Origin of the sequence: Amycolatopsis sp. NPDC059657, from assembly GCF_042734395.1 — a bacterium.
GTDB lineage: Bacteria > Actinomycetota > Actinomycetes > Mycobacteriales > Pseudonocardiaceae > Amycolatopsis.
Genome location: NZ_JBHWEB010000055.1, coordinates 1 through 57,671, shown reverse-complemented (window position 1 = coordinate 57,671; position 57,671 = coordinate 1). Strand labels below are relative to the sequence as shown.

Annotated in this window: 47 protein-coding genes (1 of these 47 running past the window's edge); 23 read left to right on the top strand and 24 right to left on the bottom strand. The window is 68.9% G+C overall.

Features of this window, described 5'->3' with window-relative positions:
• Together ACFV15_RS27300 and ACFV15_RS27295 are read right to left on the bottom strand one after the other, a co-directional pair.
• Positions 1–285, bottom strand: partial view of a hypothetical protein gene (locus ACFV15_RS27300; protein ID WP_378353458.1) — the beginning only. It extends 993 nt beyond the left edge of the window; 285 of the gene's 1,278 nt are visible here — the first part of the coding sequence; it begins with the start codon at positions 283–285; the stop codon falls past the left edge of the window.
• 16 nt (positions 286–301) lie between these two features.
• Positions 302–1,717, bottom strand: coding sequence for a S8 family peptidase (locus ACFV15_RS27295; protein ID WP_378353457.1), 1,416 nt, complete (start codon positions 1,715–1,717; stop codon positions 302–304).
• 202 nt (positions 1,718–1,919) lie between these two features.
• On the opposite strand from ACFV15_RS27295, the gene ACFV15_RS27290 reads away from it, so the two are divergent.
• A complete protein-coding gene (locus ACFV15_RS27290) occupies positions 1,920–4,889 on the top strand; it encodes a BTAD domain-containing putative transcriptional regulator (RefSeq protein ID WP_378353456.1) in 2,970 nt (989 codons plus the stop codon).
• Positions 4,890–4,949: 60 nt separating this feature from the next.
• On the opposite strand, the gene ACFV15_RS27285 is transcribed toward ACFV15_RS27290, so the two are convergent.
• Positions 4,950–6,197: an alpha/beta hydrolase family protein gene (locus ACFV15_RS27285; protein ID WP_378353462.1), complete on the bottom strand. Its 1,248-nt coding sequence runs from the start codon at positions 6,195–6,197 to the stop codon at positions 4,950–4,952.
• Positions 6,198–6,358: 161 nt separating this feature from the next.
• On the opposite strand from ACFV15_RS27285, the gene ACFV15_RS27280 reads away from it, so the two are divergent.
• The 4 genes from ACFV15_RS27280 to ACFV15_RS27265 all read left to right on the top strand — a co-directional run bounded on the left by ACFV15_RS27280 (position 6,359) and on the right by ACFV15_RS27265 (position 11,558).
• Positions 6,359–6,994, top strand: a complete 636-nt coding sequence (locus ACFV15_RS27280; protein ID WP_378353455.1) for a TetR family transcriptional regulator — start codon at positions 6,359–6,361, stop codon at positions 6,992–6,994.
• A complete protein-coding gene (locus ACFV15_RS27275) occupies positions 6,988–8,721 on the top strand; it encodes an ABC transporter ATP-binding protein (RefSeq protein WP_378353454.1) in 1,734 nt (577 codons plus the stop codon). Before ACFV15_RS27280 ends, ACFV15_RS27275 begins: the two co-directional genes overlap by 7 nt.
• A gap of 116 nt (positions 8,722–8,837) precedes the next feature.
• Complete coding sequence (locus tag ACFV15_RS27270; RefSeq protein ID WP_378353460.1) at positions 8,838–10,736, top strand: ABC transporter ATP-binding protein; 1,899 nt, start codon at positions 8,838–8,840, stop codon at positions 10,734–10,736.
• 66 nt (positions 10,737–10,802) lie between these two features.
• Positions 10,803–11,558 (top strand): NBR1-Ig-like domain-containing protein, encoded by a 756-nt coding sequence (locus tag ACFV15_RS27265; protein WP_378353453.1) that lies wholly within the window; start codon positions 10,803–10,805, stop codon positions 11,556–11,558.
• Between the two features lie 557 nt (positions 11,559–12,115).
• Here ACFV15_RS27265 and tuf read toward each other — a convergent pair.
• The 7 genes from tuf to ACFV15_RS27230 form a co-directional block, all read right to left on the bottom strand.
• Positions 12,116–13,294 carry an elongation factor Tu gene (tuf, locus tag ACFV15_RS27260; RefSeq protein WP_378353452.1) on the bottom strand — a complete coding sequence of 393 codons (1,179 nt, stop codon included), beginning with the start codon at positions 13,292–13,294 and terminating at the stop codon, positions 12,116–12,118.
• Positions 13,295–13,515: 221 nt separating this feature from the next.
• Complete coding sequence (locus ACFV15_RS27255) at positions 13,516–13,800, bottom strand: putative quinol monooxygenase (protein WP_378353451.1); 285 nt, start codon at positions 13,798–13,800, stop codon at positions 13,516–13,518.
• Between the two features lie 103 nt (positions 13,801–13,903).
• A complete protein-coding gene (locus tag ACFV15_RS27250; RefSeq protein WP_378353450.1) occupies positions 13,904–14,158 on the bottom strand; it encodes a hypothetical protein in 255 nt (84 codons plus the stop codon).
• Positions 14,159–14,221: 63 nt separating this feature from the next.
• Positions 14,222–16,087 (bottom strand): anthranilate synthase family protein, encoded by a 1,866-nt coding sequence (locus tag ACFV15_RS27245; RefSeq protein WP_378353449.1) that lies wholly within the window; start codon positions 16,085–16,087, stop codon positions 14,222–14,224.
• The gene (locus ACFV15_RS27240) at positions 16,084–16,743 is read right to left on the bottom strand and encodes an isochorismatase family protein (protein ID WP_378353448.1); all 660 of its coding nucleotides are present in this window, start codon (positions 16,741–16,743) and stop codon (positions 16,084–16,086) included. The genes ACFV15_RS27245 and ACFV15_RS27240 overlap by 4 nt, the downstream gene beginning before the upstream one ends.
• Positions 16,744–16,768: 25 nt before the next feature.
• Complete coding sequence (locus tag ACFV15_RS27235; protein WP_378353447.1) at positions 16,769–17,539, bottom strand: 2,3-dihydro-2,3-dihydroxybenzoate dehydrogenase; 771 nt, start codon at positions 17,537–17,539, stop codon at positions 16,769–16,771.
• A 4-nt stretch (positions 17,540–17,543) separates the two neighbouring features.
• Entirely contained in the window at positions 17,544–18,719 is a 1,176-nt protein-coding gene (locus tag ACFV15_RS27230; RefSeq protein ID WP_378353446.1) for a 3-deoxy-7-phosphoheptulonate synthase, read from the bottom strand.
• A gap of 445 nt (positions 18,720–19,164) precedes the next feature.
• On the opposite strand from ACFV15_RS27230, the gene ACFV15_RS27225 reads away from it, so the two are divergent.
• On the top strand, positions 19,165–20,340 hold the full coding sequence (locus ACFV15_RS27225; RefSeq protein ID WP_378353445.1) for an IS701 family transposase: 1,176 nt from the start codon (positions 19,165–19,167) through the stop codon (positions 20,338–20,340).
• Between the two features lie 209 nt (positions 20,341–20,549).
• Here ACFV15_RS27225 and ACFV15_RS27220 read toward each other — a convergent pair whose 3' ends face one another.
• The 3 genes from ACFV15_RS27220 to ACFV15_RS27210 form a co-directional block, all read right to left on the bottom strand.
• The gene (locus tag ACFV15_RS27220) at positions 20,550–22,520 is read right to left on the bottom strand and encodes an FAD/NAD(P)-binding protein (RefSeq protein ID WP_378353444.1); all 1,971 of its coding nucleotides are present in this window, start codon (positions 22,518–22,520) and stop codon (positions 20,550–20,552) included.
• Positions 22,521–23,221: 701 nt separating this feature from the next.
• A complete protein-coding gene (locus tag ACFV15_RS27215) occupies positions 23,222–24,004 on the bottom strand; it encodes an arylamine N-acetyltransferase (protein ID WP_378353443.1) in 783 nt (260 codons plus the stop codon).
• Between the two features lie 117 nt (positions 24,005–24,121).
• On the bottom strand, positions 24,122–26,278 hold the full coding sequence (locus ACFV15_RS27210; RefSeq protein WP_378353442.1) for an ATP-binding protein: 2,157 nt from the start codon (positions 26,276–26,278) through the stop codon (positions 24,122–24,124).
• Positions 26,279–26,493: 215 nt separating this feature from the next.
• Between ACFV15_RS27210 and ACFV15_RS27205 the strand changes: the two genes are divergently transcribed.
• From ACFV15_RS27205 to ACFV15_RS27190, 4 genes are all read left to right on the top strand, one after another.
• Positions 26,494–29,082 carry a LuxR C-terminal-related transcriptional regulator gene (locus ACFV15_RS27205; protein WP_378353441.1) on the top strand — a complete coding sequence of 863 codons (2,589 nt, stop codon included), beginning with the start codon at positions 26,494–26,496 and terminating at the stop codon, positions 29,080–29,082.
• 141 nt (positions 29,083–29,223) lie between these two features.
• Complete coding sequence (locus tag ACFV15_RS27200; RefSeq protein ID WP_378353440.1) at positions 29,224–29,649, top strand: hypothetical protein; 426 nt, start codon at positions 29,224–29,226, stop codon at positions 29,647–29,649.
• Positions 29,650–29,709: 60 nt separating this feature from the next.
• Positions 29,710–30,084 carry a YchJ family protein gene (locus tag ACFV15_RS27195; protein ID WP_378353439.1) on the top strand — a complete coding sequence of 125 codons (375 nt, stop codon included), beginning with the start codon at positions 29,710–29,712 and terminating at the stop codon, positions 30,082–30,084.
• 28 nt (positions 30,085–30,112) lie between these two features.
• The gene (locus ACFV15_RS27190) at positions 30,113–31,138 is read left to right on the top strand and encodes a DNA polymerase IV (protein ID WP_378353438.1); all 1,026 of its coding nucleotides are present in this window, start codon (positions 30,113–30,115) and stop codon (positions 31,136–31,138) included.
• 306 nt (positions 31,139–31,444) lie between these two features.
• On the opposite strand, the gene ACFV15_RS27185 is transcribed toward ACFV15_RS27190, so the two are convergent.
• Positions 31,445–32,158: a TetR/AcrR family transcriptional regulator gene (locus tag ACFV15_RS27185; protein WP_378353437.1), complete on the bottom strand. Its 714-nt coding sequence runs from the start codon at positions 32,156–32,158 to the stop codon at positions 31,445–31,447.
• Positions 32,159–32,281: 123 nt separating this feature from the next.
• Between ACFV15_RS27185 and ACFV15_RS27180 the strand changes: the two genes are divergently transcribed.
• The 5 genes from ACFV15_RS27180 to ACFV15_RS27160 are packed head-to-tail and all read left to right on the top strand — an operon-like array spanning position 32,282 to position 39,418.
• Positions 32,282–32,686 carry a VOC family protein gene (locus tag ACFV15_RS27180; protein WP_378353436.1) on the top strand — a complete coding sequence of 135 codons (405 nt, stop codon included), beginning with the start codon at positions 32,282–32,284 and terminating at the stop codon, positions 32,684–32,686.
• A gap of 40 nt (positions 32,687–32,726) precedes the next feature.
• On the top strand, positions 32,727–34,139 hold the full coding sequence (locus ACFV15_RS27175) for a neutral zinc metallopeptidase (protein WP_378353435.1): 1,413 nt from the start codon (positions 32,727–32,729) through the stop codon (positions 34,137–34,139).
• Positions 34,140–34,159: 20 nt separating this feature from the next.
• On the top strand, positions 34,160–35,224 hold the full coding sequence (locus ACFV15_RS27170) for an ATP-dependent DNA ligase (protein WP_378353434.1): 1,065 nt from the start codon (positions 34,160–34,162) through the stop codon (positions 35,222–35,224).
• 11 nt (positions 35,225–35,235) lie between these two features.
• Positions 35,236–36,237, top strand: a complete 1,002-nt coding sequence (gene ligD / locus ACFV15_RS27165) for a non-homologous end-joining DNA ligase (protein ID WP_378353459.1) — start codon at positions 35,236–35,238, stop codon at positions 36,235–36,237.
• Positions 36,238–36,295: 58 nt separating this feature from the next.
• Positions 36,296–39,418 (top strand): S8 family serine peptidase, encoded by a 3,123-nt coding sequence (locus ACFV15_RS27160; RefSeq protein WP_378353433.1) that lies wholly within the window; start codon positions 36,296–36,298, stop codon positions 39,416–39,418.
• Here the strand turns inward: ACFV15_RS27160 and ACFV15_RS27155 are convergent.
• The 10 genes from ACFV15_RS27155 to ACFV15_RS27110 form a co-directional block, all read right to left on the bottom strand.
• Positions 39,403–41,199 carry an ABC transporter ATP-binding protein gene (locus tag ACFV15_RS27155; RefSeq protein WP_378353432.1) on the bottom strand — a complete coding sequence of 599 codons (1,797 nt, stop codon included), beginning with the start codon at positions 41,197–41,199 and terminating at the stop codon, positions 39,403–39,405. The genes ACFV15_RS27160 and ACFV15_RS27155 overlap by 16 nt on opposite strands.
• Positions 41,196–41,681: a TlpA family protein disulfide reductase gene (locus tag ACFV15_RS27150; RefSeq protein WP_378353431.1), complete on the bottom strand. Its 486-nt coding sequence runs from the start codon at positions 41,679–41,681 to the stop codon at positions 41,196–41,198. The genes ACFV15_RS27155 and ACFV15_RS27150 overlap by 4 nt, the downstream gene beginning before the upstream one ends.
• Positions 41,682–41,690: 9 nt before the next feature.
• The gene (locus ACFV15_RS27145; RefSeq protein WP_378353430.1) at positions 41,691–42,221 is read right to left on the bottom strand and encodes a MauE/DoxX family redox-associated membrane protein; all 531 of its coding nucleotides are present in this window, start codon (positions 42,219–42,221) and stop codon (positions 41,691–41,693) included.
• 33 nt (positions 42,222–42,254) lie between these two features.
• Positions 42,255–42,458 carry a hypothetical protein gene (locus ACFV15_RS27140; protein WP_378353429.1) on the bottom strand — a complete coding sequence of 68 codons (204 nt, stop codon included), beginning with the start codon at positions 42,456–42,458 and terminating at the stop codon, positions 42,255–42,257.
• Positions 42,459–42,537: 79 nt separating this feature from the next.
• Positions 42,538–42,975, bottom strand: a complete 438-nt coding sequence (locus tag ACFV15_RS27135) for a S26 family signal peptidase (RefSeq protein WP_378353428.1) — start codon at positions 42,973–42,975, stop codon at positions 42,538–42,540.
• A gap of 182 nt (positions 42,976–43,157) precedes the next feature.
• Complete coding sequence (locus tag ACFV15_RS27130; RefSeq protein ID WP_378353427.1) at positions 43,158–44,243, bottom strand: metallophosphoesterase; 1,086 nt, start codon at positions 44,241–44,243, stop codon at positions 43,158–43,160.
• Entirely contained in the window at positions 44,240–45,079 is an 840-nt protein-coding gene (locus ACFV15_RS27125) for a spermidine synthase (protein WP_378353426.1), read from the bottom strand. Before ACFV15_RS27125 ends, ACFV15_RS27130 begins: the two co-directional genes overlap by 4 nt.
• A complete protein-coding gene (gene speD, locus ACFV15_RS27120; protein ID WP_378353425.1) occupies positions 45,079–45,438 on the bottom strand; it encodes an adenosylmethionine decarboxylase in 360 nt (119 codons plus the stop codon). The genes ACFV15_RS27125 and speD overlap by 1 nt, the downstream gene beginning before the upstream one ends.
• The gene (locus tag ACFV15_RS27115) at positions 45,431–46,510 is read right to left on the bottom strand and encodes a type III PLP-dependent enzyme (RefSeq protein WP_378353424.1); all 1,080 of its coding nucleotides are present in this window, start codon (positions 46,508–46,510) and stop codon (positions 45,431–45,433) included. Before ACFV15_RS27115 ends, speD begins: the two co-directional genes overlap by 8 nt.
• A 10-nt stretch (positions 46,511–46,520) precedes the next feature.
• A complete protein-coding gene (locus ACFV15_RS27110; RefSeq protein ID WP_378353423.1) occupies positions 46,521–47,525 on the bottom strand; it encodes a LacI family DNA-binding transcriptional regulator in 1,005 nt (334 codons plus the stop codon).
• A 165-nt stretch (positions 47,526–47,690) separates the two neighbouring features.
• Here ACFV15_RS27110 and ACFV15_RS27105 point away from each other — a divergent pair, with 165 nt between their 5' ends.
• From ACFV15_RS27105 to ACFV15_RS27070, 8 genes are all read left to right on the top strand, one after another.
• Positions 47,691–48,755 carry an ABC transporter substrate-binding protein gene (locus ACFV15_RS27105; protein ID WP_378353422.1) on the top strand — a complete coding sequence of 355 codons (1,065 nt, stop codon included), beginning with the start codon at positions 47,691–47,693 and terminating at the stop codon, positions 48,753–48,755.
• Positions 48,703–50,265, top strand: a complete 1,563-nt coding sequence (locus ACFV15_RS27100) for a sugar ABC transporter ATP-binding protein (protein WP_378353421.1) — start codon at positions 48,703–48,705, stop codon at positions 50,263–50,265. Before ACFV15_RS27105 ends, ACFV15_RS27100 begins: the two co-directional genes overlap by 53 nt.
• Complete coding sequence (locus ACFV15_RS27095) at positions 50,262–51,188, top strand: ABC transporter permease (protein WP_378353420.1); 927 nt, start codon at positions 50,262–50,264, stop codon at positions 51,186–51,188. The genes ACFV15_RS27100 and ACFV15_RS27095 overlap by 4 nt, the downstream gene beginning before the upstream one ends.
• Positions 51,185–52,153 (top strand): ABC transporter permease, encoded by a 969-nt coding sequence (locus ACFV15_RS27090; RefSeq protein WP_378353419.1) that lies wholly within the window; start codon positions 51,185–51,187, stop codon positions 52,151–52,153. The genes ACFV15_RS27095 and ACFV15_RS27090 overlap by 4 nt, the downstream gene beginning before the upstream one ends.
• 12 nt (positions 52,154–52,165) lie before the next feature.
• Positions 52,166–54,586 (top strand): LamG-like jellyroll fold domain-containing protein, encoded by a 2,421-nt coding sequence (locus ACFV15_RS27085; RefSeq protein WP_378353418.1) that lies wholly within the window; start codon positions 52,166–52,168, stop codon positions 54,584–54,586.
• 347 nt (positions 54,587–54,933) lie between these two features.
• The gene (locus ACFV15_RS27080) at positions 54,934–55,281 is read left to right on the top strand and encodes a hypothetical protein (RefSeq protein ID WP_378353417.1); all 348 of its coding nucleotides are present in this window, start codon (positions 54,934–54,936) and stop codon (positions 55,279–55,281) included.
• A gap of 80 nt (positions 55,282–55,361) precedes the next feature.
• A complete protein-coding gene (locus ACFV15_RS27075) occupies positions 55,362–56,402 on the top strand; it encodes a PLP-dependent cysteine synthase family protein (protein ID WP_378353416.1) in 1,041 nt (346 codons plus the stop codon).
• Positions 56,399–57,631, top strand: coding sequence for an MFS transporter (locus tag ACFV15_RS27070; protein WP_378353415.1), 1,233 nt, complete (start codon positions 56,399–56,401; stop codon positions 57,629–57,631). Before ACFV15_RS27075 ends, ACFV15_RS27070 begins: the two co-directional genes overlap by 4 nt.
• Positions 57,632–57,671: the final 40 nt, after the last annotated feature.

Below are 57,671 nucleotides of genomic sequence, written 5' to 3'. Positions count from 1 at the left end.
ACCGGCGAACATCCGCGACGGCCAGATGACGCCCGCGATGCCGATGCGGCGCCCGGCGATCTCGGGCACGGTGGCCTCGTCGAGGTTGACCCGTAGTGAACCGGCGAGCCCGCCATACAGCCTCCTGGCCGCGTCGATGTCGTTGTTCCAGCCATGGCTGAGCACCAGCAGATCGGTGAGCCCCGGATCGGCGGCGAGCCCGAGCACGGCACCCGCGTCGCCCACCAGGTGCCCGTCCTTGTCGAACTGGACCTCCGCGCTGGGGAATCCGAAAAGGTCGGCCACGACTGCTCCCTCCCGCTCACACCGATTGGATGGCCCGCATCAGGTCGAGCAGGCCATGCCCTTGGAACGCGGGCACCCGGCCGAGATCGGTCGCGGTGCCGGTGAAGATCCGCTTGACCTCCTCCGGACGTCCGATGAACTCGCCCCTGATCGACAGGAACGCCGCGATCGCACCGGAAACATGCGCCGCGGCCATGCTCGTCCCGCTGTCTTCGAGGTAGTGGACGGGCGGCTCCACCTCGGACTTGGCCTCGATGCGGCCACGGATCGCGCCCGCCGCGCACGACAGGATCCGCTCGCCGGGCGCGACCAGGTCGGGTTTCGCGCGCCCGTCGCCGGTCGGTCCCTTCGACGAGAAGTACGAGACCCCGTACCGGTGCGGCATCTCGCGATGCGTCGAACCGACGGTGATGGCGGCTTCGGCGTTGCCGGGGTCGTTGATCGTCAGGTCCATGCCGGCGGCGACGGCGCCCTTCACGATGTCCTGGTTGTAGCCATAGCCGGTGTTCCCGGCCGCGACCACGACCACGACGCCGGACTTGACCAGCCGGGTGACCTCGACGCACAACGGGCTTTCCCCGCAGGCGAACCACTGCGGGTCGAACGGATACCCCACCGACAGGTTGACGCCCTGGATCTTGAGATCGCGGCCGTTGCCGTTGACCTGCTGGATGTCCTGCAGCGCGGCGATGATCGCGCTCGTTTCGCCGTCGCCCTTCTCGTTGAGCACCTTGTAGCTGACCAGCTTGGCCAGCGGCGCGATCCCGGTCATGCGATCGGCCTGGACGGGCAGGTAGTGCACGTCGTTCCCGAAATCGAGTTCGGCACGCACGACCGTGCCGGAGCCCTGGCCCGCGATGATGCCCGCGACGTGCGTGCCGTGCCCGAACTCGTCGGTGAGCGGGCTCGCGTTCTTGGTGAAGTCCTTGTGCTCCACCGGGAGCGTGACGTCGAGCGAGTGGCCGAAATGCGGGTGCGCGTGGTCGATGCCGGAGTCGACGACCGCCCAGGTGATCCCGGCACCCAGCGCCGCGAACGCGGTACGCGCCGCGTCGGCCTTCACCGTGGCGCACGACCTGTTGATCAGCGCCTTGACCGTGAAGTCGGGCCAGATCCGGTGGATCGCGCGGTGCTCGGCGGCCCGGTCGCGGCGCACCACCTCGAGCAGCGCCTCCGGGCTGAGCGACGCGACGACGTACTGCCCGAGCTGAGCGGTGCGCCGCTCGTCGACGCTCTCGTCGGCCACCTCGTTGACCAGCGCATGGATGGCGCGGGCGGCCGCTTCCCGCCCCTGGGGGTAAGCAAGGTTCAGGTCGATCACGACCCGCTGCGGCGCCTCCGCGGCGGCATCCATGCGCTGGAGCAACGGGACCGCGATGACCGAGCCGTACAGCTCACGCGCGTGGAACCGCGTGCCATCGGGCTCGGTCATCAGGGGCCCCTCCCCACCTCGGTGCTCGCCGACTTTGTCGGCAGCCCACCGAGCGGTGTTACCTGGATCACAGCAAGCGGTTCGGAAGTGTTACCCGGCCCGCTGCTCCCTCCCACCGAGAACCTGCCCCATCACCCGCCCAGATTCCGCCCAGATCGCGCCCCGAGATAACAGCGAGATCTCAGTACCCGATACTGAACCGGTGGAGTTCCGCGTTCTGGGGCCGTTGGACGTCCGCGCCGTGGGGGGACCCGTCGAGCTGGGCGGCCCGAGACAGCGTGCGGTGCTCGCCGCGCTGCTGCTCAGGGCCAATGAGCTCGCCTCGGTCGAATACCTGACCGGCGCCGCGTGGGAGTCGCCGCCGGCGACGCCCGAGTCCAACCTGCGCACCTACATCTCCGGGTTGCGGCAACGGCTGGCACAGGCGGGTGACGATCCCGGCAGACTCTCCACCCGGCCGGGTGGCTATGTGCTCCGGGTCGACAGGGGCGAGCTGGACCTCGCCACGTTCACCGAGCTGACCCTCGCCGGCGAGACCGCTGCCGGGAGCCGGGAAGCCGCGAGCTGTTTCAGCAGGGCGCTGGCGCTGTGGCGCGGCCGCCCGCTCGAAGGGCTGCACGCCGGGCAAGCGCTTTCTGTCGAGCTGACCCGGCTGGAGGAACGCCGCCTCGCCGTCGTCGAAAAGCACCTGCGCGCCCGGCTCGACCTGGGTGAGCACGCCGACCTCATCGCCGAACTGCGGCGCCTGGTCGCCGACCATCCGCTGCGCGAGGAGCTGTGGGGTCACCTGATGACCGCGCTGCACCGCTCCGGCCGCCGCGCCGACGCGCTCTCGGCGTACCAGGAACTGCATCACCTGCTCGACGACGAGCTCGGCGTCACGCCCGGCCGGTCGCTGCGGCAGTTGCAGGCACAGATCCTCGAAGACGACGCCCGCATCGCGCCGAAGCCCGCCTTCGGGCAGGTCCGCCAGCTGCCTCCGGCCATCAATCACTTCACCGGCAGGCGGCAGCAGCTGGCCGAGATCGTCGCCACGCTCACCGGCGAAGGCAAGGCCAGCCTGCCGATCGCGGCCGTCACCGGGCAGCCGGGCGCCGGGAAGAGCGCGCTCGCCATCAAGGCCGGTCACGAGCTCGCCCCGGCGTTCCCCGACGGCCAGCTGTTCATCGACCTGCTCGGCGCGGGTGCCCGCCCGCGCGACCCCGGCGACGTGCTCGCCCGGTTCCTGCGCGAACTCGGCGTGCCCGGCGTCGAAATCCCGAGCGCGGCCGACGAGCGCGAGTCCGTGTTCCGCGCCAGGCTCGCGGGCAAGCGCGTGCTGATCGTGCTCGACAACGCCGCCGACGAGGCCCAGGTCCGGCCGCTGCTGCCGGGCAACCCGGACTGCGCGGTGGTCGTCACCTCACGGCGCAGGCTGACCGGGCTCGACCTGAGCCTGCGGATCCAGCTCGGCGAGCTGGATCTCGACGACGCCGTCTCCCTGCTGACCGATCTCGCGGGCTCCCCCCGCGAAAAGCTCGCCGCCCAGCGGATCGTGCGCTGCTGCGGGAATCTGCCGCTGGCCATCCGGATCATCGGCACCAAGCTGCGCACACTGCCGCACCTGAGCGCGGAGACGATCGCCGACCGCCTCGAGGACGAACGGCACCGGCTCGACGAGCTCGTCGGCGGCGACCGCGAGGTCAGGGCCGGCTTCCTGGTCAGCTACGAGCAGCTCCGGCCCGACGAACGCCGCGCGTTCCGCCTGCTGGCGCTGCTGCCGGGCACCGACTTCGCGTCGTGGGCGGCGGCCGCCGCCCTCGGCACCGACCGGCGCACCGCGGAACGCCTGCTCGACGCACTCGTCGAGGCGAACCTGGTCGAGGTCGGCAGCCCGCTGCGCTACCGCTTCCACGACCTGATCCGCCTGCTCGCCGAAGAGCGGATGACCGCGGAAACCTCGCCCGAGGCCCGCGAGGCCGCACTGGACCGGGTCTTCCAGGCCTACCTCCAGGTCGGCCAGCGAGCCGACGCGGCACTCGACTTCGGCGGCCTGCACCAGTTCGAGGTGGCGCCGCCGTCTCCGGAAATCGACGCGCTGGCAACGGAATTCGCCCGCGACGCGCCCGCCTGGTTCGACTCCGAGCAGCACTGCCTCCTCGATGCCGTCGAAAAGGCGGCCGCAGAGGGACGCCCGGAGATCACCTGCCACCTGTCCGCGACCGTGGCCGCCTACCTGGAGCTGCGGTCCCGCTGGGACGACCTGATCAGGGTCGCCGAGCTGAGCCTCGCGGCCTCGCGCCAGACCGGCGACATGTACTGGACGGCGTACGCGTACTTCGCACTCGGCCTCGCCGCCCGCGACCAGCACGACGTCCAGTCCGCCCGCAAGTACTTCGGCCAATGCCTCGCCGCGCTGCCCGCCGCGAACGACCCGCGCCTGGAGATGGTCACGCTGCTCGCCGTCGGCGTCGGCCAGCGCTTCCAAGGCCATTACGACGCGTCGGCCGACTGCATCAAGGCCTGCCTGGCCAAGCTGTCCACAATGGACGAGCCACGCTGGGTCGCCTACGCCAAGCGCGAACTCGGCATCCTGCACCGCTACCGCGGCGAATGGGCCGAAGCCCAGCAGTGCCTGCAGGAGGCGATCGACGAGTTCGTCCTGATCGCCGACCGCCGCTGGGAAGCCGCGTGCCTGCGCGAGCTCAGCGTGGTCCACCGCGAACTCGGCGAGCTCGACTCGGCACTGCGCCTGGCGCACACCAGCCGCGGCCTGTTCCACGAACTCGGCGACCTCCGCCGCGAAGCGGCGTCCTGGCGTTCACTCGCCTACGCCTACCGCGCCCAAGGCGAGACCGACACCGCGCAGGTGTGCTGCCGCCGCAGCACCGAGTTGTTCGCCCTCACCCTGGACGTCCACGGCGCCGCCATCACCGAAGTCCTGCACGCGGAGTTCATCGCCGAGCAGGGCGACCACGCCCAGGCCTTGCACCACGCCCGGCACGCGCTCTCGGTGTTCCAGGAACTCGGCGATCCGCGGTGGACCGGCAAAGCCCAGCTGAGCCTCGGGTCGCTGCTCAACGACGCGGGCCTGCTGGACCAAGCCCGCGAAGCGTGGCGCGACGCCCACACCACCCTCGCGAGCCTGGAAGCCGTCGAGGTCGCGGAGGCCGAAAAAGCGATCACCCGCTGACTGGGGTCGTGAGTGTTCTCGCCGGTTAGAACCGGCCGTACCACTCACGACCCCGACTGGTCACTCGATGAACGTGACCTCGGGGTAGCGGGGCGAGTCGGCGTCGAACAGGTGCTTGTCCCGGCCGAGCAGGTGCAGGGCGAAGAACGCGTCGAGGTAGTCGCGCTCGGCCGTCAACGCCTTGGTCGCGTCCACCGTGCCGACGAACATCTCGCGCCGCTCGGCCGGGATCAGGTTCGCGAGTTGCGGCACGATGGCCTGCAGGTCGCTGTAGCTGTGGTGCGCGCCTTGCTTGAGGAGCAGGTCCCGCTTCCAGCCACGCTGGTTCCCCCAGAAGTCACCCCAGGTCTTGTCGGCGGGGTTCAGGTGCGTGTGCTCGAACCCGAACCCGCCGCCCATCAGCAGGAACGGCCGGTCGAGGCCGCGCTTGACCACCTCGCCTGGCAGGTATGAACCGTCGAAGCCGTAGCCCATCGTGCCGTCGAGGTTGACGCCCGCGTCGATCCGGCGATCGGCCACCATCGTCTCGCCTGCGGTGAACCCACCGTAGGAATGGCCGAACATGCCCACCTTCGACAGGTCGAGGGCACCCGCGAGGCCGAGCGGGAGCGGGCGGTGCTCGGCGTCGGGGTTGGCGCCCTGGTTGAGCTTGGTGAGCTGGTCGAGCAGGAACCGGGTGTCCGCGACGCGGGCGTCGATCGCGGTCTTCATGGTCTTCGGGTCGTTGCCGAGCTGGAGCTGCGTTTCGACGCGGCCGCCGGGGAATTCGACGGCGGCGGACTCGAAGGTGTGCGACAGCGAGACGACGATGTAGCCACGGCTCGCCAGGTCGTCGGTGAGCACGGCGTGCAACTCGCGCGGGGAACCGAAGCCGGGCGAGAAGAGCACCACGGGGCGCTTTCCCTGCCACCGGTCCACGGGAGTGCCCGCGTGGGCGTCGCGCTCGGCCGAGCCCCAGTCGACGGACCCCTTGGGAAGACCGAAGAAGTTCGGGTCGGCCGCGGCCTCCTCGACGACGGGCGCCAGCTTCTCGCTCATCCACGGCACCCGCGGGGCGTCCGCGGTGAACCAGGACGGATAGGTGACCGTGGCCATGACCTCGCGCTTGCGGTCGGGCTTCCACGGGTCCTGGCGCGCCTGATCGACCAGGTGCAGTGTCGTGGTGCCGACCTGATGGTGACCGGTGAGCGCGGGCAGGGTCAGCTCGACCTTGGCCGGGGCCGCCGAGGCGGGCGCCGCGACGGCAAGTGCGGAAATGGCGGCTAAGCCAGCAGCGAACAGGCCACGGCGGATGGGCCGATGCGGCATGGTGGACACTGAATTTTCCTTCCCCCAGATGATTCGTCCTCGGTTTCCACCGTGCCAGAGCCGTGCGCGGCGCCGCATCCCTCTCGAGGTTGAGTCACCTGAAAGTGCGGAGCGCGCACAATTTTGCGTGCCCCGCAAAATTTTCCGGTAAGGTGGCCCGCATGGAGCATCCGGGGATGAGCCTGCGCGAGCAGAAGAAGCTGGCGGCCAGGGAAGCACTGAGCTGGGCGGCGATCCGCCTGGCCACCGAGCGCGGGCTCGATCAGGTGCGCGTCGAGGAGATCGCCGCCGAGGTCGGCGTCTCCCCGCGCACCTTCAACAACTACTTCTCCAGCAAGGAAGAGGCGATCTGCGCGATCGGCGTCGACCGCCAGCGCCGGATCAAGGCCAGGCTGCTGGCCAGGCCGCCGGAGGAGCCGCTGTGGCAGGCGGTCACCGCGGCGGTCATGGAGCAGTACAGCGAATACGGCGAGCCGGACCGCGAGCAGGTCACCCGGGTCCGGCTGATGGCGGGCAACCCCGCGCTGCGCGGCGAGTACCTCAAGTCCCACCACGAGATCGAGCGGGTGCTCGCCGAGGCGATCACCGAACGCACCGGGACCACCGACGAACTGCATCCGAAACTGATGGCGGCCACCGTGTGCGCCGCGACCAGGGTGGCGCTCGACCATTGGCTGCACAGCGGAACCGAAAAACCACTCACGGAAATACTGCGCGGGACATTACGCGAGGTTTCATCCGGTCTGCCCGATTTCTCAATTTGCGTTGCGCACCATAGGAAGATGAAGACGTGCTGATCAAGCTCATGCGCAGCTTTCTGCGCCCCTACCGCAAGGATCTGTCACTGGTCGTCGCACTGCAATTGGTGCAGACGCTGGCGATCCTCTATCTGCCGACCCTCAACGCGGACATCATCGACAACGGGGTGGTGAAGGGCGACATGGGCTACATCCTCCGCATCGGCGGGGTGATGCTGGCCGGCACACTGATCCAGATCCTGTGCGCGATCGGCGCGGTCTACTTCGGCGCGCGCACCGCGATGGCGTTCGGCCGCGACGTGCGGGCCGCGGTGTTCACCAGGGTGCAGGACTTCTCCGCGCGCGAGGTCGGCAAGTTCGGCACGCCCTCGCTGATCACCCGAACCACCAACGACGTCCAGCAGGTCCAGATGCTGACGCTGATGACCTTCGTGATGATGGTGTCGGCGCCGATCATGTGCGTCGGCGGCATCGTGCTGGCCGTCTCGCAGGATGTGCCGCTGTCCTCGCTGGTGCTGATACTGGTGCCGGTGCTCGGCGTCGCGATCGGCATCCTGATCGCCAGGATGCGGCCCGCGTTCAAGCTGATGCAGGAGCGCATCGACAAGATCAACCAGGTGCTGCGCGAGCAGATCACCGGCATCAGGGTGATCCGCGCGTTCGTGCGCGACACCAAGGAGCGCGAGCGCTTCACCGGGACCAACACCGAGCTGTACGACGTCTCGCTGAAGGTCGGCAAGCTGATGGCGTACATGTTCCCGATCGTGATGCTGGTGATGAACGTGTCCAGTGTCGCGGTGCTGTGGTTCGGCGGGCACCGCATCGAAAGCGACGCCATGCAGGTCGGCGCGCTGACCGCGTTCCTGAGCTACCTCATGTACATCCTGATGTCGGTCATGATGGCCACCTTCATGTTCATGATGGTGCCGCGCGCGGAGGTCGCCGCCGAGCGCATTTCCGAGGTGCTCGACACCGAATCCAGTGTCGTGCTGCCGTCGAATCCCGTGCGGCTCACCGAATTGCACGGTCACCTCGAACTGTCGAATGTCGAATTCCGGTACCCCGGCGCGGAGAATCCCGTCGTGCAGGCGGTCGACCTGGTGGCGCGGCCCGGTGAGACCACCGCGGTCATCGGCAGCACCGGCAGCGGCAAGACCACCTTGCTCAACCTCATCCCCCGGCTGATGGACACCACGGACGGTGTCGTCAGGGTCGACGGGATCGACGTGCGCGACCTCGGCGCGGAGGCGCTGGCGAAGGCCGTCGGGCTGGTACCGCAGAAGCCGTACCTGTTCTCCGGCACCGTCGCGAGCAACCTGCGCTACGGCAAACCGGGCGCCACCGACGAGGAACTCTGGCACGCGCTCGAGGTCGCGCAGGCGCGTGACTTCGTCTCGGCGATGCCGGAAGGTCTCGACGCGCCGATCGCGCAGGGCGGCACGAACGTCTCCGGCGGGCAGCGGCAGCGCCTCGCCATCGCGCGGATGCTGGTGCAGCGCCCCGAGATCTACCTGTTCGACGACTCGTTCTCCGCGCTCGACTACGCCACCGACGCGGCGCTGCGTGCCGCGCTCGCGCGCGAGACCTCCGAGGCGACGGTCGTCATCGTCGCCCAGCGGGTCAGCACGATCCGCTCCGCCGACCGGATCATCGTCCTCGACGAGGGACGCGTGGTCGGCACCGGCACCCACACCGAACTGATGGACGGCAACGAGACCTACCGGGAAATCGTGCTCTCCCAGCTGACCGAGCAGGAGGCGGCGTGAGCGCCACCCAGTCTTCCGAAACCAAACCGGCGGCCGCCAACGGGGAACGCGCCGTCCCCACCCGTGGCCCCGGCCCCTCGGGCGGTCCGGGCCTCGGCAGGGGACCGGCCTCGTTCATGGCCGGGCAGTCCACCGAAAAGGCGCTGGACTTCAAGGGATCCGGCCGGCGGTTCCTGGCGCTGCTGGCCCCGCAGCGGCTGTTCGTCATCGGCGCGCTGGTCACCGCGGCCATCAGCGTCGGGCTGAGCGTCATCGGGCCGAAGGTGCTCGGGAACGCGACCGACCTGATCTTCTCCGGCATCGTCAGCCGTGACCTGCCCGCCGGGGTGACCAAGGAAGAGGTCATCGCCGGTTTGCGCGCGAAGGGCGACAACACCATCGCCGACATGTTCGCGGCGATGAACATCGTGCCGGGCCAGGGCATCGACTTCACCGCCGTCGGCCGGGTGCTGATGATCGTGCTCGGGCTGTACGTGCTCGCGTCGATCTTCAGCCTCGTCCAGGGACGGCTGACGGCGTCGATCGTGCAGCGCTCGGTGTTCGACCTGCGCGAGCAGGTGGAGGCGAAGTTCGCCAGGCTGCCGCTGAGCTACTTCGACCGCCAGCCGCGCGGCGAGGTGCTCAGCCGGGTCACCAACGACATCGACAACCTCGCGCAGTCGCTGCAGCAGACGCTCGGCCAGCTGATCGCGTCGCTGCTCACCATCGTCGGCGTGCTGACCATGATGTTCGTCATCTCGCCGCTGCTGGCGCTGCTCGCGCTGATCAGCGTGCCGATCTCGGTGTTCGTCGCGACGAAGGTCGGCAAGCGCGCCCAGCCGCAGTTCATCAAGCAGTGGCGGACCACCGGCCAGCTCAACGGGCACATCGAGGAGATGTACACCGGGCACTCGCTGGTCAAGGTCTTCGGCAGGCGCGAGGAGGCGCAGAAGACCTTCGAGGAGCACAACGAGACGCTGTACAACGCGAGCTTCCGCGCGCAGTTCATCTCGGGGCTGATCCAGCCGGCGATGATGTTCATCGGCAACGTCAACTACGTGCTCATCGCCGTGGTCGGCGCGCTGCGGGTGTCCTCCGGCTCGCTGTCGCTGGGTGACGTCCAGGCGTTCATCCAGTACTCGCGGCAGTTCAGCCAGCCCATCACCCAGGTGGCGAGCATGGCGAACCTGCTGCAGTCCGGGGTCGCCTCGGCCGAGCGGGTCTTCGCGCTGCTCGACGCGGACGAGCAGGACCCGGACCCCGCCGACCCGGTGCGCCAGCCGAAGGTGACCGGCAAGGTCGAGTTCGAGCACGTGTCGTTCCGGTACTCCCCCGACACCCCGCTCATCGAGGACCTGTCGCTGTCGGTGGAGCCGGGGCAGACGGTCGCCATCGTCGGCCCGACCGGCGCCGGCAAGACCACGCTGGTCAACCTGCTGATGCGGTTCTACGAGATCGACAGCGGCCGCATCGTCCTCGACGGGGTCGACATCGCCGACATGACCCGCGAGGACCTGCGGGCCAAGACCGGCATGGTGCTGCAGGACGCGTGGCTCTTCGGCGGCACGATCGCGGAGAACATCGCCTACGGCGCGACCGACGCGACACGGGAGCAGATCTGCGATGCCGCGCGGGCGACCCACGTCGACCGCTTCGTCCGGACGCTGCCGGACGGCTACGAGACGGTCATCGACGACGAGGGCGACAACGTCAGCGCCGGTGAGAAGCAGCTGATCACGGTGGCGCGCGCGTTCCTCGCCGAGCCTGCGATCCTCATCCTCGACGAGGCGACCAGCTCGGTCGACACCCGCACCGAGGTGCTCATCCAGCGTGCGATGAACTCGCTGCGGCAGGGCCGCACCAGCTTCGTCATCGCGCACCGGCTGTCCACCATCCGCGACGCGGACCTCATCCTGGTGATGGAGTCCGGCCGCATCGTCGAGCAGGGCACGCACACCGCGCTCCTCGACGCGGGCGGCGCGTACGCCAGGCTGTACGCCGCCCAGTTCGCCCAGGCGGTGGTCGAAGTCGATTAGGCCCCAGGACGCCGCTTTCGGAACCATCACCGGTCCGAAAGCGGCGTTCGGGTAGTTTCAGGGGCTGTGACGACGCTCGACAACCCAGCGACAACGCTCGCGGCCGAGCTCGCGCGCTTGCGCCGGGAGGCGGGCGACCCCTCGTTCCGGAAGATGGCCGAACGCTCCGGCCGCATCTCCCACACCACCCTGCACGAAGCCGTCCGCGGCACCCGCTTCCCCTCATGGGAGACCACCCGCGAGTTCGCCAAGGCTTGCGGCGCCGACGAAGAGCACTGGCGCCGCCGCTGGGTCGAACTCCAGACCGTCCCCGAGCCGGACGTGGTCGACGAAGTAGCGGCCGTCGAACCCGCCCGCCGCCGCCCCGTGGCCTGGGCCTTCGCCGCCGTCGTGATCCTGATCCTCGCGGCCGTCGCCATCTTCGCCGTCCCGTCGAGCACCCCGCCGGTCGACACCGGCGCCCGCTTCCCCGGCGACGAAAGCGTCTTCGTCGCCGACGTCACCGTCCCCGACGGCACGGTCCTGCGCCCTGGCCAGTCGGTGCTGAAGGTTTGGGAAATCCAGAACGCGGGCACTGTCTACTGGCACAACCGCTACCTCCAGCGCATGGACCTGCCCGCCGCACCGGAGGGCTGCCAGACCCCGGACCGGGTCCCGATCGGCGACACCGCACCCGGCGAGCACGTGATGATCAGCGTGATGGTCCGCGCCCAGCAGGCACCCGGCAGATGCTGGATCGGCTGGAAGATGGTCGACGACAAGGGCGTCCAGTTCTTCGCGACCCGCCGCCCGGTCTTCCTGCTGGTCGAAATCGCGCCATAGCGCTGTCAGATTTTGTAAGACCTGGTCAGAGCCCTACCGAACACGCACCCCCACCGCCCAGGATGGTCCCCGGCGGCGCCACCGCCCGAGTCCATTTCCGAATGGCTGGGGGTGCGCTGCGGGTTCCGATCCCCCGCTCCTCGGAACCCGCAGCGCCCAAAACCTCTCCTCGAGACCCGGCGCCTGTGGCATGCTCGACCCATGACCTGCTTCCGAAAGGGCGATGGCGCGTAAACGCCCCGGCGCGCTCCGCGCCTCTCAAGCCCGGTTCCCCGCGAACATTCCCGAGCATCGGATTCCCGGACTGTCACCGCGAGCAAGCCAAGCGATTCGGCTACTCGAAGCCCGCACCTGCGACTACAACGCCATCCATCGTGCGCTGGACACCTACCGGCGGGCTCTCCGCAAGCCAGGTCGAATCACATCAGCTGAGTACCCGTGGCCGGAGCCGAACGTGAAGCGAAAGGAGGAATCTGGACGTTGAACGGCCAGATTCCTCCTTTCACGAAAATCAACTTGCGGGCCCCGCCGGACCACCCGCAACGCTCACGAGCCCTTCAGTCGAGCACCTCGGTCACGACACCCGAGGCCACGGCCCGACCGCCTTCGCGGACGGCGAAGCCGAGGCCCTCGCTCATCGCGATCGAGCGGCCGAGTTCGACCGTGAACTCGGCGCGCTGGCCGGGGATGACGACGCCGTCGTCCAGCCGGATCTCCCCCACCACGTCACTGGTGCGGAAGTGGAACTGCGGCCGGTAGTGGTCGGCGAACGGCGTACGCCTGCCACCCTCGTCCGCCGACAGGACGTAGACCTCCGCACGGAACCGGCTGTGCGGGGTCACGCTGCCGGGCAGGCCCAGCACCTGGCCGCGGCGTACCGCGTCACGGCGGATGCCGCGCAGCAGGACGGCCGCGTTGTCGCCGGCCTGCACCTCGTCCAGCGCCTTGCCGAAGGTCTCCAGCCCGGTGCACACGCTGGTGACCGTGTCCCCGAGCCCGACCACCTCGACCGGGTCGCCGACGCGCAGTGTCCCCTGCTCCACCGCGCCGGTGACGACCGTGCCGCGGCCGGTGATGGTCAGCACGTTCTCGATCGGCATCAGGAACGGCCGGTCGAGAACGCGGACGGGCTCCGGCACGTGCTCGTCGACCGCGGTGAGCAGGTCGACGACGCGCTGGGTCCAGACCGGGTCGCCCTCGAGCGCGCGCAGGCCCGACACGCGGACCACCGGGACCGCGTCGCCGTCGAAGCCGTAGCGCGTGAGGAGCTCGCGCACCTCGAGCTCGACGAGGTCCAGGAGGTCCTCGTCGTCGACCAGGTCGGCCTTGTTCAGCGCGACCACCACGTGCCGGACGCCGATGCCCCGTGCGACCACGATGTGCTCACGCGTCTGCGGCATCGAGCCGTCCTGCGCCGAGACGACCAGGATCGCGCCGTCGAGCTGGGCGGCGCCGGTGATCATGTTCTTGACGTAGTCGGCGTGCCCCGGCATGTCGACGTGCGCGTAGTGGCGCGTGGGCGTCTCGTACTCGACGTGCGCGATGTTGATCGTGATACCGCGCTCGATCTCCTCCGGCGCGCGGTCGATCCGCTCGAACGCGACGTAGCCGGTGCCGCCGGGCTCGGCGAGCACCTTGGTGATCGCCGCGGTCAGCGTGGTCTTGCCGTGGTCGACGTGGCCCATGGTGCCGATGTTGAGGTGCGGCTTGGTGCGCACATGCTGCTGCTTGGTCATTTTTGGTTCCCTGGAAAAGAAACGGAAGCGCGAAACCGCGAAAAGCCCAACCCTCCTCCACTGGTTCCGCGGGAAGGGAAAAGAGGAGGGTCAGCTTCGAGCGCCGTCGAACCGTGCCGAAACGGCGCTCGGCAGGGACGAGCCTGCCGGCGTCACGAATTCGGTCACGGGGAACATGACCACGAGGGTTTCAGGCCGGACCCGGCCTTGTCACCCGATTTTCAGGCGGGTTCGACCGCCGAGACGCGATAACGCGCGACCTCGGCGTCACGGATCGCCGCGCTCTGGTCGTCGCTGGGACCGGAGCCACGGAAGGCCGCGAGCTGCTCGTCGGTCTCCCAGCGCTCGTAGACGTTGATGCGCGCCGGGTCCACGAGATCGGCCGACAGCGCGAAGTCCAAGCAGCCAGCCGACTTCCGCGCCAGCTCGACCACCTCGGCACACCCGGCCAGGTACCCGTCACGGCCTTCGGGGTCGACAAAGATCTTTCCCGACACGATGATCACGGCAACTCCCCTGCTCGGCTGCCGCCCAACCTAGACAACCGCGGAGGCGATGGCGAGGGTGGCCGAACCACGGCCAGTGAGTATCGGCCACCCCCGCCATTACTCACGCCGCCCGATCGGCGAGCGCCGCGAGCCCCGCGGGAGTCAAGGCGGCCGGGACGCGCTGGCCGATCGAGGCCAGGCGCGCGGCCGTGATCAGGCCGGCGTGTGCCAGGGCGTGCGCGGTGAACTGGTCCCCGCAGGACACGCCGTCGATGAAGAGGTCGGGTTCGCAGCTGCAGCTGACCTGCGCGCGTCCGGCGACGACCGCGCGCAGCATCGCCTGCGCCCGTCTCGTGTAGGCAATCTCCGGTGTCATGGGACACCTCCTTCCCCCGTACATGAGCAGGAGGGTAGGAAAGCCCGTCGAGATACAAAAAACCTACGCGGCGACCGCCAGGCCGGTAACGACCACCCTTTCGAGCAGCCCGCTGATCCGATCGCGCAGAATCCGGATGCCCTCCGCCGTGAGCAGGGACTCTGGGTGGAACTGCAGCGAGGCGAAGTCGCGGCCGCGTAACGCGTGCACCTCGCCGGTGGCGGCATCACGGCTGACCTCGACCCAGCCGAGACCTGGCAGCGCGAACGCGCCAGCGTGGCTTTGTGCGGCGAAAGTGTTGTAGAAGCCCACCTTTTCGCGCCTGCCGAAGAGGTCGATCTCCTTCTGCACGCCCTGGTTGGGCTCGGGGCAGCGCGCGATCGGGAGCCCCAGCCGCAGGCTCAGCACCTGGTGGCTCAGGCACACGGCGAGGAACGGCTTGCGGTCCTGGAGGAGCGTGCGCACCGCGTCGTGCAGGCGCGCGATCTTGGGGTGGTCGGCGTGCCGGGGGTCGCCGGGGCCGGGGCCCATCACGACCAGGTCGTAGGCGTCGAAGTCGTAGTCCGTGTCGAAGCGGCGGACATCGACGTCCAGTCCCAGCGAACGCAGTTGCTGCTCGATCATCGACGTGAACGTGTCCTCGGCGTCGACGATCAGCACCCGCCCGGTCAGCTTGTCGGCTTCGCGCCGCTCCCCCAGCCAGAAGCCGGAGATGGACTTGTTGCGCTCGGCCAGCATCGCGCGCACGCGCGGGTCGTCGGCGTAACGGACGGGAACTTCGGTGCGCAGCGCGGCCAGCAGGCCCGCGGCCTTGGCGCGGGTTTCCGCGACCTCGGACAGCGGGTCCGAGTGCCGCACCAGCGTCGCGCCGACGCTGATCTTCACGGCTCCGGAGGCGGAGATGTCGGCCGTGCGGATGACGATCGACGAGTCCAGCGCGTGCCCGCCGTCGGCATCACGGCCGATCAACGCGACGACGCCGCTGTAGTAGCCGCGGCCTTGTGGCTCATAGCGGTTGATAACGCGGCAGGCGCTTTCGAGCGGGCTGCCGGTGACCGTCGGCGCGAAGAGCGTCTCGCGCAGGATCTCGCGTGGGTCGCGGCTGGTCGCGCCTTCGATCAAGTACTCGGTGTGCGCGACCTTCGCCATCTCCTTGAGGAACGGCCCGAGCACGCGGCCGCCGCCGTCACAGACACGCGACATCATCTTCAGTTCTTCGTCGACGACCATGTACAACTCGTCGGCTTCCTTGCGGTCGGCGAGGAAGTCGAGCACGCCCGCGAGCGAAGCACCGGCCTCGCCGTACCGATAGGTCCCGCTGATCGGGTTCATCACCGCGGTGCCGCGGTCGAGGCTCACGTGCCGCTCGGGGCTGGCGCCGACGAAAGTGCGGTCGCCGGTGTGCACCAGGTACGTCCAATACGCGCCCTGCTCCTTCTGCAGCAGCCGCTTGAAAAAGGACAGTGCACTGTGGACGGTGTAGCCGGTGATCTCGGCGAGGTACGAGCGCTTGATGACGAAGTTCGCGCCCTCGCCGGTGCCGATCTCGTCGGCGACGACCCGGCGGACGGTCTCGGCGTAGGTCTCGTCGTCGACGTCGAATCGGCCGCCCTCAAGGGAAATCGGCACGTCCGGCAGCCGCCACAACGCCTCGCCGACCGAGACGACGGCCTGCGACCGGACGCTCAGCGCGATCAGCGGCTCGGCGTCGTCCGGCGCTTCGAAACCACGCTCCGCGAGCTGGCGGTACGGCACGAGCGTGAGGACCTGGTGACCGCGGGCCTCGGTCAGCGGAAGCTCGGCGAGTGTGTCCGGAGTGGACACTTCGCCGACGATGATCTCCAGCTTGCCGGCGCCGGCGCTCTCCGGGCGGTGCAGCAGCGCGAAGGCGGGCGGGTCCTCGGCGAGGATGGTGTCGAAGAGGTTCATGCCGCGAACTCCCATTCACGTGTGACGGCCAGCTGGCCGGCGAGCCGCTCGGTGCCGGCGACCACGCCGCAGCGCTTGGCCACGTAGTCGAGCGCGAGCCGGTGGTCGGCCTCGGAGAAGTCGGCGACCGCGTCGGCGGCCAGGAACGGCTGGATGTCGTTGGTGTAGGCGTCGACCGCGCTCATCATCACGCCGACGTGCGCGTAGACCCCGCAGATGACCAGCTGGTCGCGGCCTTCGTCACGCATGCGCTCGAGCAGGTTCGAGCGGAAGAACGCGCTGTAGCGCCATTTCGTGAACATCCAGTCGCCGGGCCGGGGGGCCATCTCGTCGACGACCAGCCGGTCGGCCGGGTCCACGCGCATACCAGGGCCCCAGAAGTCCTTGAGCAGCCCGCGATCCTCAGCCGTCATGTCACCGGGCTGCGCCGTGTAGGCGACCGGCATGCCAGCCGCGTCGGCCCGCGCGCGCAGCAGCGCCGCGTTGCCCAGCATCCGTTTGCGCAGCATCTCCGGCAGCGGCTTGAGGAAGTACCGCTGCAGGTCGTGCACCAGCAGCACGGCACGGGCCGGGTCGACCGTCCACTTCGCGGTGTTGGCGGGCAGCGTGTTCTCGGTGGGCATCGGGTAAGGCTGGATGCTGGGCAAGCCGGGCATGATCGTCTCCAGTGAGGTCGGTGCGTCAGACGCCGAGCGTCGCGCCGCCGTCGACGGTGAGCTCGTGCAAGGTGATGTGGCAGGCGCGGTCGGAGAGCAGGAAGAGCACGGCGTCCGCGATGTCGGACGGCTGAGCCAGCTTCTTGAGCGGGATACCGAGCCGGTAAGCGCCGAGGTTGCCTTCGAGGGTGGTCTGGCGGCCGGTCTCGTCGGTCCACATCGAGGTGAGCATCGGGGTGGCGGTCGAGCCGGGCTGGACGAGGTTGCAGCGGATGCCGTACTCGGCGACCTCGAGGCCGAGCACCTTGGTGTACATGGTCGCGGCGGCCTTCGACGCAGCGTAGGCGGCCATCCCGGTGCGCGGGGTGCCCGCGGAGTTGGAGGCGACGGTGACCAGCGCGCCGCGCCGCCGCGGCACCATCCGGTTGGTGACCGCGCGGGAGACGTTGAAGACGCCGGTGACATTGACCGCGAAGGTGTCGGCGAAGTCCGCGTCGGCGAGTTCGCGGGCGGCGCCCATGCGGAGGATGCCCGCCGCGTTGACCAGCCGGTCGATCGGGCCGAGGTCGCGCTCGACCTGGTCGACCACGGCCTCGACGTCGGCGGAGCGCGTGACGTCGAGCGGATACGCCCGCACCTTCAGCCCGGCCAGTTCGCACTTCTCGACGGTCCCGGCGAGCCGCTCGGTGTCGCGGTCGGCGGCGGCGACCGTCGCGCCCTGAGTGCCGAGCGCGCGGGTGACGGCTTCACCGATCCCGCTCGCGGCCCCGGTGACGAACGCGATCTTGTTCCCCATGACTTCAGGCCTTCCAGGTTCCGACGACGGACAGTGCTTGCGCGGCGGTGAGCCGCGGGTCGCAGAGCGTGGTCCGGCGCTCCCCCGCCAGCCCCGCCTGCGACTTGTTCTCGACACACTCGGTGACGTCGTCCGGCGTGGTCTCCAGGTGCAGGCCGCCCGCGACCCCGCCGCCCTCGCGGACCGCGGCCTGGAACCCCTCGACCTCGCGCATGATCGTCTCGACGTACCGGGTCTTGAAGCCGCCCGGCGCGGTGACGGTGTTGGCGTGCATCGGATCGCACTGCCAGATCACCGGGTGCCCGGCCATCCGCGCGGTCTTGACGAGCGACGGCAGCCGATCGGCGACGGCGTCGGCGCCCATCCGCGCGATCAGCGTCAGCTTGCCGGGCTCGCCTGCCGGGTCGAGCCTGGCGAGCAGCACGGTCAGCTCGGCGGGCGTCATGCCGGGGCCGACCTTCACCGAGACCGGGTTGGCGACGTCCGACAGCAGCGCCACGTGCGCGCCGCCGAGCCCGCGGGTGCGCTCGCCGATCCACGGCCAGTGCGTCGAGGTGAGCAGGCGGCGGCCGTGCGCGTCCCGGCGCAGCAACGGCGTCTCGTAGTCCAGCAGCAGCGCCTCGTGGCTGGTCCACACGCGCTCGGTCAGGTCGACGCTCATCCGGTCCGGCGAGTTCCAGCCGAGGTGGTCCATCGCCTGGCGCGACGCGCGGTAACCGTCGACGAGGCGGCGCGGGTTGGCTTCACGGGCCTCCCGGTCCACTTCGGGCGAATTGACCAGGTGACCCCGGTAGACCGGAAGCTCGACGCCGTCGACGGTTTCGGTGTCGTTGGAGCGCGGCTTGGCGAATTGGCCCGCGATCCGGCCGACACGCAGTACGGGCTTGCCGGTCACCTTGGTCAGTTCGTCGGCCAGCGTGGCGAGCAGCGCGGCCTTGCGTGCGATGGGGCCCTCAGCGCACTCGGCGGGATCTTCGGCGCAGTCGCCCGCTTGGACGACCAGCGCCTCACCTTCGGCGACCCTGGCGAGCAGCATGCGGAGCAGCCGGACGTCGGTGGACCGGACCAGGCCGGGTGCGTGGCGAAGCTCGTCACGCACACGCCCGGCCGCCGCCTCGGATCCCCAGACGGGCTGCTGCCTGGCATCGGGGAATCGGGTGTCGAGCCGCGTGCTGATCATCGCTACCCACCTGGTTCGCTTGTCTGAAACTGACGTATGTCTATCTTGCGCCGAACGATGCAAGGGAACACACGGGGTGAGACTTAGTCCGTCAGGTGCGTGCCGGAATCCCGGGCCGCGTTACGAAGATCGTCCAATGTTACGAAAAATAGGGGCGTTACGAAAACCCCTACCGTTGCGAAAAGGCCCGAAAACTCACCCAATGTTTTTCCGGCACCTGGGAAAGGTCGGGTGTTCGCGGGTTTAGGGGCCTTTAGGGGTGTAGCAGCGACAGTGCGATAACTTAGCGTTAACCTCGGGAATTTCCTCCGCTTCGGCGCCGCCCTGAGGTGATTCCCCGACAGTTCGAAGCGATAACACAGTGTCGCGTATGGGACCGCCCGGCAGCTTCCCCAGCCCGCGACACCGATGAACTGGGTTCAAGGGGAGCGCAATGTTGCACACAATGGACAGAACTGAATACCGCAGCCAGGCGCCGGTGAGGACCGACGCCTACGACGTGATCCTGACCGAACTGTGTTCGGCCTTGTTCGCGTCGCTGCCACGGAGTGACCAGCGCAGAAAGGGCGTGGAATACCTGCGTGGCCTGCTGTGCGCGCCGGGCCGCAAGTCGATACGGAACATCGCGGCACTGGTCGGCGGCCAAGCCACCGAACAGAGCCTGCACCACTTCATCAGCGACTCCACCTGGGACTGGACGCCGGTGCGCCGCGCGCTGGCCAAGTACGTGGCGCGCAACGCGCCACCACAGGCCTGGGTGGCCAGGCCGATGGTCATCCCCAAGGCGGGACGGCACTCGGTCGGGGTCTCGCGGCGCTTCTGCCCCTCGCTCGGGCAGGCGCTCAACGCCCAGCAGGCGATCGGTGTCTGGGCCGCCTCGGAGGAGCTGAGCAGCCCGGTGGGCTGGCGGCTGCACCTGTCGCAGGCCTGGCTGGACGACGGCCAGCGGCGCAGCCGCGCGTCGATCCCCGACGGCGCCGGGCTCGAGTCGCTCGGCGACTGCGCGATCGAGGCCTACCTCGAGACCGCGGCCAGGCAGGACCTCCCGGTGCTGCCGCTGGTCATGGACGCGCGGGAGATGGACGTCATCGCCGCCGTGCGCAAGCTGCGGATGGCGGGCGTCCCGCTGCTCATCAGGATCACCAGCACGCTCCGGCTCACCGCGGCCGATCCGGCATTGCCAGGGCACAGCGCGGAAGCGCTGCCCGCCCAGCAGATCATGGGTGCGGCACGGGACTTCCGCCGCACGGTCACCTGGACCGACCACGGTTCCAGCACGGCCACCAGGATGAGCCTGGCCGCCGCCGTAAGGGTGCGCATGCCGTACTGCGGGCGAGGCGAGTTCCTCCTCCTCGGCGAGGGCACCAGCGGCAGGCCGTGGCCCGCCGAGCTGTGGCTCACCGACCTGACGGGCGTCCCGCCCGCGACGCTGCTGCGGCTGAGCAAGCTGGTCAACCGCGTCGACCAGGACTTCACCGAGATCGCCGACAAGGTGGGGATCAGGGACTTCGCCGGTCGTTCCTATGACGGCTGGCACCGTCACATCACGCTGGCCTCCGCGGCGCACGCGGCGGCGGCGCTGAGCGGCAGCACCGACCAGGGCATGAGCTTCGTGTCCTGACCACTCCTCCCCCGGCTGACGCGGTTTCGGGGCTCCAGGACGGCCGAGCACCGGCCGGCGTGGAGCCCCGCCACTGCGCGGGAATCCCGTTCCGTTGACCGGAACAGCTCTTCGGGCAAGCCCGGATTCGTTGTATGACAACGATGTCGACGAAGCCCGGGAAGGTGCCGCGCCGATCATGCCGGCGCGGCTTCGGCGTTTCTCCACGCTCACACGATCACTCCCGCGAGCTGAGCCTCCTCGGCGATCCGGCGCTGCTCGCTCGGCACGTGCGCGACCGGCGTCAGCGCCAGCACGGCGCGCGCGATCGCGTCGGAATCGCGCAGTGTCACCGAATCGACGCCAGGCCTGATGCCGGTGGCGGTCACCCAGTGCACGGATTCGGTCGGCACCCCGTACGCGAACCGACGCGGGTGGGCGCGGCCGTGCCCGTCGATCACGTGGTACGGCCGGTCGGTGACGGCGAGCCCGCCCGTCTCGTGGAACGTGCCGTCGTCGCTTTCGATGCGGTAGGGGCTGATCTGCTCGGTGGCCAGCAGCTGGCGCAGCAGGGGGTCGGCCGTGCGGCGCAGGTCCGGCTCCGGCAGCCGCGCCTCGATGAGCACGGTCGCGCGGATCGGCTTGCCGGGCACCAGCTCGGATTCGGCGATGAACACCCGGTGTTTCGTATCGAGCCGGATGACCGTGCCGGGCCCGGTGATCACCAGCACCCCGGCCTCGATCAGCGCGATCATCTCCTCGATGCGCGAGACCGGCGGGCCGACCGAGAGGAACGCGTTGAGCGGGGTGTACCAGCCTTCGAGATCGTCGCGGTGCGAATTCCCTTCCAGGCCACCGTGGTCGACCGCGAGGCGGATGTCGTTGCGCAGGTCCCGCAACACGTCCAGCGCCGCCTTGAGCGGCCCGCTGACGTTGCCGGCGCGTGCCGCGCGGACATCCTCGTGCAGGTACTCGAGAAGCCAGGCGGTGAAGTGCTCGCGGTCGGCGAACTCACGGTCCCCGTAAGGGTTCGTGAGCTTCTCCCAGTCCCAGCGGTGCGCCGGGGTGATGCCGTAGGAATCGAGCAGCCAGCCGGGATCCTCGTCCGGCGGCAACGCGAGGTACTTGCCGATGATGGCGTCCTTCTCGTCGCCGCGGCCCCAGGACTCGAGGAGCGTGCCGTAGTAGACGCTCTCGACCTCCTTCGCGATGACCGGCCACAGCTCCGAGGTGAACTGCACGCGCACGCCCTCTTCCGCGCGGCGGCGCAGTTCCGCGATGTACTCCGGCGTCAGCAGCCGGGGGTGATACCGCCCGGTCGCGCCCTTCTCGTTCTCGCCGCGCGCGTGATACGGCACGCCGCGCCGCGAGCTGGCGTACAGCTTGGGCTCGTTGCCGGACGCGCGATAGACCAGCCTGCCGTCCTCGCGCGCGAAGTAGCCGCCCCGACCGGAGGTGAACAACGCCATGTGGTCGAAGAAGTTCAGGCCGAGCCCGCGCAGCAGCACCGGCTGCCCCGCCTCGATCTGGCCGAGGTCCAGGTCCGCCGGGTTGGCCGGGGTGATGTAGGTCAGGTAGTGGATCCGCGCGAGCTGCGCGGTGCGCTCCTCGCGCGGTGACAGGTGCGCGGGCACATGCCCGACCGCGAGCACGATCGCGTCGAGCTGGTTGAGCCGGACGCCGTTGTCGAGCCGCACGCCCTGCGGGCCGCCGAACACGCCGAGTGTGTCGGCCATCGCGATCACGCGTGACTGGTGGACGACGACCTTGACGTGCTCCGGCGCGCGGACGACCACGTTCTGGAAGCTGCTGTGCAGATAGCGGCCATAGAACGCGCGCGTCGGATAGCTGTCAGGGCCGAGGTCGCGCGCTTCGGCGAGCGTGGCGTCGTCGAGCTCGGTCGAGTCGGAGAACGTCTTGGTCCACTCGTAAAGACTCGGGCCCGGCTCGATCGGCCCGTCGATCTGAGTGCTCTCGTCGGTGTAGATGGTGATCTGCGAGGCAACGGTGTTCATCAGCAGATGCCGTGACTGGTCGGCACGCCAGATCGTGCCGGCGCCGGGCTCCGAAGGGTCGACGACGTGGATGACCAGCGCCGCACACGACGGCGACGCGCGCTCGTTGGCGAGTAATCGCTCCAAAGTGGACAGTCCGCGCGGACCGGCGCCGACGATGCAGATCTCGACCTTGCCGACGCCCATGAGCCGGACTCCCGTTCCCTCTGCGAGCACATCCCCGGTCTTGGATGCTCGCAGAGGGTGGCACTCGTGACCAGGTCGGGCGGGCCCGGTCCGTCAGGTCCGGCCGGCGCTGTCAACCTGGCGGACCTCGTCGCCGCGCGATCTGTCTCGCCGCGGCGGACGCCTTGGCGGCGCTGACGTTTCCGAAAATTCCCCCGTGAGCCACAAAACCCCACCCCCGCCACTCCCAGGGGGCCGGCCCCACGTCCAGCTTATCGAAGCCCCACGACGCCTCAGCCGAAAACAAAGGGTTGTCCACAACCCCAAGGCAATGTGGACAACCCGAGTACTACCAGGTCAGAGGCCTGTGAAACCGCCTGCCGCACAGCAGGCAGTGCCCCTTTCCCGAGGCGGCGAAACACCTGAGGTATCCAGGGCGGTGGCGGACACAGGGGTCCGCCACCGTCGACGGCGCACCATCGGCAAGGCCTGCCGACGGGGACAGCGTCCAGGCCCCGGCGGAGTGGAGGGTCAGCGCGTCATCGCCCTGATCCAGTCGGCCAGGCTCGCGCCGGGGGGATCCGGCCATTCCGGCCAGAAGAGCAGGGATTCGTTCGGTGAGTTCAGCCAGGTGCGCATCGGCCAACGTCCCGTCTTTGTCGTGTTCGTCGGGTGAAAAGGAAAGCGCTCTCGTGGCGCGCTCGGGTAAACCTCCTTTCCATTCAGTTCAAAACCGGGTCTCTCCCCGGCAGTTCCGGCAGCCGGTCCAGTTCGATGCCGAACGACTTGCGCACCTCGTCGAGGAACTCGTCGTCCTCCAGCACCTCGATGGTCCGCTTGCCCTGTTCGATCCGCGTCAGCACGCGGCCCTTCAGCTTGATCCGGCCTGCCGGGGTGGCGATGGACGCCCACAGTGCACTGTCCAAAGGAGAATCCGGCGCGGTGCGCAGCCACCACAGTGGCGCCTCGAAGTCGGTGAGTGAACGCTCACGGACTTCCACGCGGTACAAGGGATTCCCGTCCCGCAGCACGTCGACGTCGCCGTCCGGCGCGTCGATCACCTGGAACTCCCCTTCGAAGTCGCTTTGCGTGTGCCGCAGATCGAGCCTGAGCGGTTTCCTTGCGGCGAACCAGTATCCGACGTCCACCAGCCAAGGTTCGTGGTGATCCACCTTCAGCACAAGATGACCGTTCAGCGGGCCAAGCCGTCCGTCGCCGCCGACCACGCGCGCGCCGAGCAACGAGACCTTGAACCCCAGTTCACGCAAAAGCGACGCGAACAAGGAATTCAGTTCGGCGCCAGCACCGCCCCGCCTGCCGTGGACCACCTTGTCCAGCACGGCTTCCCCGAGTCCGATTGGCTCCTTGAACTGGAAGCCGAAGGTCTCGAACGGAATCGACTCCAGATGGCGCTGTTGCAGGTGACGTAACGCGTCGAAGTCCACCTCATCCGGCCTTCGCGCTTCGATCCGGTCCAGATAGGCCGCTACTTCAGCGTTTTCCATTGCCGTGGCACTCCTACGGTGGCGATGGTATGAGATGAATCGGCTTCTCATCCTGAAACCGGGCAACGGAAGCCGCCATCCACGCTCACCGCACTACGTCAAGTCGCGCCGAGCTCTTCACATGCCGGACAACACCGCGTGTCCGCGCCCACGCGCATAGTCGATGATTTGCTCGCGGCGCAGGCGACGGCCCGCCGCCAGCGCGGCTTCGGCGGCGGACGGCGCGAGCAGGCGCCGCGCGGAGGTCTCGGCGGCTTCGAGTTGTTCGCGCCAGCGCGGGCTTTCCTCGCCCTGCACGGCGTTACGCATGCGCGCCGACGCACCTATCAGCCGCAGCGCGCGCTCCGCCTGGCCCTTGCGGGCGGCGACGACGGCGAGCCCGTCGATGAGGTACGCGGGGCCGCGGAAATCACCGGGCTGCAACATCAAACCCTCGGTGAACAACGCCTCGGCCCGGTCGAGTTCTTTACGAGCCAACGCGACCACGCCCGCCGTGTGCAGGATCGCGGTCAGCTTCGCGCCGTTCGCGCGCAGCACCGGCAACGCGGCGGAAACGAGTTCGTGCGCTCGCTCATTGTCACCGTTCTGCAGAGCCGCCCACGCATAGTTGTGACGACAGAACGCTATGTCGAGCGGGCTGGGTATTTCCTTAATCTCGCGAAGAATGTCGAGGCATTCCTGATAGCAGACACAAGCGGGCCCGTAGTCGCCCAGCGACACCCTGATACCGGCGAGCACACTCAGCGCGCGGGCGACCGCGAGCGGGCTGTCGGCCGTCCGCGCGAACGCGAACGCGCGCTCGGCGAGCTGGCGCGCGACGATCTTGTTGCCGTCCATCACCTCGAGCCAGGCCAGATGCACGAGCGCGAGGCTGCGGTCGGCCGGTGAACACGGCGTCCGCGCGAGCACCGTCGTGAGCAGCTTCCGTCCCTCGGACATATAGCCCTGACGCCGCCAGCAGACCGTCAACGCCGTCGCGAGCAGCAATTCGCGGTCGTCGCCGCGCTCGCAGGCGGCTTCGACCGCTTTGCGCAGATTCTTGCTCTCGTCCGATAGCCGTTCGATGAGCCCCGGCGGCGCGCTCGGCGTGAACACCGCGTCGACGAGCGGGCGGCACAACGCGACCGCCCAGTCGATACCGCGTGCCCGCCACGGGCCCGACTCGGCTGCCTCGTTCAGCCGCTCCTCGCCGAACCGCCGGATCGCTTCGAGCTGGTGATACCGCGTCGGCCCGCCGGGCACACCGGTGGCGATGACCAGCGACCGGTGTGCGAGCGACCGCACCAGTCCCTCGACGTCCTTGCCGGAAATGCCGGTATCGGTGCACACGGCCTTCGCCATGTCCGCGTCGAAACCGGCTTCGAGCAACGAAAGCCTGCGGAAGACCCGCTTCTCCTGCGCGCCCAGCAGGTCATGGGTGACGGTGAGCGCGGCGGCCAGTCCATAGCGGCCAGCCGAGGTGAACCTCGTCCCGATCGCGCCGATCGGCAGCGTGTCGGCGAGCCTGGCGGCCAGCTCGATGGCGAGCGGGATCCCGGAGAGCCGCTCGCAGATAGTCTCGACGGTCGCGAAGCCGTCTTCGCCGATGGTGCCGGCGCGCTCGGAGAACAAGCGCGCGGACGCGGCGGCCGAAAGGGGGCCGACCGCGAAGATCATCTCGCCCGGCACGCCCAGCGGCGCGCGGCTGGTGACCAGCACCCGCAATCCGGGGCAGCGGCCGAGCAGCAGTTCCACCAGGTGCGCGCAGTCGGCGGCGACATGCTCCGCCTGGTCGAGCACGATCAGCACCCGGCGCGAGCCCACCACCCGCGCGATCGCGGCGGCCACCGGCTCACCCGGCTGCTCGGGGATGCCGAGCAGACCGGCGACCGTCTGCGGGACCAGCTCGCCGCCGGTCACCGCGGCCAGCTCGACCAGCAGCATGCCGTCGGGGCGCACGCCGCGGGTGCGGGTGGCCAGCTCGATCGCGAAGCGGGTCTTGCCGATGCCCTCGGGGCCGGTCAGCGTCATCAGCCTGGTGCGCCGCAGCGAGCGGGCGACCTCGGCGAGGTCGGCGTCGCGCCCGAGGAAGCTGTCGATCGGGGCGGTCAGTTCGGCGGCGAAGGCACGCGGGACGAGCGCGTGGTCCTCGCCGGGTTCGCTGCGGGTCCGCTGCCGGTAGGCACGCTGACGGCACGCGTTGGAGCAGTATCGAGCACGCCGCCCGGGATCTTGTTCCGCTCGGACGGGCAGCGCGGCTCCACACTGCTGGCAGCAGTCCGCCAGGTCGAACACCAAACCCCCTTGAAATTCCTTTTCGACAGATCCTGATCCTCCGGCCGGAGCCGGTGGGTGCGCATCGGAAAATCGGGCAGTATCCTGCCGTCATCCTCCTGTGTACCGGTAAACGCCTGATAGACGCGCTCTGTACGTAATGAACAGGGTCCATCTGATCGATCGTGTACGAGCCTAGTACACGAATTGAGGCCAATCAGTTACGCTTTGTAGACGTGACCGGCGATGCGTCCCCCGAGGGGAGTGACCAGCCCGCGCTGGCGGACTACCTCGGCAGGCTGGAGCAGCTGATCGCCGCGTCCACCCGCCTCGAACCGGGTATCGACCAAGCGGCCGCTTTGGCCGAGCTGCAACGGGTCAGCGCCTCCGCGCTGCGTGCCGCGGTGGCGGGCGCACGCGGGCAGGGTGTCACCTGGCGGGAACTCGCGAAGGGCGTCGGCATGCCCGCGATGACCCTGCACGGGCAGTTCCGGTCCGGCCGCGGGGTGATAGCAGTCGGCAATAGCACCACCGACCCGCCGAAACCCGCCGTCCGCCAGCCCGGTGCCGCCGTGCAGAAGCGCTACGTGTGCCCGCCGCCGCGCGACCGGTTCATCGGCAGGGAACGCGAGCTCACCGAGCTGCGCGGGGTGCTGGCGAAGAACCGGATGGTCACGCTGGTCGGCTGCGCGGGCGTCGGCAAGTCCCGGCTGGCAGGCGAATTCCTGCGCGCGATCGCCGGGCGCGGCTACGGCGGCGGCGTCTGGTGGGTCGACCTGGCCCCGCTCTCGGACGGCTCGCAGGTCACCGAGGCGGTCAACGCCGCGATCCGCGACGGCCGCAACGGCTGGAAGCCCATCAACGAGGACCGCGGCAACGCACTGCTCGTCCTCGACAGCTGCGAGCACCTCGTCGACGACTGCGCCGCGCTGCTCGAACAGCTCTCCGATTCCCATCCGCAGCTGCATGTGCTCGCCACCAGCCGCGAGGCGCTGCGCACGCTCGGCGAGGTCATCTTCAGCATCGAACCGCTGGTCGCCGCGGCGACATCGACCGGGGACCCGCGCGGGGTGGACGCCGTCCGGCTCTTCGTCGACAGGGCCCGCTCGGCGGTGCCGACCTGGGAGCTGACCGACGAGCTGGTCCCGGTGGTCGCGGAACTGTGCAGGCGGCTGGACGGGCTGCCGCTGGCCGTGGAACTCGCCGCGCGGCAGATCGGCGTGCTGCCGCCCGCCTCGCTGCTGGAGCAGGCCGACCAGCGGCTCGACCTGCTCGCCGGTGGTGCCCGCACCGCGCCGGAGCGGCATCAGAGCCTGCGCGCGGCCATCGAGTGGAGCTACGACCTGCTCTGCCCGCTCGGCCAGGAGGTCTTCCGCCGGGTCGCGATCCTGCCCGGCGCGTTCGACATGCAGGCCGCCACCGCGGTCTGCGCCGACCTCGGCACCGGGCCGGACGAGCTGTGGCCGGTGCTGACCGACCTCGCCGCGAAGTCGCTGCTGGTGGCGCGGCCCGGCACCGCGACCCGGTTCGCGCTGCTGGAGTCGCTGCGCAAGTTCGGCAGGGAGCGGCTGGCCGACGAGCACGAACTTCCCGGCGCGCACGAGCGGCTGCTCGCCTGGCTCGCGGCGCTGGCCGAGGACTGGCTGTTCGACGCCGACGAAAACCCGTTGCAGATCTACGAAGAGCAGCATCTGCTCCACTACGCCGTGACGGTGGCCGAGGAACTGAAGGACGCCCGGTTCCCCTTGCTGGCGCTCGCGCTGGCGTCGTGGTGGCGGCGGCAGGGCGACTTCCGGCAGACCAGGCAGCTCATCGAGCGGATAGTGCCGTCGCTGCCCGAGGATTCCCCGATCCGCGCACGCGGCTTGATCGAACTCGCGCGCGGGCTGGAGATCCGGGGTGACTATGTCGAAGCCGAGTTGCACGCCAAGGAAAGCCTGACGCTGAGCTCGCGGCTCGACCAGCCGACGCTGGTGGTGCGCGCGCTGATGGCGCTCAGCTCGGCCTATCGCGGGCTCGAGGACGCGGCTTCGGCGCTGGACGTCGACGTGCGCGCGGTCGAACTGCTCCGCTCGCTCGACCGGCCCGCGATGCTCGCCAGCACCCTCGCGCTGGTGGCCTGGGATCTGGTGCTGCGCCGCCGCTACGCCGACGCTCAGTCCACAGTGGACGAGGTGCTGGCCTTGCTGGAGAGCAATCCGGAGGAAGCGACGCTCGCGGCCGTCACGCACACCGCCGGCACGATCGCGTTGATGCGCGATCAGCTCGAAGAAGCAGCCCGGCAGTTCACCCGCTCACTGACGGCGACGATGCTCGACGCCGACAGTCCCCCGGAAGCACTAGAAGGACTGGCCGCCGTCGCAGCGCGTTCCGGTCAACCCGAGCGGGCACTGCGGCTTTTCGCCGCGGCGAAGGCGACCAAACTCGCCATCAACGCGGTCACCGAGCCATGGTCCGCGCGCCTGATGGACGAGGAGACGGCGACCGCCCGCCGCCAGCTTCCCGAGGCGAAGGTGATGCGCGCGCAAGCGGAAGGCGCCGCGCTGACGGCCGAACAGGCCATCGAGTACGCGCTGCACGACACCCTGCCGACGGTGCCCGCGTGGGACTCTGAGCAGGTACTGACGCCGCGAGAGCATCAGGTCGCGGACCTTGTCGCACAAGGACTGACCAACAAGCAGATCGCCGTCCGGCTGACGATCTCGCCCCGTACGGTCGTAAGCCATCTCGAGCACATCAGGACCAAACTCGACTTGCCGACACGCGCGCACATCACAGCCTGGGTCACCCGGATGCGCTTCGAAACGGTCCACTCTCGGCACTAGTCCGTCACATGCACCTATCGCGATAAATGCTCCAGACCACCCTTCGAGTGAAGAAATCCCTTTCATATAGGGGAAACCCGGGGAAACTCCTTACCATCAGGCGACCACTCCTGCGTAAAACGAATGGGAGGATGAGTCGCCGTGACACAGTCCGTGGAAGTTCCGGTCCGGGAGTTCAGTCTGCATTGGACACTGCCGGGCAGCCGCGGTGGCAGGGTGAGCTTCGAGATCTCCGGTCAGGTCAGCCTCCTCAACAACGACCGCGCCTACAAGATCGATGGCGTCCTCTACGTTGCCGAAGGCACCACGTACTCCAAGGAGATCGGCAACCCGAAGCTCTTCGTCCGCCGCAACGGGGTCGAGCACACCGGCAGGCAATGGGGCTGGGAAACCATCTGCGCCAAGAAATCCTGCGAACGCCTTTGCACAATGGACGCCTATTTCGTCCGTACCGGCTATTGGGCCCCCGCCGACAGGGCCATTCAGCTCAGCATCGGCGCCGAACACGGCTTCGGCGGCCGCCAGAAGACCTACAGCCCCACCGTGACGGTGAAGCTAGTCGACTGAAGTAAGTTCTCTTTTTATGAACACAGCGGCGCGCAGCGCCTCCGTTGAGGGTGGTGGCGGGTGACGGGCGGGCGCTGTCCCTGTGGCTACGGCCTGCCTTACGACGAATGCTGCGGCCGTCTGCACGACGGCCAGGCGACGGCGTCCACCGCCGAACAGCTGATGCGTTCCCGCTTCAGCGCGTTCGCGGTGGGCGACACCGCCTATCTCCGCCGGACCTGGCTGGAGCCGCCGCCGGAGCTCGAACTCGACGCCGGGCAGCGCTGGACCCGCCTGGAGATTCTCGGCAAGACCGGCGGCGGCCCCTTCCACACCGAGGGCACCGTGGAGTTCCGCGCGCACTACATCGCCGACGGCGTCAAGGACTCCATGCACGAGAACAGCGCCTTCTCGCGGGTGGACGGCCAGTGGGTCTACGTGGCCCCGGTCGCCTGATCGGCGCAGGTCACGCACACTGGGGTCTGTGAAGGACTGGATCCTGCACTTCGACCTCGACCAGTTCATCGCCGCGGTCGAGGTCGCCCGGCGTCCCGAGTTGCGCGGGCTGCCCGTGGTCGTCGGCGGCAACGACGACCCGACCCAGCGCGCCGTCGTCGCGACGGCGTCCTATGAAGCGCGCGAGTTCGGCATCCACTCCGGCATGCCCTTGCGCCTGGCGGCGAAACGCTGTCCCGACGCGATCTTCCTGCCCTCGGACGCGCCCGCGTACCTCGAGGTCTCCGCGCACGTGATGGACACGCTGCGCGAGTTCCCGATCGTGGTCGAGGTGCTCGGCTGGGACGAGGCCTTCCTCGGCGTGCGCACCGACGACCCCGAAGCGCTCGCGCAGGAACTTCGGCAGGCGGTCGCCGACTCGACCGGCCTGGCGTCCTCGATCGGCATCGGCGACAACAAGCTGCGCGCGAAACTCGCCACCGGCTTCGCGAAACCGGCGGGGATCTACCGGCTCACCAAGGAGAACTGGGTCGAGGTGATGGGTTCGCGCCCCACCGACGCGTTGTGGGGCATCGGCGCCAAGACCACCAAGAAGCTCGCCGCCATGGGGATGCACACGGTCGGCGAACTCGCCGCCGCCGATCCGGCGATGCTGGCCGAGCGCTTCGGCCCGACGATGGGCCCGTGGTTTCGCGTGCTCGCGCACGGTTTCGGCGACACCGAGGTCACGGCGACCCCGTACGTCCCGCGTTCCCGTAGCCGCGAGACGACCTTTCAGCAGGACCTGACCGAGTCCGAGGACATCACCGCGCAGATCAAGGTCTTGGCCCACCGGGTGTTCGAGGACGTCGTCGCCGAAGACAGGCCCGTCGCGCGGGTCGCGGTGAAGGTCCGGTTCAAGCCGTTCTTCACCCAGACTCGGAGCATGACCCTGCCGGAACCGATCGCGTCCGCCGCCGACCTCGAAGCGGCCGCGCTCGCCGTGCTGGCCAAGTTCGACCTCGACCGCCCGATCCGGCTACTGGGCGTCCGCGCCGAGTTCAAGGAGTCGTGAGCTGACTGGTGAGGGACTCCTTCACCAAGTCTGGCGAGGCGCGCTCAAGCCTCGGTCAGGCATGGAGCGAGGGTGCCATTGGGTGCGTAGTACGCACTCGGGGGCACCCTCGCTTCGCGACGGAGGCCTCTGGCGCGGGCGAGTGGAAGCTTTGCTGCGTTGGATGCAGTAAAGCTTTCACTCGCTCAGGCTGGTGCGAGACCTAGCCTCGCTAGGTCGGCGCCGGAGGTGAGGCGAGGGCGGTGCGAAAGGAGGAATCTGGCCGCTCAACGTCCAGATTCCTCCTTTCGCAACGATCGGCGAAGCTCACGACCTGCGGGAGTCGATGAGGACGGCGAGGCCGTCGAGGATGCGGTCGAGGCCGAACCGCCAGCCGTTGTCGAGCGGGGCGCCGTCGACCGAGGCGGTGGCCGCGACGAGCGCGGGGAAGGCGTAGCCGTGGCGGGCGAGCAGGTCGGTGATCACCGGGTTGAGCTCGCGGCCGGAGGTCCATGGCTGGGTGCCCGCGGTGTCGGCGGACTGGGTGTTGCGGATGTGGCCGCTGAGCAGGAAGACCGCGTCCATGCGCTCGCCACCGTCGAGGCCGGTGCCCTCGAGCGCGGCGACCGCCGATTCCGTCCAGCCGATCTCGCGGGGGCCTTCCATCCTGTCCCCCACCGTGGCGACCGGGAGCCACGGGTGCCGCTGCCAGGCCGTGCGCATGCCCTCGGCCCACGTCGCCAGGCGCTCGCGCCAGTCAGGGATCGCGGTCAGGTCCGGTGGCTCGCCGACGGCCGTTTCGATCATCACCGCGACCAGTTCCGCCTTGTTCGCGACGTGGCGGTAGAGCGCCATTTTGGTGACGCCGAGGCGGGCGGCGACCTGCTGCATCGAGACCGCGGGCATGCCTTCGGCGTCGGCGAGTTCGATGGCGGCGGCGGCCACGCGTTCGAGGTTCAATGCCGGCCTGGTCTTGGGTGCGGGGCGGTCGCGAAGGCCCCACAGGCGCTCGGCACTCTCCTCGGAAACGCTCTCTGCCATCCGCTCTCCGTTCACGATTTGGGACTTGCCGACGCCACCCTGATGTGTCTACCGTACACCATGTGTCCGGCGGACACAGAGGTTTCCTGGGGATACACCAACCATCGTGAGATGAGGCTTGCCATGTCCAAGATGATCTTCGTCAACCTGCCCGTGAACGACGTCGCGAAGTCGACCGCGTTCTACAACAAGCTCGGCTTCGAGACCAACCCGCAGTTCTCGAACGAGTCCGGCTCCAGCCTCGTGGTCAGCGAGAACATCTTCGTGATGGTGCTCGACAAGGCCAAGTTCGCCGATTTCTCGACCAAGGAGATCGCCGACACCTCGAAGACCACCTCGGCGATCATCTGCCTGAGCGCGGACAGCCGCGAAGAGGTGGACACGCTGGTGGACAACGCGTTCGCCGCGGGCGCCCAGCCCGCGAAGGACCCGCAGGACCACGGCTTCATGTACGGCCGCAGCTTCCTCGACCTCGACGGTCACCACTGGGAGGTCGCCTACATGGACATGTCCGCCATGCCGTCCTGACCGAGTGAACCGGTTTCGCGCGCGGTCCGTGTAGCCCAACATGAAGGCGTTGACACGGGCCGCGTGCGCGGCCGCACTGGTCGCCGTGCTCGGGGGCTGCGCTCAGGCCGTTCCGGGGACGAGCGCCCCCGACCGGCAGGACCCCACCAAGGTGGCCGGGCTGGCCATCACCGACGGCCCGAGCGGGCCCAAGGCCGGGGTGGCCGATGCCGGACTCCCGGTGCTCAACGGCGACGGCGGCGCCATCGACAAGCTGGCCGCGAACGCGGTCGCGGATGTGCAGCAGTACTGGAAAGAGCAGCTTCCCGAGCACTTCGACCGGCAGTTCAAGCCGATCAGCAGGCTCGTCTCGTACGACTCCGGCGCACGCGGGCTCAACCTCTGCGGCAGCTCGACGGCCGGGCTGGTCAACGCCTTCTACTGCGCGAACGACGACACCGTCGCCTGGGATCGCGGCGAGCTGCTGCCGAGCCTCGACGAGTCGTTCGGCCCGATGTCCGTGGTCGCCGTGCTGGCGCACGAACTCGGCCACGCGATCCAGTTCCGTCTCGGCGACGGCGACGCGCCGTCGATCGTCAAGGAGCAGCAGGCCGACTGCTACGCGGGCAACTTCTTCCGCTGGGTCGCCGGGGGCAACGCGCCGCATTTCCAGCTTTCGACCGGCCCCGGCCTGAACCAGATCATGTCCACCCTGTTCTTCATCAGGGACAACGCGGGCACCAGCGCCGCGGCCGAGGGCGCGCACGGCGACGCGTTCGACCGGGTCTCGGCGTTCCAGTTCGGCTTCGGCGAAGACCCGAAACGCTGCGCGAAGATCGACGTCACCGAGGTCCGGCAGCGGATCAGCCAGCAGGCGTTCAGCCCGGAGGAGCGGGATTCGGGACTGGGCAAGGGAAATCTCCGCGTCACCGACCCGAACGCGTTGAAGAACCTCGAGGACTCCTTGCGGATCGCGTTCCCCGGCACCCAGCCGCCGTCGTTCACCCAGCGCACGGCCACCTGTGTGAACGCCAAGCTCACCACCCCCGCCGCCTACTGCCCCGCCACCAACGTCGTCACGCTCAATCCGGCCGAGCTGACCAAGATCGGCACCCCACCCCGGCGCGGCAACAAGGGCGGCATCGGCGACTTCGCCGCGTTCGCCGAGATCGCGTCCCGGTACGCGCTGGCGGCGCAGAAGACCTCGGGCGGCTCGCTCGACGGCCCGGTCGCGGGCCTGCGCACCGCGTGCCTGACCGGCACCTGGGCGAGCACCATGCGCGGCGACCAGGAGACGCCGTTGAAGCTCTCCCCCGGTGACCTCGACGAGGCCGTCGCCGAGATGCTCAAGGCCAACAGCCTCATCGCGGGCGACCTGGACGGCAAGAGCGTCGGCTCGGGCTTCGCGCGGGTGGAGGCGTTCCGCGACGGCTTCGCCTCCGGCTCCGCGATCTGTACCAGCAAATATGCCTGATCAGCCTTACGATCAGCGGCGTGGACCTGCCACTGATGCCGCCGGTCAAGCCAATGCTCGCCAAAGCCGTGCACGAGGTACCGCGTGCGCCGGGGCTGGTCTACGAGCCCAAATGGGACGGGTTCCGCTGCGTCGTGTTCCGGGACGGCGACGAGATCGAGCTCGGCTCCCGCAATGACAGGCCGTTGACCAGGTATTTTCCCGAGGTCGCCGAGCTGCTGAAGGCCGCGTTGCCCCCGCGCTGCGTGGTGGACGGCGAGATCGTGCTCGTCACCGGCGAGGGCCTGGACTTCGAGACGCTGCAGCTGCGGCTGCACCCGGCGGCGTCGCGTGTGAAGAAGCTGGCGGAGGAGACTCCGGCCAGCTTCGTCGCGTTCGACCTGCTCGCGCTCGGCGACCGCGACCTCACCGAGGAGCCGTTCACCGAACGTCGCAAGCTGCTCGAAGGCCTGCTCGACGCCTCGGTGGAGCGCGTGCACCTCACCCCGATCACCACGGACCCCGATGTGGCGCAGGACTGGTTCACCCGGTTCGAGGGCGCCGGGTTCGACGGCGTGATGGCCAAGCAGTCGGCGCTGCCCTACGAGCAGGACAAGCGCTCGATGCTGAAGGTCAAGCACGTGCGCACTGCCGACTGCGTGGTGGCGGGCTTCCGCTGGCACAAGGACGGCGTCGGTGTCGGCTCGCTGCTGCTCGGCCTGTTCGACGACGAGGGCGTGCTCCACCACGTGGGCGTCGCGAGCAGTTTCACTGCCGCGCGGCGCGCAGAACTCGTCACCGAATTGGCTCCACTGCGCGAAAACGCGCTGGAGGGGCACCCGTGGCGGTCGTGGGCGGAGGTCCAGGACACCCGGCTGCCGGGCGCGCAGAGCCGCTGGGCGCCGACGAAGGACCTGACCTGGGAGCCGCTGCGGACCGAACTGGTGGCGGAGATCCGGTACGAGCATCTGCAAGGCAGCCGGTTGCGCCACGGCGGCAGGCTGGTGCGGTTCCGCACCGACCGCACGCCGGAGTCGTGCACCTACGCCCAGCTCGAGGAAGTCGCACCCGCCGAGCTGGCGACCTTGTTCTCGGAGGCACGGTGAGCGAGTTCCTGATGCTCGACGTCGACGGCACCGAGGTGAAGATCTCGAGCCCGTCGAAGGTGTACTTCACCGAGCGCGAGGAGACGAAGCTCGACCTCGTCCGCTACTACCAGGCCGTCGCCGAGCCGCTGCTCGCGACGCTGCGCGGCCGTCCGCTCATGCTGGAGCGCTATCCGGACGGCGCGAGCGGCAAGTCCTGGTTCCAGAAGCGGGTGCCGAAGACGGCGCCGGAGTGGCTGACCACGACCGTCGTCTCGACACCGAACGGCACCACCAGCGAAGCCCTGGTCGCGGCGGATCTCGCGCACATACTGTGGGCGGTGAACCTCGGCTGCATCGGCTTCCATGTCTGGCCGATCCACGCCGGCCAGCCCGAGATCGCCGACGAACTGCGCGTCGACCTCGACCCGTCGCCGGGCGCCGGCTTCGAGGAGATCCGCTCGGTCGCCGCGCTGACCAGGGATTTCCTTCGTGAGCACGGTATCGAAGCGAAGGTGAAGACCTCGGGTTCGCGGGGTCTGCACATCTACGTCGGGCTGGAACCTCGGTGGGACAGCTACGAAGTCCGCGCGGCGGCGGTCGCGCTGGCGCGTGCCTTGGAACGCAGGCATCCCGATCTGATCACCGCGCAGTGGTGGAAAGAGGAGCGCGGCTCGCGGGTTTTCGTCGACTTCAACCAGAACGCGCCGCACAAGACGGTGTTCGGGGCCTGGTGTGTGCGTCCTCGGGTCGGCGCGCAGGTGTCCACGCCGTTGTTCTGGTCCGAATTGGACAATGTGGATCCCGCCGAGCTGACGATCGCGACCGTGCCCGCGCGGGTCGCGGAAGCCGGCGATCCTTGGCGTGACTCGGTTCCGCAGTCTTTGGAGCCGCTGCTGGAGATGTCCCGCTACGATCTTGCGCACGGCTTGATGGACGCGCCGTGGCCACCGGTGTATCCCAAGCAGCCCAACGAACCGCCGCGCGTGGCACCCAGCAGGGCTAAGCGCGTGCCCGCTGACCGGGACGACTGAACCTGGCCGTCACCGCATCCGTGCTCTCACCGAGTCCCTACTTGTGAGAGGTCAGAAGATGCGCCTCAGGCACCTCTGTGTCGGTTCCGTGCTCGCGGTGACCGTGGTCGCGCCACCGGCGGCGATCGCGGAAACCGCCGAAAGCCCACCGGAACCGGTGATCGTCCTGCTGACCGATCAGCAGCCGCAAGCACCGCTGCTCGGCCTGATCAACGCGGCAGCGGTACGCCAATTCAGTGTCCTCAATGGATTCGCCGCGAAACTGACCTCGGCCGATCAGGCCAGACTGGGGACAGACCCGCGTGTCAAGGCCATCGTGCCCGACCTCGTCGTCAAGCGTCCCAAGCCGGTCATCGTGGAAAAGCCGACCGGCGCGTCAGCGCCGGTGACAGCACCGCTGGACGGGACGTGCCCGTCGGATCCGGCGAAACCCTTGCTGGAACCCGAAGCTTTGCGGTTGACGAACGCCGAGCAGCCACAGGCCACCGGAAAGGGCGTGAAGGTCGCTTTCCTCGCGGACGGGGTGGACGTCCGGAATCCCGACTTCCGGCGCGCGGACGGTTCCGCGGTTTTCGCCGACTACAAGGATTTCAGCGGCGAAGGGCTCAACGCGCCGAGCAGCGGACGCGAGGCATTCGGCGACGCGAGCGCGATCGCGGCGCAGGGACGGCAGACCTACGACCTGAGCGACTACGTCAACCCGGCGGCACCGCTGCCCAAGGGCTGCACCATCAAGATCCGCGGGGTCGCGCCCGGCGCGTCGCTGGTCGGGCTCAAGACCTCGGGCGACGACGGCTCGACCACCTCGGCCATCGTGCAGGCCATCGACTACGCGGTGAAGGTCGCCAAGGTCGACGTGCTCAACGAATCGCTCGGCAACAATCCCTATCCGGACCGGCACACCGATCCCATCTCGCTGGCCAATCAGGCGGCGGCCGCCGCGGGCGTGACCGTGGTCGCCGCCAGCGGTGACGCGGGGTTCAACAACACCATCGGCAATCCGGCGGGCGACCCCGCGGTGATCAGCGTCGGCGCGTCGACCGCGTTCCGGGTGAACGCGCAGACTCAGCGCGGCATGCCAGGCCTGAAGGGATTCGCGAGCGACAACATCGCGGCCATCAGCTCGGGCGGAGTCACCGAAGGCGCGCGGACGCTCGATCTGATCGCGCCGGGCGATCAGGGCTGGTCGGTCTGCACCCCCGATCCCGCGCTTTTCACCGGCTGCAAGAACTTCCGCGGCGCGCCATCGCCGATCTTCAACTTCGGCGGGACCAGTCAGTCCGCGCCGCTGGTGGCCGGAGCCGCCGCGCTGGTGATCGAGGCGTACGCGTCGGCGCACTATGGCGAGAAGCCCAGCCCCGCGCTGATCAAGCGGTTGCTGACGAGCACCGCGACCGACCTCGGCGACCGCGCCGAGCAGCAGGGCGCCGGTCTGCTGAACGCGGCCGAAGCCGTGCTCGCGGCGAAGTCGCAGAGCGACACCCTGCTCGTCGAGCAGACCCAGCTCTCCGCGACGGCCGCGCCGGGGTCCAAAAAGGACTTCGCACTCAAGGTCACCAATTCGGGCATGCTTCCGCAGACGGTTTCCCCGCGTACCAAGGCATTCACCAAGGTACTCGCCGACACGCGCGGCAAGGTCGACCTGGACGCCACCAAGAGTCCTACGTGGACAAGTGGCTCCGGCACCACGTTCGGCTTCGTGACGAAGAAGTTCACCGTCGCGCCGGACGCCGAGCATCTGGACTTCTCGCTGGCGTACGCGCCGAGCGGTGGCAACGCGGTGAACCTGCGCCTGCTCGACCCGCAGGGCACGCTGACCGCGGTCTTCGGCTCGCAGGGCGACTCCGGTTTCGGTCATGTCGAAGTGCACGCTCCCATCGCGGGCACCTGGACGGCCCTGTTCGACAGCAAGGCCGACGGCGGCTACCGGGGATCGATCGCGTTCGGCGTCCGCACGGCGGCGTCCGCGCCGCTGGGCACGGTCTCCCCCGCGACCGCGCTGCTGCTTCCCGGCCAGAGCACGACCTTCCATGTGCTCGCGCAGACCCCGGACGCACCCGGCGATGTCGTCGCCTCGGTGCGCGTCGGGCGGGCCGTGGTGCCGATGGTGTTGCGCAGCCTGGTCAAGAGCACGTTCAGCGGGGTACTGACCGGCGGCAACGGCCGCGACTTCATCGCCGCGCAGAACACTTTCTACCAGTTCGACGTGCCGGCGGGCCGTCGCGATTTCGGCATCGACCTCAAGCTCGACGGCGACCCGAACCAGATGATCTTCGGCTACCTGGTGAGCCCCGACGGGCAGATTCTGAGCCAGCAGAACAACGTGCGGACCCTCGGCCCCGACGGGAACCCGGCGACCTTCGGCAGCACACTGCAGGAGTTCCGGCGGGACCCGGCGCCGGGGCGGTGGACGTTCATCGTCGCCGTGTCCAACCCGGTCGCGGGCACGACCACCGAGCAGAAGTTCACCGGCGAGCTGAAGTTCGACACGGTCGACGTGAAGGCGACCGGCCTGCCGTCGGGTGCGGTGCTGCCCGCTGGCAAACCGGTGACCGCGCGGGTGGACCTGCGCAACAACGGCATCGCGCCGCTGTCGTTCTTCGCGGACGCCCGTTCGACGGCCACCGGCGACGTGCGGTTGCTCGCGAACGGCCCGGAGAAAGGCGTTTCGCTGCCGATCGGCCGCCCGCTGATCTACCTGGTTCCCCCGGCGACGACCAAGCTCACCGGGACGGCGGCCGCGAACGCGCCGATCGACGTCAGCCTGATCGGTTTCCTCGGCGGCCCCGAGCTGCTCCGCCGTTCCGGCGCCAACTACGTCGCGAGCGCGACCGTGTCCTCCCCCGCGGTCGCGCCGGGGCCGTGGCTGCTGGCCGCGAACGGGGTCGGCTCGGGCAGCCGCACCGCCGACTTCAAGATGGTGGCGACGACGCGGCTGTTCGACAAGACGGTGACCACGTCGACCGGCAACGCGTGGCTCGGCGCGAGCGAGGAGAACCCGCTCGCGTTCACGCCGCTGGTGCTCCAGCCGGGGCAGAGCGGCACCATCACGGTGACGCTGAACCCCGGCGCCGCATCGGGCACCAAGGTGTCCGGGGTGCTGTACGTGGACGACTTCAGCGACTTCGCCACCACCGGCGACGAGCTGAAGGCGTTCCCGTACTCCTACACCGTGCGGTAGCCGTCGGCCTGGATGGCGAACAACCTGGCGTACTCGCCATCCAGGCCGATCAGCTCGTCGTGCGACCCGCGTTCGATGATCCGGCCGCCGCCGAGCACGACGATCCGGTCCGCCTCACGGACCGCGCCCAGCCGGTGCGAGACGAGCAGGCTGGTCCGGCCCGTCCGGTGCGTGCGCAGCCGCTCGTGGATCTCGTGCTCGGCCTGCGCGTCGAGTCCCGCGCTCGGCTCGTCGAGGATGAGCAGGTCGGATTCGTCGCGCAGCAGCGTTCTGGCCAGCGCCAAGCGCTGCCACTGGCCGCCGGAGAGCGTGACTCCCTTGTCGTCGTCCTGGTCGGCGAAGATCCGGCTCAGCATGGTGTCGTAGCCGCGGGGCAGCGACTCGACGGCCATGTCGATGTCGGCCCGGCTCGCGGCGGCCTCGATCCGCGGCCGGTCCTCGAGCGCGGTGAGGTCGCCGACGCCGATGTTCTCGGCGACGGTCAGGTCATAGGACATGTAGTCCTGGAAGAGCACGCCCATCCGCCGCCGCAGTTCCTCCGGCGGCACGTCGCGGATGTCGACCCCGTCCCACAGGATCGCGCCGCGGCAAGGATCGTAGAAGCGGCAGAGCAGCTTGATGAGCGTGCTCTTGCCAGCGCCGTTGAGGCCGACCAGCGCCAGCGACTCGCCGTGCGCGAGCGTGAGGTCGACGCCGCGCAGCACCCACGGATGGCTTTCGTCGTAACGGAACCAGACGTCCCGCAGCTCGATCCCGGTCCGCAGCGGCGGCAACGCGGCTGCGCCGTGCGGCGGGAGGTCGTCGGGCAACGAGGTCATTTTCACGTGATAGGCGAACAAAAGCAGCGCCTGGTGCGCCATCGCCACACTGCCGACCAGCCCGACGAGCGCGCCCTGCGCGCCGGCGACCGAGGCGACGAACGCGGTGACGTCACCGACGCTGAGCCGCCCGCTCGCGGCCGAGTACACCGCCCAGACCAGCCCTGCGCCCGCGACGACCGCGGACAGCAACGCCAGCAGCGACCGGCTGCGCGCGTCGCGGCGGTCGAGTCCGCGCTCACCGTCCTGAATGGTGTCAAGCTCGGTGAGCATCCGTCCTTTGAGGAATCCGCCGAGCCCGAACAGGCGGGTTTCCTTGGCACCGCGGACATCGGTGATCAGCGAGGAGTAGAAGACCCGGCGCCGCGTCGCCGGTGACAGCCGGGCCATGGTGCCCACCCGGCCCTTGGTGAGCGCCAGGCTGGAGAACAGTGCGGGCACGGCGGCGACCGTCACCAGTATCGCCATCATCGGGCTCAGCAACGACAGCGTCGCCAGCAGGCTGACCAGCGTGATGATGGTGCGCCCGGCGTCGAACAGGCCGGTGGTGACCGGCCGCATCGCGCCGCCGGAGGCCTCGACGGCCATGTTCAGCTCATTGAGGAAACCTGGGCTTTCGAAGCGCGCCAGCCCTTGGAAGCCGTTGATGCGGGTGTAGAGCTCGTCCTGCATCGCGCGGTCCATCCGCCGGGACAGTTCCGCTTGCAGGTAAGAGGAAAGCGGAGGCAACACCCCGACGGCGACACCGATCCCTAGCAGCCCGCCCGCGGCGAGCAACGCGCTTTCCGGGCGCCCGGCGACGAGGTCGTCGACGACGAACTTCGTCAGCCAGGCCGTCGCGGTCGGCAGCAGCCCACCGAGCACGGCGAGCGCCAGCTGTCCCATGGCGAGTGACCGTCCCGCCCGCCAGCACAGCCGCCAGACGACGGCCACCTGGCGAGCGAGCTCACGCGTCTTGCTCACGCCGACGGCACTTTCTCGGCGAGTGCCGCCACGGAGGTCTGCGCCTGCTCGATCCGGGACCCGCTGACCTGCAGGAAAGTCGGGAACGCCTGGATGTCGACGGCCTTCGTGAGCTCCGTGGCCTCGTCACCGAGCACGAGCGACGCCACCGGCGAGAGCAGCTCGATGAGGTCGGTGACGTCCTTCGGCGCACCGCTGATGACGGCGAGCGCGCTGTGGCGCACGGCCAGCTCGGCGAACAGCGGAGCTTCTTCGTGGCAGGTTGGGCAGCCGGAGTCGAAGAAGCCGACCAGGTCGTGCCCGACGACCGGGATCTCCTGGCCTACCATCACTTCCGGGTCATACCGAGGCCCATGCTTCGCCTTGAGCGCCGCCAGTTCGTCGCCCTGCTCGCGCAGGCGTCGCAGCACCGCGAAAGTGAGCAACAGGTTGAACAGGCACAACGCGCCGACGAAAACGACGGCCGCCACCAGGAAAGTCATTTTCCAGCCTCACTTCGAATCTTGGGTGACGGCGAACAACGCCATCAGGTCATCGGCACGCACCACGAGCAGGACTCCGACCACGGCGGCGGCCAGTGCGAGCACCACCCCGCCCGGCTCGGTCGCGCCGGCGGAGCCCGCGAAGCCGAGCCCGCCCGCCGCGGTGGCGAGCAAGATCAGGTTCCGCACCACATGGGCGGTGCCCAGCGGGGTGACCGAAGCGCCGAAGCACCGGCAGGGCGCCTGACGCCCCGTGCCGATCGCCACCACGATCGCGCCGGTCATGCCGATCAGCAGCAACGCGGCGAGCCCGAAGCCGGCCACGACGGTGCCGGGCACGGCCAGCAGCACCACCACCACGGCCTCGGCGGCCACCACCAGCGCCGCCACGTGCGCCGACCACTTACGGGGCGTCAGCCGCAGCCCCTGTATCGAACGGACGAACTCGTTGAAAGCCGCCCGTCCACGCGCCTTTCCGAGCACGGCGAAGAGAAAGACGCCGAGCAGGAAAGCGCGGAAGAACAATTCGGCATATGACATGAAACCCTCCCGCGCTTTCCCGCCCGAACGGATTCAGCAGCCGATGCCGCGGACCTCGCACTGCCCACAGGAGCTGTGGCCACCGACGACGTGGCAGTAGCGTTCGTACCGGTACTTGGTACCGTCCACAGTGCCGCAGAAGCAGCGGCTCCAGAAGCTGGTGTCGGCCTTCGCAGTCGTCTTCGGCACGAGGCGCTCGAGCACGCGGTCACCGATACGGCCCAGTACAGAGTTCATCGGGTTTTCTCCATTCCCATCACCGAAATGTGATGTCCCGACACTAGGAATGGGCTGTACACGATTCGTACAAAGCGCCTTATCGCCCGTTTATACGGCGGCTGACCACGCCGAGCACCTGATCGGCCGGGTAGAACCCCCGCTGACGCGAGTCGACGCTGTCCGGGTTGTCCCCGAGCACGACGAGCGTCCCGGCGGGCACGGCCGTGTGCCCGTCCGACCCCGCGATACCGGGCGGCACCGGGTCACCCGCCAGCGCCACGGCCCGCTTGAGATTCCAGTACCGGCCATCCGCACCGGGCCCCGACGGCAGATGCGAAGCGCCGGGATCGAGCGGCGGCTCGAGCACCACCACGTCACCACGCCGCACGGTCCTGCCCCGCCGCACGACCACCCGGTCCCCGTCGGCGAACGTGGGCTGCATGCTCGACCCGTCCACGGTCACCACCAGCAGGCTGCGGCGCAACCACACCGCCGCGACACCCAGCGCGACCGCGACCCCGGCCAAGATCTTCACGAACCCCATCCTAGGGGTCGTCCGGCACTGTGCACAGAACGCGGACACGCGTGCAGGGAACGCGGACACGCCGACGGATCTTCGCGATCCCGGGCGTGTCCGCGCTCTGTGCACGCGTGTCCGCCCGCTGTGTACGTGTGTCCGCGTTCTGTGCGCGGTGCCTACTAGCCGCCCGGGAACGCCTACGACCCCTTCAGCGTCAGGAGGGTGATCTCGCTGGGTGCGAAGACTCGGAGGGGCGGGCCCCAGAAGCCGGTGCCTCGGGTTGTGTAGAGCTGGGTGCGGTCGCCGTGCTTGGTCAGGCCGTGCACGGACGGCTGGTCGATGCGGACCAGGTAATGGAACGGCCAGATCTGGCCGCCGTGGGTATGCCCGGAGACCTGCAGGTCGACGCCGGCCGACACCGCGTCCGTGATCTGCTTCGGCTGGTGCGCGACGAGAAGCACCGGCAACGACTCATCCGCGCCGGAAAGAGCGCGCGGGAGGTCAGCGCCGTGCCCGGGGAGGCGGGACGCGGCGGCCGTGCGGTCGTCGACGCCGGCGAGGACAAGCTTCGCGCCGTCGCGTTCGACGACCAGGTGGCGGTTGTGGAGTGGTTCCCAGCCCAGGGTTTCCATGTGATCGAGCCAAGCCTGGGCCTCACCGAAGTACTCGTGGTTGCCTGTCGCGTACACCTTGGCGAGGCGGGCGCGGACGTCGGCCAGCGGCGCCGCCTGGGGTGTGCGGCGGGCGACCGAGCCGTCCGCGATGTCGCCGGCGTGGATCGCGATGTCCGGGTCCAGGTCGTTGACCACCGCGACCACCTTCGCCATCCAGCGGGCGCGGTTCAGCGGGCCGAGGTGGGTGTCCGAGATGAGGGCCACCTTGACGCCGTCGAGGCCGGCGCCGAGGCGCGGGATGATCACGTCGACGCGCTTGATCCGCGGGACGCGCATCGCCTCGAAGGTGCCCCAGAGCACCAGGACCACCGAGATCACCAATACGACCAAGGCCACCGTGGAGCTGTCGAAAAAGACGTGCAGCAGCTGGCCGAGCGCGCTCCAGGCGAAGAACACCCAGATCACGCCCAGCATGGTGTCGCCGATACGGGCCGCCCGGTCGAGCGCGCGGCGGCTGTGGCCCAGGTACATCATCAGCGGGAACAGCAGCAGTGCGGCCATGAACACGATCGTGCCCGGCAGCACCAGCACACCAGGGGCGAGCACGAGCGTCCACCACGGGAGGCCGAACAGCAAAGCCAAGACGACGAGCAGGACGGGAAGCCTCACGGGCGCACCATTCGAAGAGAATACGGCGGAACCGTTCCACCGCGCAGAGCCAGAGTGTCTATTGTGGAGGGACGATACGGCAGCGCGGCCAGCCGGTCCGCGACCGGCACCTCGACCCGGTCGCGGCGGCCGGAGAGGAACGCCCATTCGTGCTCGTCGGAGCCGTAGTACAGGACCGTGCCGAAGACCTCACCAAAACGACGCCAGGACGCGAGCAGCGTCTCGTTGCGCCACAGGGTCGGACACCCCGCCTGACAGCTCAGCACGCCGCCTTCGGTGAGATGCGAGGCGCACTCGAGCAGGAACTCCGTGCCGTACAAGCGATTGTGCTGCGCCTCGGGGTCCGTGTTCTCGTCGGGGAGGTCGATGACGATCAGGTCGTACAGCCCGCTGTCCGCCAGGAACTTGAAGCCGTCCTCGTAGTGGACGTGGATCGGGCCTTCGCCACGGACCGCGCGCTCAAGTGCTGAAGTCGTGTAGCCGTAAGGCAAATGAGCAGCGCAGGCTTGGACGGCCTCGGTGTCGATGTCGACATGGTCCACATGCGACGCACCTGCGGCGACGGCCATTTCGCAGACCACGCCCTCGCTCGAACCGATGATGAGCACTCGATCGAGCTGGGCGGCGAGCAGCATCGACGGGACCATCAACGCCTCGTGGTAGACGAGCTGGCTGGCTTCCGTGCTTTGGCGTTCGTTGTCGCAGAACAAGGTCACGCCTTGGGAAGTCTGTCCGATGAGGACGTCCTGGAACGGCGTCCGAGCCTCGAAGAGGACCTCGTCCACCTCCCAGATCCTGGTCAGGCCGGTGCCCATGGGCTCGGCGATCCGGCGCATCAGTGTTCTCCTCGCAGTACGGTGGACAGTTCGACCGAAGTCGCGTTGAGCGCCTTCGCCAGCAGGCGGACCGCGTGTTCGGGGTCGGCGCGGTCGCCGCAGGTGAAGACGTCGACGAAGACCGCGCCGATCTCCGGGTACGTGTGGACCGAGGCGTGCGACTCGGCCAGCAGCGCGAGCACGGTCACGCCCTGCGGCGCGAACCGGTGGGCCATCACCTCGCGCACCGAAGCGCCCGCCTCCGTCACCGACGCCTCCAGCACCGAGCGCAGGAAGTCCGAATCGTCCAGCAGAACCGGTGACACGCCATGGAGTTCGGCGAGCACGTGGCGTCCGGCGAAGCGGCCGACGTCATCCATGGGCGAACCTCCCGACGCACCGAACGGAAAGCGGCTCGATGCCGTTGAACGCGACCGACGCGTAGCTCGCCGTGTAGGCACCCGCGCCCGGGATCTCCACGAGATCGCCCGCGCGCAGGGAAAGCGGCAGCTCATAGGGGGTCCGCTGATACAGCACGTCGTCGCCGTCGCAGGTCGGGCCAGCGAGGATCACCGGGCCGGACGGACCGTCGCGGTCGGTCAGCAGGCGGTAGGCGATGGCCTCGTTCTCGGTCTCAGCGAGCCCGTTGTAGCGGCCGATGTCCAGGTAGACCCACCGCGTCGAGCCGGGTTTGACGAGGACGACCTCGGTCCGGATCACGCCGGCCTCCGCGACCAGCACCCGGCCTGGCTCCAGCAGCAACGAGGGATGGCCGTCCGGGAAATACGCCGCCAGCGCCGCATGAATCGCCGAGGCGTACTCGGCCAGCGAAGGCGCGGACTCCCGATAGGACACCGGGAAGCCACCGCCGAGATTGAGCCGCTCCAGCAGGATGCCCTCGGCGGCGAGCTTGGCCGCGGTGGCGATCCCGATCTCCCACGCACTCGGGTCCAGCTGCTGTGAGCCGACGTGGAAAGCCAGGCCGACGCGAAGTCCTGACGCGACAGCCCGCCGCAGCAAGTCCAAAGCGACCGGCGGCTCGACCCCGAACTTGCGGCCGAACGGGGTCACGGAGTCCGGCGCGTCCAGCAGCAGGCGGACCGACACGAGCGACCCCGGCGCGCACTCGGCCAGGTTCTCGATGTCGCTCAGCGCGTCCGAAGTGAACTCACGAACCCCGCGCGCGTAGGCGAAAGCGATGTCGTCGCGCTTCTTGATCGTGTTCCCGTAGGCCAGCGAAGCCGGGTCGGCGCCTCGCGCAAGGCACAGCTCGATCTCCGCGCGCCCCGCGACGTCGAACCCGGCGCCCACGGACAGCACCGCGTCGAGCACAGCGGGTTCCGGATTCGCCTTGACCGCGTACCGGACGTGCGCACCGGGAAACAACGCGACGAACTCGCGGGCGCGGGCTTCGACGGCGTCGGTGTCGACGACCAGGTACGGGTGGTTCACGCTCGCGATGCTAGACGAGCCCGGTCGTGCTCTCCCTGACCTGGAGCGCGAACGGCGTCTGCACCTCGGTCGGCTCGAACGCGGCCGACTCCGAGCGCCGGTGGACGAGGTCGACGGCGGCGCGCGCTATGGCCGCCTTGTCCGGTGCGATCGTGGTGAGCGACGGGAGTGAATACGCGCTCTCCTCGGTGTTGTCGAAGCCCGCGATCGCGATGTCGTCGGGCACGCGGAAGCCGCGTTCGGCCGCCGTGCGCAGTGCGCCGATGGCGAGCATGTCGTTGAAGCAGAAGACCGCGTCGGGTGGTTCGGGCAGGCTGAGCAGGTGCGCCATGGCGGTCGCACCGTCCGCGCGGTGATAGTTCAACGCCGGCGAGACGTATTCAGGCAGCGATGGCAGCCCGGCGGCGGCCAGTGCCTCGCGGTACCCGGTCAGCCGCAGCGCGGCCGTGCCACGGTGCGGGTTCGCGCCGATGGCGGCGATGCGGCGGCGGCCCATCCCGGCCAGGTGCGTGACGGCGGTGCGGGCGGCGAGGACGTTGTCGATGGCCACCCGGTCGATCGGCACGTCGAGCGCGTGCTCACCGAGCATGACCAACGGGACTTTCGGCGCCAATTCGGTGAAATCCTCGACCTCGAGTGCCTCCGGGCCGATGATCGCGCCGTCGATCATGTGCGGGCCGAGTGACGCCAGCGTGGCGCGCTCGCGCTCACGGGTGCCCTGGGTCTGCTCGATGAGCACGCTCCAGTCGCGGTCGTGCGCGGCGGTGATGACCAGGCCGGCGAGCTCGCCGAAGTACGGGATGCTCAGCTCGGGCACCACGAGCGCGATGAACCCGGTGCGGCCGCGGCGCAGGTTCCGCGCACCCATGTTGGGCCGGTAGCCGGTCGCGGCCAGCGCTTCTTCGACACGGCGCCGGTTCTCCGGCTTGACGAAGTCGTAGCCGTTGACGACGTTCGAAACCGTCTTCACCGACACCCCCGCCAGCGTGGCGACGTCCTTGAGCGTCGGTGCCATGGCCCTCCCTTTCCAGTCTCGCTCGCAGAATCCTAGCTACACGCTTTGCCGCTTTACAACGTTGTGCCAACGATGTAAAAACTGGAGGAAGCCATCCGGAGTGACGCGGGTCACCGTCGCCCCGCACGTCCGCCGACGTCTCCCTGGCATGAAGGAGCAGCACCCATGCATGTCCCCGCCCAGCGCGCCGTCGTCGCGGTCGCCGCGCTCGCACTGCTCACCGCCTGCGCCAAGACCGAGTCGCAGAACACCGCGCCGTCGGGGCCTGGCCCGGCCGCCTCGGCCGCGCCGCGGCAGTCGGGCGGCCCTGACTGCACGCTCGCCCAGACCGGCTACCCCAAGCTCGACCTCAAGACCGCGAAGATCGGCTTCTCCCAGTCGGAGAAGGAGGCGAACCCGTTCCGCATCGCCGAGACGAAGTCGATCAAGGACGAGGCCGCCAAGCTCGGCATCCCGTCGGCGAACCTGCTGGTCACGAACGCGCAGAGCGACCTCAACAAGCAGATCGCCGACATCAAGTCGATGCTCGACCAGGGCGCGCAGGCACTGATCGTGGCGCCGCTGAACTCCGACGGCCTGCAGCCCGCGCTCGACGCGGCCAAGGCGAAGAAGGTCCCGGTCGTCACCGTCGACCGCAAGGTGACGCAGCAGCCGTGCACGGATTACCTGACCTTCATCGGCTCGGACTTCGTCGCGCAGGGCAAGCGTGCCGCCGACGAGATGATCAGGGTGACCGGCGGGACCGGCAAGGTCGCGATCCTGCTCGGCTCGTCGGGCAACAACGTGACCACCGACCGCACCAAGGGCTTCACCGACCAGCTCGCGAGCGCCAAGGGACTGGCCATCGTGGCGCAGCAGACCGGTGAGTTCGACCGGTCGAAGGGCCAGGCGGTGATGGAGCAGCTCATCCAGAGCCACCCCGACATCACCGCGGTCTACGCCGAGAACGACGAGATGGGCATCGGCGCGGTCAACGCGCTCAAGGCCGCGGGCAAGAACCCCGGCAAGGACGTCAAGATCGTGTCCATCGACGGCACCCGCAACGCGGTGCAGCTGATCGTCGACGGCTCGTACAACGCGGTCATCGAGTCGAACCCGCGTTTCGGCAATCTCGCCTTCTCGACGCTGCAAAAGTTCGCGGAAGGCAACCCGATCGGGCCCGCGATCGTGATCTCTGATGACCAGTACGACGAGACCAACGCGTCGCAGAAGGTCGCGAACGCTTACTGAAAGGTCGTCTGACGTGCTGGAAGCCGTCGAAGTCTCGAAGGAGTTCCTCGGCGTCAAGGCACTCGACCGGGTCTCGTTCACGCTGAGACCCGGCGAGGTGCACGCGCTCGTCGGCGAGAACGGCGCCGGGAAGTCCACGTTGATCAAGGTGCTGACCGGCGTCTACCAGCCGGACGGCGGGGTGCTGCGGCACAACGGCGCGCCGGTGACCTTCGCCAAGCCGATCCAGGCGCAGCAGGCCGGGATCTCCACGATCTACCAAGAGGTCAACCTCATCCCGCTGATGAGCATCGCGGCCAATGTGTTCCTCGGCCGCGAGCCGCGTCACCGGAGCCTGATCGACTGGCGCAAGCTCAACGCCGACGCGGCGGAACTCCTTGCGGGGTATGGCATCACGACCGATGTGCGCAAGCCGCTCGCCAGCCTGGGTGTCGGCGCGCAGCAGATGGTGGCGCTCGCCCGCGCGGTCTCGCTGGACGCGCGGGTGGTCATCATGGACGAGCCGACGTCCTCTTTGGAGCCTCGGGAGGTGGAGACGCTGTTCACCGTCATCGAGCGGCTCCACTCCGGCGGCATCGCGATCCTCTATGTGAGCCACCGCATGGACGAGCTCTACCGCATTTGTGACCAGGTCACGGTTCTGCGCGATGGCAAGCTGGTCCACAGTGGACCGCTGGCCGGCCTGCCCAGGATCGAGCTGGTGTCGATGATGCTCGGCCGGGCGGTCAGCGACATCCGCGAGCACGGCACGACGAGTTTCGGCGAGGATCATCACGCCGGGAAGGAACCGTTGCTGCGGGCGGAGAAGCTGACCAGCGGCACCCGGATCAACGACGTCTCGGTGACCATCCGGCCCGGCGAGGTCGTCGGGCTCGCCGGGTTGCTCGGCTCCGGGCGCAGCGAGACCGCCCGCGCGATCATCGGCGCGCTGCCGCTCGACGGCGGCACCGTGCTGCTCGGCGGGAGACCGGTCAGGCGCACGGTCGCCAAGGCCATGCGCGCCGGGATCAGCCTGCTCGCCGAGGACCGCAAGGCCGACGGGATCATCCCGAACCTGTCGGTCCGCGAGAACATCGTGCTCGCCGCGCTCCCCCGGCTGTCCCGGTTCGGTCTGGTCAGCCGGTCCAAACAGGACAGGATCGTGGACACGTTCATGAAACGCCTGCGTATCAAGGCGTCCAGTCCCGACCAGAAGGTGGCCGAGCTGTCCGGCGGCAATCAGCAGAAGGTGTTGCTGGCCAGGTGGCTCTGCACCCAGCCGAAGGTGTTGCTGCTCGACGAACCGAGCCGCGGCATCGACGTCGGCGCCAAGGCCGAGGTGCAGGCGCTGATCGACGAACTCGCCAAGGAGGGGCTCGCCGTGCTGCTGATCTCGTCCGAAATGGAGGAGCTCATCGACGGCGCCGACCGGATCGTGGTGCTGCGCGACGGGACCGTCGCGAGTGAGCTGAGCGGCGAGGACGTCACCGAGAAGAACGTGCTGGCCGCCATCGCCGGAGCAGGCGCATGACGAGAACCCGCTGGTTGCAGGAGTACGGCGTGTACCTGGCGGTCGCCGGGCTGTTCGCGTTCAACCTGCTGTTCACCGAGAACTTCTTGTCCGCCGCCAACTTCCGCACGCAACTGCTGCAAGCGGCGCCGGTGTGCGTCGTCGCGCTGGGGATGGCGCTGGTCATCGGCACCGAAGGCGTCGACCTGTCCGTCGGCGCGGTGATGGCGTTGTCCGCCGCGCTCATCCCGCTCTACCTCGGGTACGGGCCGCTGCCGGCCGTACTGGTCGCGCTCGTGGTCGGGCTGGCCGCGGGGTTGTTCAACGGCTTTCTGGTGGCTCAGCTGGGAATTCAGCCGATCGTCGCCACACTGGGACTCTTGGTCGGCGGGCGCGGGCTCGCGCTCGTGATCGCGGAGGGCAAGCTCGTCGAGGTCCGCTCGCCCGAGTTTCTCTCGCTGGGCAACGGCGACGTACTCGGCATCCCGGTGAGTGTGCTGGTCGCGGCGGTGCTGGCCGCCGGTGTCGGGTTGCTGGTGCAGCGCACGACGTTCGGCCGCCAGCTGGTGGCGATCGGCGGGAACCGGTCCGCGAGCGCGCTGGCCGGATTGCCGGTGCGGCGCGTACTCATCGGCGTCTACGCGATCTGCGGCGTGCTCGCCGGGGTCGCGGGTGTGCTGGCGACCGCGCGGCTGGGTGCCAGCGACCCGGCGGATATCGGGCTGCTGATGGAACTTTCGGCCATCACCGCGGTGGTCGTCGGCGGCACGCCGCTGACCGGAGGCCGGGTCCGGGTGCTCGGCACGGTGATGGGCGTGGTGCTGATGCAGCTCGTCCGGGCCACGCTGATCAAGCACGACCTGCCGGACTCGGCCACGCAGATGGTGCAGGCGGCGATCATCATCGCGGCCGTCTACGTCGCACGAGAGCGGAGCACGCGATGACCGCCGTCCAGGCCAACCGGGAACGGTGGGCGAGCCTGCTGCAACGGCAGGGCGCGGCGGTCGTGCTCGTCGTGGTCATCATCGTCGCGTGGATCGTGTTCCCGCGCTTCGGCTCGCTCGGCAACCTGCGCGACTTGGCGCTGCAGAGCTCGTTCCTGCTGGTCATCGCGCTCGGGATGACGTTCGTGATCATCACCGGCGGTATCGACTTGTCGGTCGGCTCGGTGTACGCGCTGGGCGGTGTGCTCGCGGCGTATGGGTCGCAATGGGGTTTCTTCGGCTCACTCCTGTTACCACTCGCCGTGTGTGGCCTCATTGGACTGATCAACGGAATCCTGGTGGCACGCACCGGAATGGCGCCGTTCATCGTCACGCTGGCCTCGCTCCTGTTCGCCCGCGGACTGCTGCTGGCGATCACGAGCGAGGGCTCCACGACGTTCAAGATCCCCGGTGACGCTATATTCCTTCGCTTGGGACAAGGGACTTTCCTCGGTATCGGGTATCCGGTCTATGTCGCGGCGGCACTCTGTCTCGCCGGTGGTGTCCTTTTGCGACGGACACGGTTCGGCCAGTCGGTGTTCGCCACCGGCGGCTCAGAGTCGTCCGCGCTGCTGATGGGCCTGCCGGTGGCGCGCACCAAGATCGCGGTGTACACGATGAGCGGCCTGCTCGCCGGGTTCGCCGGTGCGCTGACCGCCGCGTATCTGCAGTCCGGTGTCACCGTGATCGGCGTCGGCACCGAACTCGACGCGATCGCCGTCGTGGTCATCGGCGGCACGCTGCTGACCGGCGGCGCAGGCACGATCATCGGCACGGTGATCGGCGTCGGCCTGCGCAACGTGATCCAGAGCGTGATCAACCAGATCGGCACGCTCGACAGCAATTTCCAGTCGGTGGTGAGCGGCGGCTTCCTGCTCGTGGTCGTCATCATCCAGCGCTGGCTCGCCAAATCCCGTAACGCATAGAGAGGTTCATAAATGTTCTCTCCGCGTCCGGTGCTCCTCGCCGTCGTCGCCGTCCTACTGTCCACTGTGGGGGTTGCCGCCGCAGACCCACCGAGCTGGAAGAAGATCGAACCGGCGCTGAAGACGCCGTGGTCGGATCTGGTCTCGCCGGCCAACGCGCTGCCTGAGTATCCGCGGCCGCAGCTCACCCGCGACAGATGGCAGAACCTCAACGGGGTCTGGCAGTTCTCGAAGGCCACCGCCGGTGAGGCGCCGCCGATCGGCAAGAACCTCGCGGAGCGGATCCTCGTGCCGTATCCGGTGGAGTCCGCGCTGTCCGGGATCATGCGGCACGAGACGAACATGTGGTACCGCCGCACGTTCACCGTGCCACGCGAGTGGCGTGACCGGGTGGTGCTGCGGTTCCAGGCGGTCGACTGGGCCACCACGGTCTGGGTCAACGGCAAGCAGGTCACCCGGCACACCGGCGGCTACGACGCGTTCTCGGTCGACGTGACCGACGCGCTGAAGTCCTCCGGCGAGCAGGAGATCGTGGTCGGCGTCTCCGACCCGAACGACGCGGGCGAGCAGCCGCTGGGCAAGCAGCGCAAACCGGGCGACGGCATCTTCTACACGCCGAGTTCCGGGATCTGGCAGACGGTCTGGCTGGAACCCGTCGCGGCAACGCACATCGAGCGGCTCGACATGACGCCCGACCTCGCGAAGGGCGCGCTCGCGCTGAACGTCCGCGCGACCGGCGGCGGCATCGTCGAGGCCGTCGCCTACGACAACGGCCGCATGGTCGGCCGGGTGAGCGGCATGGCCAACACTCCCCTCTCGCTGCCGGTGCCCAAGCCGCATCTGTGGACGCCGGACGACCCGCACCTCTACGACCTGCGGGTCAAGCTGAACGGTGACCAGGTCGGCTCGTACTTCGGGATGCGGTCGATCAGCCTCGGCAAGACCTCAGACGGCAAGACCCGGATGATGCTGAACGGCAAGTTCGTCATGCAGATGGGCCCGCTGGACCAGGGTTTCTGGCCGGACGGCATCCACACCGCGCCGACCGACGCCGCGCTGCGGTTCGACCTGGAGCAGGAGAAGGCGCTCGGCTTCAACATGGTCCGCAAGCACATCAAGGTCGAGCCGGATCGCTGGTACTACCACGCGGACAAGCTCGGGCTGATGGTCTGGCAGGACATGCCGTCGATGATGACCGGCCGCGAGGCGTCGCCGACCGGGCGCGCGAACTTCGAGTCCGAGCTGCACCGGATGATCGACCTGCACAAGAGCTTCACCTCGATCGTCACCTGGGTGCCGTTCAACGAGGGCTGGGGCGACTACGAGGTCGGCCGGATCGCCGACCAGGTCAAGGCCTGGGACCCGAGCAGGCTGGTCAACGCCGAGAGCGGCGTGAACTGCTGCGACTCCGAGCCGGACAGCGGCCGCGGCGACATGTACGACAACCACATGTACATCGGGCCGGGCGCGCCCTCGCCGTCGGCGACACGGGCCGCGGTCGACGGTGAGTACGGCGGGCTCGGCCTGCGGACGCCTGGGCACGAGTTCGACCCGGCCGGTAGCTTCGCGTACGAGATCGTGCCGAACAGCACGGTCCTGACCGACCGTTATGCCGAGTTGCAGAAGCGGCTCACGCTGATCAAGCAGCGATGCGGGGTCTCGGCGGGCGTCTACACGCAGACGACCGACGTCGAGAAGGAGATCAACGGCTTCTGGACCTACGACCGCCAGGTGTCCAAAATGGACTTCGCGAAGGTGCGGGCGGCCAACGAGGCGCTGATCAGGTCCGCCGACACGGCTCCACCGGGTGAGTTCCCGCCGGGCAAGCCGGGGATCGACGGGATCGACGCGTACGCGTTCAACGAGGGCCAGGGCACGGTGGCGCGGGACAGCATCGGCGGGCACGACGCCACGGTGACCAACGGCGGCTGGGCGGATTCGGCGCTGACGCTGACCGGCAACGGCCAGGCCGACACCGGTGCGGCACTGCTGGACACCTCGGGCAACTACAGCGTGTCGGCGTGGGTGAAGTTCACCGAACTCGGCGGCGCGTTCCAGACCGTGGTCAGCCAGGACGGGCCGCGGGACAGCGCGTTCTTCCTGCAGTACTCCGGCGCCGACCGCAAGCTGGCGTTCAGCTTCGTCGGTGAGCGCGCCCTCGCACCGGTGACTCCGGTCGCCGGGCAGTGGTATCACGTCGTCGGCGTCCGCGACGCCGCGCACGGGCAGTTGAAGCTGTACGTCGACGGCCAGCCCGCCGCGGTCCGCGACGCTTGCCTGACCGACAAGACGAGCGGCAACACCGTGATCGGCCGTGGCAAGTACGGCGGCTCGCCGGTCGACTTCCTCGACGGGTCGGTCGACGAGGTCCGGGTTTACGACCGGGCGTTGACCGACGCCGAGGTCGCGGCCGTGCATACCCGAGGCAGGTAGGACTCGTGAGCGTCGCGGGCGGTTATTGAGGGGAAGGGCAAGGTGGCGCGCTCCGGACAGGCCGACGGGGCCGTCACGTCGCGAGGCCCGGACAGGCCGCGAGTGGCAACTCTGCTGCGTCCAACGGAGCAGAGTTACCACTCGCGCATGCCCTTTCGCGTCTGAACGAGGGGTTCCCCTCGCCCACGACCTGGCCACGCGACACCAGGGGTCGTGAGTGTTCCGGCCGGTTAGAACCGGCCATACCACTCACGACCCCACGTTTGGGTTTCCGGGCAATAGAACCGCCCGCGACGCTCACGAGCACTTGACCAAGATCTGCTACGGTGGCAACCGTGGGTGAACCCATGGCTACCCGCAGCCGCTACTGGCTCGCCCTCTTCTTCCTGGGCGTCGTCGCGGTCGCGGGGTTGCATCTCTCCGCGTGCGTCGGGCATCACGACGCGCCGCATGAGCATGCCGCCGTGGTCGTGCATGTCGACCACTGCCCGGCCGAGCAGCACCAGGACACTTCCGAGCGACCGGCCGCCGATCTCGTGCGCCAGCAGGACCAGCACGGCACGGCACTCGAAAGTCCCAGCGCCACAACGGAATCCTGGGCTCCCGGCAGCGAGCACGGCGAACTCGCCGTGGTGCCGTCACTGGGCCGCACCGGCAGGCGAATACTGCTGGACCACTGCGTTTCCCGTACCTGAGCAGCGATCGCACACCTCATCCCCGGACGCGAACCCTCGCCATCCGGTGTGCCGTCCTGCCCGAAACGGGAGAACTCCGCATGAAAACAGCGAAACTGACCGTCGACCGCGCGGTCGGGAACACCCCGGTCCTGTGGATCGAAGACCCGCTCACCGGCCCGCCACACGGGTTCTGGGCCAAGCTCGAAGGCTTCAACCCCGGCGGTATGAAAGACCGGCCTGCACTGCACATGGTCGCCAAGGCCAAGGAACGCGGTGACCTGGCGGACAAGGCGCCGATCGTCGAGTCCACCAGCGGCACGCTCGGGCTCGGGCTGGCGCTGGCGGGCATCGTGCACGGGCATCCGGTCACCCTGGTCACCGATCCGGGGATGGAGCCGATCGTGCGGCGGATGCTGACCGCGCACGGAACCCGCGTGGAGCTGGTCACCGAGCCGCATCCGGCAGGCGGCTGGCAGCAGGCGCGCCGCGACCGCGTTCAGCGCCTGCTCGGGGAACAGGCCGGGGCTTGGTGCCCTGACCAGTACAACAACCCGGACAACGTCGACGCCTACGCCGGGCTCGCCGACGAGCTGGCCGAGCAGCTCGGCCGGATCGACGTGCTCGTCTGCTCTGTCGGCACCGGCGGCCACTCGGCCGGTGTTTTCCGTGTGCTGCGACGCTCTTTCCCGCACCTCAGGCTGATCGGCGTCGACACGATCGGCTCGACGATCTTCGGCCAGCCCGCGACGACCCGGCTCATGCGCGGGCTCGGGTCCAGCATCCACCCGCGCAACGTCGACTACGCCGCGTTCGACGAGGTGCACTGGGTCGCGCCGCACGAGGCCGTGTGGACCTGCCGCCGCCTGGCCGCCGCGCATCACGCGACCGGCGGCTGGAGTGTCGGCGCGGTGGCGCTGGTCGCGGGCTGGGTCGCGCGCACGGAAGAGGCCGGCGTTCGGGTCGCGGCAGTGTTCCCGGATGGTCCGCAGCGCTACTTCGACACCGTCTACAACGACGAATACTGTGCCGCGCATGGGCTTCTGGGCAGGCGGCCGACGGCTCCGGCGCGCATCGACGACCCGGCCGAGCAGGTCGTGACGAGCTGGACCCGCTGCCGGAAGGTGGTCGATCCGGCGTGAGCCTTCTCGTGCGGTACCGGTCGTTCGACCGGCCGAGCAGGTTGCTCATGCTCAACCAGTTCACCATCAACGTCGGCTTCTACATGCTGATGCCGTACCTCGCGACCTACCTGGCCGGTCCGCTCGGACTGGCGGGCTGGGCGGTCGGACTGGTGCTCGGCGTGCGGAACTTCTCCCAGCAGGGCATGTTCCTCGCAGGCGGCTCGCTCGCGGACCGCTTCGGCTACAAGCCGCTGATCGTGGCCGGGTGTGTCCTGCGCACGGCCGGGTTCGCGCTGCTGGCGGTCGTCGACTCGCTGCCGAGCCTGATCGCGGCCTCGGCGGCGACCGGGTTCGCGGGCGCGTTGTTCAACCCGGCCGTGCGTGCCTACCTCGCGGCGGACTCCGGCGAGCGGCGGCTCGAAGCGTTCGCCGTGTTCAACGTGTTCTACCAGGGCGGGATCCTGGCCGGGCCGGTCGTCGGGCTGGCGTTGACGGCCGTCGACTTCAAGCTCACCTGCCTGGTCGCGGCGGCGGTCTTCGGGGTGCTCACAGCGGTCCAGATCAAGGCGCTGCCGACGCAGCGGGAACGTCCGGAAGGCAGGCACCCGGCCGGAATCCGGGCGGTGACCCGTAACCGGTCGTTCCTGTTGTTCGCGCTGGTGATGATCGGGTCGTATGTGCTGTCGTTCCAGACGTATCTCGCGCTGCCGATCGAGGCACGCCGGATCGCCGGTACGGGCGTGGCGGGCACCGCGCTGATCGCGGCGCTGTTCGTGGTCTCCGGCGGGCTGGCGATCGCAGGGCAGCTGAAGATCACCGCCTGGTTCCAGCGGAAGTGGCCGCCTGGCACCTGCCTGGCGGCCGGGATCTGGCTGATGGCGCTGGCTTTCGTCGCTCCGGGCGCGGCAGCGCGAACCGGTCCGGTAGTGGCGGGGGTGGCGCTGGTGTTGTCGGCCGCGTTGCTGGCTTTGGGCACGGTCGCCGTCTTCCCCTTCGAGATGGACACCATCGTCCGGTTCGCGGACGGGCGGCTGGTCGCGACCTACTACGGCTTCTACAACACCGTGGTCGGCGTCGGCATCCTGCTCGGAAACCTGTTCACCGGCACGGTCTTCGACCTCGCCCGGTCCGCTGGCCTGCCTGAGCTGCCCTGGGCAGGCCTGGTCGCGCTCGGCTGCGCCTGCGCGCTCGGCCTGCGGCGGCTGGAACGGAAGGGGCACCTCGAACCGATGCCCGCCTTGACGTAAGGGTCGTGGGTGGGTTTTAGGTGTAGATAAGGGACAAACA

Coding starts and splice junctions, on each gene's coding strand:
- ACFV15_RS27295 (WP_378353457.1), bottom strand. CDS start 1,717: ATGACCGAGCCCGATGGCACGCGGTTCCACGCGCGTGAGCTGTACGGC.
- ACFV15_RS27285 (WP_378353462.1), bottom strand. CDS start 6,197: ATGCCGCATCGGCCCATCCGCCGTGGCCTGTTCGCTGCTGGCTTAGCC.
- ACFV15_RS27280 (WP_378353455.1), top strand. CDS start 6,359: ATGGAGCATCCGGGGATGAGCCTGCGCGAGCAGAAGAAGCTGGCGGCC.
- ACFV15_RS27270 (WP_378353460.1), top strand. CDS start 8,838: ATGGCCGGGCAGTCCACCGAAAAGGCGCTGGACTTCAAGGGATCCGGC.
- tuf (WP_378353452.1), bottom strand. CDS start 13,294: ATGACCAAGCAGCAGCATGTGCGCACCAAGCCGCACCTCAACATCGGC.
- ACFV15_RS27250 (WP_378353450.1), bottom strand. CDS start 14,158: ATGACACCGGAGATTGCCTACACGAGACGGGCGCAGGCGATGCTGCGC.
- ACFV15_RS27245 (WP_378353449.1), bottom strand. CDS start 16,087: ATGAACCTCTTCGACACCATCCTCGCCGAGGACCCGCCCGCCTTCGCG.
- ACFV15_RS27240 (WP_378353448.1), bottom strand. CDS start 16,743: ATGCCCGGCTTGCCCAGCATCCAGCCTTACCCGATGCCCACCGAGAAC.
- ACFV15_RS27235 (WP_378353447.1), bottom strand. CDS start 17,539: ATGGGGAACAAGATCGCGTTCGTCACCGGGGCCGCGAGCGGGATCGGT.
- ACFV15_RS27230 (WP_378353446.1), bottom strand. CDS start 18,719: ATGATCAGCACGCGGCTCGACACCCGATTCCCCGATGCCAGGCAGCAG.
- ACFV15_RS27225 (WP_378353445.1), top strand. CDS start 19,165: ATGGACAGAACTGAATACCGCAGCCAGGCGCCGGTGAGGACCGACGCC.
- ACFV15_RS27220 (WP_378353444.1), bottom strand. CDS start 22,520: ATGGGCGTCGGCAAGGTCGAGATCTGCATCGTCGGCGCCGGTCCGCGC.
- ACFV15_RS27215 (WP_378353443.1), bottom strand. CDS start 24,004: ATGGAAAACGCTGAAGTAGCGGCCTATCTGGACCGGATCGAAGCGCGA.
- ACFV15_RS27185 (WP_378353437.1), bottom strand. CDS start 32,158: ATGGCAGAGAGCGTTTCCGAGGAGAGTGCCGAGCGCCTGTGGGGCCTT.
- ACFV15_RS27180 (WP_378353436.1), top strand. CDS start 32,282: ATGTCCAAGATGATCTTCGTCAACCTGCCCGTGAACGACGTCGCGAAG.
- ACFV15_RS27175 (WP_378353435.1), top strand. CDS start 32,727: ATGAAGGCGTTGACACGGGCCGCGTGCGCGGCCGCACTGGTCGCCGTG.
- ligD (WP_378353459.1), top strand. CDS start 35,236: ATGCTCGACGTCGACGGCACCGAGGTGAAGATCTCGAGCCCGTCGAAG.
- ACFV15_RS27160 (WP_378353433.1), top strand. CDS start 36,296: ATGCGCCTCAGGCACCTCTGTGTCGGTTCCGTGCTCGCGGTGACCGTG.
- ACFV15_RS27150 (WP_378353431.1), bottom strand. CDS start 41,681: ATGACTTTCCTGGTGGCGGCCGTCGTTTTCGTCGGCGCGTTGTGCCTG.
- ACFV15_RS27145 (WP_378353430.1), bottom strand. CDS start 42,221: ATGTCATATGCCGAATTGTTCTTCCGCGCTTTCCTGCTCGGCGTCTTT.
- ACFV15_RS27140 (WP_378353429.1), bottom strand. CDS start 42,458: ATGAACTCTGTACTGGGCCGTATCGGTGACCGCGTGCTCGAGCGCCTC.
- ACFV15_RS27125 (WP_378353426.1), bottom strand. CDS start 45,079: ATGCGCCGGATCGCCGAGCCCATGGGCACCGGCCTGACCAGGATCTGG.
- speD (WP_378353425.1), bottom strand. CDS start 45,438: ATGGATGACGTCGGCCGCTTCGCCGGACGCCACGTGCTCGCCGAACTC.
- ACFV15_RS27110 (WP_378353423.1), bottom strand. CDS start 47,525: ATGGCACCGACGCTCAAGGACGTCGCCACGCTGGCGGGGGTGTCGGTG.
- ACFV15_RS27105 (WP_378353422.1), top strand. CDS start 47,691: ATGCATGTCCCCGCCCAGCGCGCCGTCGTCGCGGTCGCCGCGCTCGCA.
- ACFV15_RS27100 (WP_378353421.1), top strand. CDS start 48,703: ATGACCAGTACGACGAGACCAACGCGTCGCAGAAGGTCGCGAACGCTT.
- ACFV15_RS27095 (WP_378353420.1), top strand. CDS start 50,262: ATGACGAGAACCCGCTGGTTGCAGGAGTACGGCGTGTACCTGGCGGTC.
- ACFV15_RS27090 (WP_378353419.1), top strand. CDS start 51,185: ATGACCGCCGTCCAGGCCAACCGGGAACGGTGGGCGAGCCTGCTGCAA.
- ACFV15_RS27085 (WP_378353418.1), top strand. CDS start 52,166: ATGTTCTCTCCGCGTCCGGTGCTCCTCGCCGTCGTCGCCGTCCTACTG.
- ACFV15_RS27080 (WP_378353417.1), top strand. CDS start 54,934: ATGGCTACCCGCAGCCGCTACTGGCTCGCCCTCTTCTTCCTGGGCGTC.
- ACFV15_RS27075 (WP_378353416.1), top strand. CDS start 55,362: ATGAAAACAGCGAAACTGACCGTCGACCGCGCGGTCGGGAACACCCCG.